The 54,718-nt window shown below is 57.8% G+C and carries 47 protein-coding genes and 2 pseudogenes; 22 read left to right on the top strand and 27 right to left on the bottom strand.

The window, feature by feature from the left end:
* Positions 1-80: 80 nt before the first annotated feature.
* The 5 genes from AC2FJZ_RS19675 to glyA form a co-directional block, all read right to left on the bottom strand.
* Positions 81-503 carry a universal stress protein gene (locus tag AC2FJZ_RS19675; RefSeq protein WP_496673279.1) on the bottom strand — a complete coding sequence of 141 codons (423 nt, stop codon included), beginning with the start codon at positions 501-503 and terminating at the stop codon, positions 81-83.
* Positions 504-582: 79 nt separating this feature from the next.
* On the bottom strand, positions 583-1,956 hold the full coding sequence (locus AC2FJZ_RS19670) for an alanine/glycine:cation symporter family protein (protein WP_496779758.1): 1,374 nt from the start codon (positions 1,954-1,956) through the stop codon (positions 583-585).
* A gap of 25 nt (positions 1,957-1,981) precedes the next feature.
* Positions 1,982-2,926 carry a lipoyl synthase gene (gene lipA / locus AC2FJZ_RS19665; protein WP_496673285.1) on the bottom strand — a complete coding sequence of 315 codons (945 nt, stop codon included), beginning with the start codon at positions 2,924-2,926 and terminating at the stop codon, positions 1,982-1,984.
* A 14-nt stretch (positions 2,927-2,940) separates the two neighbouring features.
* A complete protein-coding gene (lpdA, locus tag AC2FJZ_RS19660) occupies positions 2,941-4,320 on the bottom strand; it encodes a dihydrolipoyl dehydrogenase (RefSeq protein ID WP_496779756.1) in 1,380 nt (459 codons plus the stop codon).
* Between the two features lie 11 nt (positions 4,321-4,331).
* Positions 4,332-5,585, bottom strand: coding sequence for a serine hydroxymethyltransferase (glyA, locus tag AC2FJZ_RS19655; protein ID WP_496673289.1), 1,254 nt, complete (start codon positions 5,583-5,585; stop codon positions 4,332-4,334).
* Positions 5,586-5,731: 146 nt separating this feature from the next.
* Here glyA and AC2FJZ_RS19650 point away from each other — a divergent pair, with 146 nt between their 5' ends.
* The 4 genes and pseudogenes from AC2FJZ_RS19650 to AC2FJZ_RS19635 all read left to right on the top strand — a co-directional run bounded on the left by AC2FJZ_RS19650 (position 5,732) and on the right by AC2FJZ_RS19635 (position 8,130).
* Complete coding sequence (locus AC2FJZ_RS19650; protein WP_050604481.1) at positions 5,732-6,334, top strand: helix-turn-helix domain-containing protein; 603 nt, start codon at positions 5,732-5,734, stop codon at positions 6,332-6,334.
* Positions 6,335-6,501: 167 nt separating this feature from the next.
* Positions 6,502-6,639, top strand: a pseudogene (locus AC2FJZ_RS19645) (DUF333 domain-containing protein); the annotation flags it as partial.
* Between the two features lie 15 nt (positions 6,640-6,654).
* Positions 6,655-6,786 (top strand): hypothetical protein, encoded by a 132-nt coding sequence (locus AC2FJZ_RS19640; RefSeq protein ID WP_496779760.1) that lies wholly within the window; start codon positions 6,655-6,657, stop codon positions 6,784-6,786.
* A gap of 72 nt (positions 6,787-6,858) precedes the next feature.
* Positions 6,859-8,130, top strand: coding sequence for an MFS transporter (locus AC2FJZ_RS19635; RefSeq protein WP_496673295.1), 1,272 nt, complete (start codon positions 6,859-6,861; stop codon positions 8,128-8,130).
* A gap of 403 nt (positions 8,131-8,533) precedes the next feature.
* On the opposite strand, the gene AC2FJZ_RS19630 is transcribed toward AC2FJZ_RS19635, so the two are convergent.
* A complete protein-coding gene (locus tag AC2FJZ_RS19630) occupies positions 8,534-9,427 on the bottom strand; it encodes a LysR family transcriptional regulator (RefSeq protein ID WP_496779754.1) in 894 nt (297 codons plus the stop codon).
* Between the two features lie 124 nt (positions 9,428-9,551).
* Here AC2FJZ_RS19630 and comD point away from each other — a divergent pair, with 124 nt between their 5' ends.
* The 3 genes from comD to AC2FJZ_RS19615 are packed head-to-tail and all read left to right on the top strand — an operon-like array spanning position 9,552 to position 11,741.
* Complete coding sequence (comD, locus tag AC2FJZ_RS19625) at positions 9,552-10,058, top strand: sulfopyruvate decarboxylase subunit alpha (protein ID WP_171095649.1); 507 nt, start codon at positions 9,552-9,554, stop codon at positions 10,056-10,058.
* Positions 10,055-10,609 carry a sulfopyruvate decarboxylase subunit beta gene (gene comE, locus AC2FJZ_RS19620; RefSeq protein ID WP_496779752.1) on the top strand — a complete coding sequence of 185 codons (555 nt, stop codon included), beginning with the start codon at positions 10,055-10,057 and terminating at the stop codon, positions 10,607-10,609. Before comD ends, comE begins: the two co-directional genes overlap by 4 nt.
* Positions 10,610-10,619: 10 nt before the next feature.
* The gene (locus AC2FJZ_RS19615) at positions 10,620-11,741 is read left to right on the top strand and encodes an alpha-hydroxy acid oxidase (protein ID WP_496779751.1); all 1,122 of its coding nucleotides are present in this window, start codon (positions 10,620-10,622) and stop codon (positions 11,739-11,741) included.
* 155 nt (positions 11,742-11,896) lie between these two features.
* On the opposite strand, the gene paaZ is transcribed toward AC2FJZ_RS19615, so the two are convergent.
* The 6 genes from paaZ to AC2FJZ_RS19585 form a co-directional block, all read right to left on the bottom strand.
* On the bottom strand, positions 11,897-13,927 hold the full coding sequence (gene paaZ / locus AC2FJZ_RS19610; protein WP_496779749.1) for a phenylacetic acid degradation bifunctional protein PaaZ: 2,031 nt from the start codon (positions 13,925-13,927) through the stop codon (positions 11,897-11,899).
* Positions 13,928-14,044: 117 nt separating this feature from the next.
* Positions 14,045-15,232 (bottom strand): cytochrome P450, encoded by a 1,188-nt coding sequence (locus AC2FJZ_RS19605; protein ID WP_496779747.1) that lies wholly within the window; start codon positions 15,230-15,232, stop codon positions 14,045-14,047.
* Positions 15,232-16,584: a TRAP transporter large permease gene (locus tag AC2FJZ_RS19600; protein ID WP_496779745.1), complete on the bottom strand. Its 1,353-nt coding sequence runs from the start codon at positions 16,582-16,584 to the stop codon at positions 15,232-15,234. Before AC2FJZ_RS19600 ends, AC2FJZ_RS19605 begins: the two co-directional genes overlap by 1 nt.
* Positions 16,584-17,087, bottom strand: a complete 504-nt coding sequence (locus AC2FJZ_RS19595; RefSeq protein ID WP_050604472.1) for a TRAP transporter small permease — start codon at positions 17,085-17,087, stop codon at positions 16,584-16,586. The genes AC2FJZ_RS19600 and AC2FJZ_RS19595 overlap by 1 nt, the downstream gene beginning before the upstream one ends.
* Before the next feature lie 57 nt (positions 17,088-17,144).
* Positions 17,145-18,164, bottom strand: a complete 1,020-nt coding sequence (locus tag AC2FJZ_RS19590) for a TRAP transporter substrate-binding protein (protein ID WP_496779743.1) — start codon at positions 18,162-18,164, stop codon at positions 17,145-17,147.
* Positions 18,165-18,233: 69 nt separating this feature from the next.
* Positions 18,234-20,249 (bottom strand): FAD-dependent oxidoreductase, encoded by a 2,016-nt coding sequence (locus AC2FJZ_RS19585; protein WP_496779741.1) that lies wholly within the window; start codon positions 20,247-20,249, stop codon positions 18,234-18,236.
* 121 nt (positions 20,250-20,370) lie between these two features.
* On the opposite strand from AC2FJZ_RS19585, the gene paaG reads away from it, so the two are divergent.
* From paaG to AC2FJZ_RS19565, 4 genes are read left to right on the top strand one after another with little or no spacing between them, the layout of a single operon-like run.
* A complete protein-coding gene (gene paaG, locus AC2FJZ_RS19580; protein ID WP_050604469.1) occupies positions 20,371-21,156 on the top strand; it encodes a 2-(1,2-epoxy-1,2-dihydrophenyl)acetyl-CoA isomerase PaaG in 786 nt (261 codons plus the stop codon).
* Between the two features lie 2 nt (positions 21,157-21,158).
* Positions 21,159-21,584: a hydroxyphenylacetyl-CoA thioesterase PaaI gene (gene paaI / locus AC2FJZ_RS19575; protein WP_050604468.1), complete on the top strand. Its 426-nt coding sequence runs from the start codon at positions 21,159-21,161 to the stop codon at positions 21,582-21,584.
* A 24-nt stretch (positions 21,585-21,608) separates the two neighbouring features.
* Positions 21,609-22,919, top strand: coding sequence for a phenylacetate--CoA ligase PaaK (gene paaK / locus AC2FJZ_RS19570; RefSeq protein WP_496779739.1), 1,311 nt, complete (start codon positions 21,609-21,611; stop codon positions 22,917-22,919).
* Between the two features lie 3 nt (positions 22,920-22,922).
* A complete protein-coding gene (locus AC2FJZ_RS19565; RefSeq protein ID WP_496779737.1) occupies positions 22,923-23,519 on the top strand; it encodes a TetR/AcrR family transcriptional regulator in 597 nt (198 codons plus the stop codon).
* Between the two features lie 24 nt (positions 23,520-23,543).
* On the opposite strand, the gene AC2FJZ_RS19560 is transcribed toward AC2FJZ_RS19565, so the two are convergent.
* From AC2FJZ_RS19560 to AC2FJZ_RS19525, 8 genes are all read right to left on the bottom strand, one after another.
* On the bottom strand, positions 23,544-24,326 hold the full coding sequence (locus tag AC2FJZ_RS19560) for a hypothetical protein (protein ID WP_496779735.1): 783 nt from the start codon (positions 24,324-24,326) through the stop codon (positions 23,544-23,546).
* Positions 24,327-24,386: 60 nt separating this feature from the next.
* Positions 24,387-25,442, bottom strand: a complete 1,056-nt coding sequence (locus AC2FJZ_RS19555; protein WP_496779734.1) for an aldolase/citrate lyase family protein — start codon at positions 25,440-25,442, stop codon at positions 24,387-24,389.
* A gap of 11 nt (positions 25,443-25,453) precedes the next feature.
* Positions 25,454-26,254, bottom strand: coding sequence for a 2-oxo-hept-4-ene-1,7-dioate hydratase (hpaH, locus tag AC2FJZ_RS19550; protein WP_496779732.1), 801 nt, complete (start codon positions 26,252-26,254; stop codon positions 25,454-25,456).
* Positions 26,251-27,105, bottom strand: coding sequence for a fumarylacetoacetate hydrolase family protein (locus tag AC2FJZ_RS19545; protein WP_496779730.1), 855 nt, complete (start codon positions 27,103-27,105; stop codon positions 26,251-26,253). Before AC2FJZ_RS19545 ends, hpaH begins: the two co-directional genes overlap by 4 nt.
* Positions 27,102-28,499: a pyridoxal phosphate-dependent decarboxylase family protein gene (locus AC2FJZ_RS19540; protein ID WP_496779728.1), complete on the bottom strand. Its 1,398-nt coding sequence runs from the start codon at positions 28,497-28,499 to the stop codon at positions 27,102-27,104. The genes AC2FJZ_RS19545 and AC2FJZ_RS19540 overlap by 4 nt, the downstream gene beginning before the upstream one ends.
* A 113-nt stretch (positions 28,500-28,612) precedes the next feature.
* A complete protein-coding gene (hpaD, locus tag AC2FJZ_RS19535; RefSeq protein WP_496779726.1) occupies positions 28,613-29,455 on the bottom strand; it encodes a 3,4-dihydroxyphenylacetate 2,3-dioxygenase in 843 nt (280 codons plus the stop codon).
* Between the two features lie 54 nt (positions 29,456-29,509).
* Positions 29,510-31,018: a 5-carboxymethyl-2-hydroxymuconate semialdehyde dehydrogenase gene (gene hpaE, locus AC2FJZ_RS19530; protein ID WP_496779724.1), complete on the bottom strand. Its 1,509-nt coding sequence runs from the start codon at positions 31,016-31,018 to the stop codon at positions 29,510-29,512.
* Between the two features lie 3 nt (positions 31,019-31,021).
* Positions 31,022-31,420 carry a 5-carboxymethyl-2-hydroxymuconate Delta-isomerase gene (locus AC2FJZ_RS19525; RefSeq protein ID WP_496779722.1) on the bottom strand — a complete coding sequence of 133 codons (399 nt, stop codon included), beginning with the start codon at positions 31,418-31,420 and terminating at the stop codon, positions 31,022-31,024.
* 105 nt (positions 31,421-31,525) lie between these two features.
* On the opposite strand from AC2FJZ_RS19525, the gene hpaR reads away from it, so the two are divergent.
* Positions 31,526-31,966 carry a homoprotocatechuate degradation operon regulator HpaR gene (gene hpaR, locus AC2FJZ_RS19520; RefSeq protein WP_496673348.1) on the top strand — a complete coding sequence of 147 codons (441 nt, stop codon included), beginning with the start codon at positions 31,526-31,528 and terminating at the stop codon, positions 31,964-31,966.
* A gap of 32 nt (positions 31,967-31,998) precedes the next feature.
* Here the strand turns inward: hpaR and AC2FJZ_RS19515 are convergent, their stop codons facing one another.
* On the bottom strand, positions 31,999-33,351 hold the full coding sequence (locus AC2FJZ_RS19515; RefSeq protein ID WP_496779721.1) for an aspartate aminotransferase family protein: 1,353 nt from the start codon (positions 33,349-33,351) through the stop codon (positions 31,999-32,001).
* Positions 33,352-33,385: 34 nt separating this feature from the next.
* Positions 33,386-34,165, bottom strand: a complete 780-nt coding sequence (locus AC2FJZ_RS19510) for an IclR family transcriptional regulator (RefSeq protein WP_496673354.1) — start codon at positions 34,163-34,165, stop codon at positions 33,386-33,388.
* A 108-nt stretch (positions 34,166-34,273) separates the two neighbouring features.
* Between AC2FJZ_RS19510 and AC2FJZ_RS19505 the strand changes: the two genes are divergently transcribed.
* The 8 genes from AC2FJZ_RS19505 to AC2FJZ_RS19470 all read left to right on the top strand — a co-directional run bounded on the left by AC2FJZ_RS19505 (position 34,274) and on the right by AC2FJZ_RS19470 (position 46,604).
* On the top strand, positions 34,274-35,203 hold the full coding sequence (locus AC2FJZ_RS19505; RefSeq protein WP_496673357.1) for a tripartite tricarboxylate transporter substrate binding protein: 930 nt from the start codon (positions 34,274-34,276) through the stop codon (positions 35,201-35,203).
* A gap of 62 nt (positions 35,204-35,265) precedes the next feature.
* Positions 35,266-35,802 (top strand): tripartite tricarboxylate transporter TctB family protein, encoded by a 537-nt coding sequence (locus AC2FJZ_RS19500; protein ID WP_496779719.1) that lies wholly within the window; start codon positions 35,266-35,268, stop codon positions 35,800-35,802.
* A 7-nt stretch (positions 35,803-35,809) separates the two neighbouring features.
* On the top strand, positions 35,810-37,330 hold the full coding sequence (locus tag AC2FJZ_RS19495; protein WP_496673362.1) for a tripartite tricarboxylate transporter permease: 1,521 nt from the start codon (positions 35,810-35,812) through the stop codon (positions 37,328-37,330).
* A 6-nt stretch (positions 37,331-37,336) separates the two neighbouring features.
* Positions 37,337-38,821 carry an aldehyde dehydrogenase gene (locus AC2FJZ_RS19490; RefSeq protein ID WP_496779717.1) on the top strand — a complete coding sequence of 495 codons (1,485 nt, stop codon included), beginning with the start codon at positions 37,337-37,339 and terminating at the stop codon, positions 38,819-38,821.
* 23 nt (positions 38,822-38,844) lie between these two features.
* Positions 38,845-40,089, top strand: coding sequence for a Tm-1-like ATP-binding domain-containing protein (locus AC2FJZ_RS19485; RefSeq protein ID WP_496779715.1), 1,245 nt, complete (start codon positions 38,845-38,847; stop codon positions 40,087-40,089).
* 176 nt (positions 40,090-40,265) lie between these two features.
* Entirely contained in the window at positions 40,266-41,762 is a 1,497-nt protein-coding gene (locus AC2FJZ_RS19480; protein WP_496779713.1) for a trimethylamine methyltransferase family protein, read from the top strand.
* A 4-nt stretch (positions 41,763-41,766) separates the two neighbouring features.
* Positions 41,767-44,184 carry a GcvT family protein gene (locus AC2FJZ_RS19475; protein WP_496779711.1) on the top strand — a complete coding sequence of 806 codons (2,418 nt, stop codon included), beginning with the start codon at positions 41,767-41,769 and terminating at the stop codon, positions 44,182-44,184.
* Positions 44,185-44,189: 5 nt separating this feature from the next.
* Positions 44,190-46,604, top strand: a complete 2,415-nt coding sequence (locus tag AC2FJZ_RS19470; protein ID WP_496779709.1) for an FAD-dependent oxidoreductase — start codon at positions 44,190-44,192, stop codon at positions 46,602-46,604.
* A 47-nt stretch (positions 46,605-46,651) separates the two neighbouring features.
* Here AC2FJZ_RS19470 and AC2FJZ_RS19465 read toward each other — a convergent pair whose 3' ends face one another.
* From AC2FJZ_RS19465 to AC2FJZ_RS19445, 5 genes are all read right to left on the bottom strand, one after another.
* Positions 46,652-47,911, bottom strand: a complete 1,260-nt coding sequence (locus AC2FJZ_RS19465) for an aminotransferase class V-fold PLP-dependent enzyme (protein ID WP_496779707.1) — start codon at positions 47,909-47,911, stop codon at positions 46,652-46,654.
* A gap of 18 nt (positions 47,912-47,929) precedes the next feature.
* Positions 47,930-48,943: a glutamate cyclase domain-containing protein gene (locus AC2FJZ_RS19460; RefSeq protein ID WP_496779705.1), complete on the bottom strand. Its 1,014-nt coding sequence runs from the start codon at positions 48,941-48,943 to the stop codon at positions 47,930-47,932.
* Positions 48,944-50,206, bottom strand: a complete 1,263-nt coding sequence (locus AC2FJZ_RS19455) for a PLP-dependent aminotransferase family protein (RefSeq protein ID WP_496779703.1) — start codon at positions 50,204-50,206, stop codon at positions 48,944-48,946. It lies immediately after the preceding gene.
* Entirely contained in the window at positions 50,203-51,687 is a 1,485-nt protein-coding gene (locus AC2FJZ_RS19450; RefSeq protein WP_496779702.1) for an aldehyde dehydrogenase family protein, read from the bottom strand. The genes AC2FJZ_RS19455 and AC2FJZ_RS19450 overlap by 4 nt, the downstream gene beginning before the upstream one ends.
* A gap of 103 nt (positions 51,688-51,790) precedes the next feature.
* Positions 51,791-53,167 carry an aminotransferase gene (locus AC2FJZ_RS19445; protein ID WP_496779700.1) on the bottom strand — a complete coding sequence of 459 codons (1,377 nt, stop codon included), beginning with the start codon at positions 53,165-53,167 and terminating at the stop codon, positions 51,791-51,793.
* A 104-nt stretch (positions 53,168-53,271) separates the two neighbouring features.
* On the opposite strand from AC2FJZ_RS19445, the gene AC2FJZ_RS19440 reads away from it, so the two are divergent.
* Together AC2FJZ_RS19440 and AC2FJZ_RS19435 are read left to right on the top strand one after the other, a co-directional pair.
* Complete coding sequence (locus tag AC2FJZ_RS19440; RefSeq protein ID WP_050604441.1) at positions 53,272-54,198, top strand: LysR family transcriptional regulator; 927 nt, start codon at positions 53,272-53,274, stop codon at positions 54,196-54,198.
* 89 nt (positions 54,199-54,287) lie between these two features.
* Positions 54,288-54,497: pseudogene (locus tag AC2FJZ_RS19435) on the top strand (IS6 family transposase); the annotation flags it as partial.
* Positions 54,498-54,718 lie beyond the last annotated feature (221 nt).

Raw genomic sequence — 54,718 nt, 5'->3', positions numbered from 1 at the left:
CAACCAGCTTACCACCCAACTCAACATGCAACGAATGCAAAGGCGTGCGTTTAAGTGAAGTCATTGCGGATACCTTTCGATCAGCGGGATTGGTCACGAACGACAGTGACGGTACAATGCGCGTTGCGCACCACACGGGCCAGGTTCGGTCCGATCTCGTAATTCGGGAAGTCGCCTTTGGTCGAAGCCATGATGATCAGGTCGAAGCCGTCCTTGTAGGCGAGTTTCAGGATTTCGCGGTAAACGCTGCCTTCTTCGATGTGAACGTTCACGTCCGAGGCATTGCCATGATCCAGAATGGCCTGTACCGCATTGCGCACATGGTCCTTGGCACCAGCGCCATAGTTGGCGGGCAGGTTCGGCAGCTGGATGATTTCGGGGATGACAGCAACCACGTGCAGCTCGGCCCCGTAGAATTTCGCCTGTTCCAGCGCCAGCGGCAGGGCGTTTTTCCACGAGCGGTCGTCGGTATGATCAATCGGCAGCAGGATTTTCGTGGCCATCACGTCTCTCCTCGAGATATTGAATTCTGTTTCAAAGGCGGGGGGCCGGGATGGCCCCCCGTTTTAAGTCAGATCGAGCTTACTCGGCAGGTGTGGTGCCCGGCTCTTCGGACTTGCCGCCCGAGGCAAAGAACTCTTTCGTCAGTTTGAAGACGATCGGGCTCAGCAGGGCCAGGGCAATCAGGTTCGGGATAGCCATCATGGCGTTCAGCGTATCCGCCAGCAGCCAGATGAAGCCCAGATCTGCTGTTGCGCCGAAATAGATCATGACGATCCACAGGACGCGGTAGGGCAGCAGGGATTTGACGCCCAGCAGGAACTCGACACATTTCTCGCCGTAGAACGACCAGCCGAGGATGGTGGTGAAGGCAAAGATCGACAGAGCGATGGCGATCAGATACCCACCGACACCCGGCAGCGACAGTTCGAACGCGTGACTTGTTAGGGCCGCGCCGGATTCACCCGATGTCCAGGCTCCCGACGAGATGATTGCCAGACCGGTGATCGAGCAGACGATGATTGTGTCGATGAAGGTACCCAGCATCGCAATCAGGCCCTGGTTGACCGGACCTTTGGTCTCGGCTGCTGCGTGTGCGATCGGAGCGGAACCCAGACCGGCCTCGTTCGAGAACACACCACGTGCCACACCGAAGCGGATCGCTGCCCAGACAGCTGCTCCGGCGAAACCACCTTCGGCGGCTGACGGGGTGAACGCGTAGGTGAAGACCAGCGACAGAGCATTACCGATGTTGCCAATGTTAATCAGCAAGACCAGCAGACCAGCGATGATGTAGGCAATCGCCATGAACGGAACCAGTTTACCGGCGACCGCACCGATGCGGGTGATGCCACCCAGAATTACGGCGGCGGTCAGAACCATCAGAACAACGCCAGTGACCGAGGTGTTCAGACCAAAGTTCGCTTCCAGAACCTGTGCCACACCATTGGCCTGTACGCCGTTGCCGATGCCGAAAGCTGCAACCGCACCGAACAGGGCAAATGCAACGCCCAGCCAGGCCCATTTCGCCCCAAGGCCGTTTTTGATGTAGTACATCGGGCCGCCTACAAAATTGCCCAGCTCGTCTTTTTCGCGGTATTTCACGGCCAGAACGGCTTCGGCATATTTGGTGGCCATGCCCACCAGGGCGGTCATCCACATCCAGAACAAAGCGCCCGGACCGCCCAGGAAGACAGCAGTGGCCACACCGGCGATGTTACCTGTACCGATGGTCGCCGACAGCGAGGTCATCAGCGCATTGAACGGGCTGATTTGTCCGTCGCCCTGACCTTCACGGCCTGCAAACAACAGCTTGAAGCCGGTGCCAATGCGCAGGATCGGCATGAATTTCAGCCCCACCTGCAGGAAGAAGCCAACGCCGAGAATGAGGACCAGCATCAGCGGCCCCCACACGACGCCATTAATGGCCCCTACGATTGAATTTAACGCTTCCATGGTTTCCCTCCCATTTGCGTTTAGATTATGCCCCGTTGGCGATGGCCCGCTGGCGAGCCTGCTTGAGGGCGGTAAAGTCTTCGTCCGCGTGGAACGAGGAACGGGTCAACGGCGTAGCCGACACGTGCAGAAAGCCCTTGGAGCGCGCGATTTGCTCCAGCTGGGCGAATTCGTCCGGTGACCAGAAACGATCAATCGGGTGGTGTTTCGCGGTCGGTTGCAGGTACTGACCGACCGTCAGAAAATCGACTTGTGCGGCGCGTAGGTCATCCATCACCTGACGCACGTCGTTCAGGGTTTCTCCCAACCCAACCATCAGACCGGATTTGGTAAAGATTTCGGGATTGGCGCGCTTGGCGTCATCCAGCAAACGCAGCGAAGCATAATAGCGCGCGCCGGGGCGGACTGTCGGATAGAGGTGCGGGACGGTTTCCAGATTGTGGTTGAACACGTCCGGTGCGGCTTCGAACACGATGTCTGCCGCATCGCCTTTGCCCAGAAAATCGGGGGTCAGAACCTCGACCGTGGTGCCGGGGTTCTGATGGCGTACCGCACGGATAGTCTGAGCGATATGCTCGGCCCCGCCATCTGCCAGATCATCGCGGTCGACCGAGGTGATCACCACGTGGCGCAGGCCCAGCTTTTTCACCGCAACCGCCACGCGACCGGGTTCAAACGCGTCCAGTGCATCAGGACGGCCGGTGGCCACGTTGCAGAAGGAACAACCGCGGGTGCAGACTTCGCCCATGATCATCATGGTCGCGTGACGCTTGGACCAGCATTCGCCGATATTGGGGCAGGCGGCCTCTTCGCACACCGTCGTCAGATTGTGATCACGCATCAGGCGCCGGGTTTCATAATACGCGGCGCTGTCGCCCTTTTTCTTGCGAATCCACTTGGGTTTGCGCGGGATGACGCTGTCAGCCTTCTTGGCCTTTTCCGGGTGACGTGGTCGAAGCTGGATGGTCATCTGGCTGTCCCTCGTTATTCGTGGATCGCCCGGCCCATGGCATCGAGGCAAGCTTCTTTTACCGCCTCTCCCATTGCCGGATGAGCATGACAGGTCGCCGCGACCTCGGCAACAGTGGCCCCCTTGGTCATGGCCAGAACCAATTCGGCGATCAGATCACCGCCGTGGGCACCGCAGATATGCGCACCCAGGATTTTGCCGTCCGCGTCAGCCAGAACTTTGACCGCACCGTCGGTTTCACTCGTCGAACGGGCGCGCGAGTTGGCCATGAAGGCGAATTTTCCGACCGAATATTCGGTGCCGGACTCTTTTAGCGCTTCTTCGGTCAGCCCGACCGATGCGACTTCGGGGTCGGTGTAGACCACGCCAGGAACGGTGTTGTAATCCACATGGCCCGCTTGCCCTGCCAGAGCTTCCACGCAAGCAACGCCGTCTTCTTCGGCCTTGTGCGCCAGCATCGGGCCGGGCACACAGTCGCCTATGGCATAGATGCCGGGAACCGAAGTCTGGAAAGTACCGTCCACCTCGATAAATCCGCGTGGATTTATGGTAACGCCGAGGTCTTCCAGTCCGAGCCCCCGGGTGACAGGACGGCGGCCAACGGCGATCAGAACCTTATCGGCCTCGATCACTTCTTCTTTGTCCTTGCCGACGCGACCAACAGTCAGGGTCAGGCCCGCACCGGTCTTGTCGACCGATTTCAGCGCGCGGCCCAGCTGGAATTTCAACCCGCGCTTGGACAGGGCACGCTGCGCCAGCTTGGCGATCTCGCCATCAATACCGGGCAGAACGCGGTCCAGGTATTCGACCACAGTGACCTTGGCGCCCAGGCGTGCCCAGACCTGACCAAGCTCCAAACCGATCACACCTGCGCCGATCACCACCAGATGCTCGGGCACACTGTCCAGCTCAATCGCCCCGGTCGAGCTGAGGATTTCCTGTTCATCGATCTCGATCCCCGGCAGAGAGGTCGGTTCGGACCCGGTGGCGATCAGGATATTCTTGGTCTCATGGATGTTTTCACCCACTTTGACCTGCCCTGCAGCGGGAATGCTGGCCCAGCCTTCGATCAGATCGACACCGTTTTTCTTGAATAGGAACGCGATGCCCTTCGTCAGATCGCCAACAATCTTGTCCTTGCGCCCCATCATCGCACCAATGTCGATGCTGGCCCCCTCAACCGCAATACCGTGGGAGGAGAGATCTGCAAGTTCGGCATATTTGGCCGAAGAGGTCAGCAACGCTTTGGAGGGGATGCACCCTACGTTCAGACAGGTGCCGCCCAGTGCGCCGCGTCCTTCGACACAAGCCACTTTCAGGCCCAGCTGAGCCGCACGGATCGCAGCGACATAGCCGCCAGGTCCGCCCCCAATGACAATCAGATCGTAGGACATTTTGTTTTCTTTCAGTAAATCGGATGGCGGGCGCACAAAGCGAGGACATTCTCGCGCGTTTGTTTTTCGACGGCTTTGTCACCATCAGGTTTTTTGGCAAGCGCATCCAATACGTCGCCGATCATGTGGCCGATCTGCCTGAACTCGTCCGGCCCGAACCCACGGCTGCAACCTGCTGCCGTTCCCAATCGGATACCGCTGGTTATGGTGGGTTTCTCAGGATCGCCCGGCACACTGTTCTTGTTGCAGGTGAACCCGGCACGCTCCAACGTCGCTTCGGCGTCTTTCCCGGTTACACCCAGAGGGCGCAAATCTACCAGCATCAGGTGGTTTTCCGTGCCGCCTGAAACGATATCGCAGCCGCGCGCAATCATAACGTCCGCAAGGGCGGATGCACTGTCGACGACACGTTGCATATAGTCCTTGAATTCCGGCTTCAGGGCTTCGCCAAAGGCCACAGCCTTGCCTGCAATCACATGCATCAGTGGACCACCTTGCAGGCCGGGGAACACAGCCGAGTTGATCTTTTTCGCCAGCGCCTCGTCATTGGTCAGGATGATGCCACCGCGCGGTCCGCGCAGGGTCTTGTGCGTCGTCGACGTTACAACATGCGCATGGCCGACGGGTGAAGGATGCAAACCAGTTGCAACCAGCCCTGCAATATGGGCCATGTCGGCCAGCAGCCAAGCTCCTACCTCATCCGCGATTACACGGAACCGGGCGAAGTCGATCTTTTGCGAATAGGCCGAAGCGCCGGCGATAATCAGCTTGGGCTTTTCGGCTTTGGCCAGTGCTTCAACCTGATCGTAATCAATCAATCCCTCATCGGTCAGACCATACTGGATCGGGCGGAACCATTTGCCGGACTGGGCGGGTTTTGCCCCATGAGTCAGGTGCCCACCTGCATCCAGAGACATACCAAGGATCGTGTCACCCGGGCTGAGCAGCGCCAATTTGACCGCGCCATTGGCCTGTGCCCCCGAATGCGGCTGGACGTTGGCGAACTCACAGCCGAACAGCTGTTTCAGGCGGTCGATGGCCTCAGCCTCAACCTCGTCCACATACTCGCATCCACCGTAGTAACGGCGACCAGGATAGCCTTCGGCATACTTGTTCGTCAGCACCGACCCCTGCGCTTCGATAACAGCCTGCGAAACGATGTTCTCCGATGCGATCAATTCGATCTGCTCGGCCTGGCGTTTGCCTTCTTTTGCAATCGACGCGGCGATGACCGGATCAACCTCTTTGAGCGCGATTTTGAACATGATCCCCTCCCGGATGCAGAACCTCAGACGCGAAACTTTGTTTCCTATAGTGGAAAAAGTGCACTCAAGGCAACACTTCTCTCATAATTGTGAAGTTGTGCAGGTTGGGAAAAATGGGTAACTTACGGAAAATCGGGGGGATTTCTATGATTGATGACAGTCGCATCGACGGGGCCGGACAGGCAGAACCGGACGAAGGTGCCGCTTTGGGGCAATCAATTCGTGATGCTCGCCGGGCTAAAGGGTGGACTTTGGAAGAAGTTGGGCGGGCGGCGGGAATCGGTCGCTCGACCCTGTCCAAGATCGAAAACAATCAAACCCGACCCAGCTTCGATATCGTGCGGCGCCTGACGCAGGTCCTGGATATGAACACCCCGCAGCTGTTCCTGCAATCGGGTCAAACCAGCATTTCGGGTCGGCGCGATTTCACAGCCAATGGTCAGGGCGAAAAGCGTGACACCCCGACCTATCAGCATGAACTACTGTGTCCGGAATTGACTACAAAACGCATGTTACCCTACATCGCGACCATCAAAGCACGCGATGTGTCAGAGTTCGAGAACTGGATTCGACACAGTGGTGAGGAATTCATGTATGTGATCAGCGGCGAGCTGATCTTCGTTTCAGAACATTATCGACCTTTGACAATGAAAGCCGGTGACTCGCTATATTACGACAGCAGCATGGGGCATGGCTGTATTTCGACCAGCAAAGAAGATGCCCGGGTCTTATGGGTGTCGCTCGAGTGAGCTTGCAGCAACCAGCAGCAAGGCAGGTAAAAAATGCGAAGGTAGTGATGTTTAATCCCTGCCGGATACACCTGCGACCGTGCAGAAAGAGGGATCTTCAGATCAGTACCCTCTTTCCTCTGCCTTCTGAGATCGGTGCCTTGTTTTTGGGGCGCGCAAGTTGAAGGTTGCGATGTCCGTGCCTGAATCCGGCCGCCAAGTTCTGTATCGACCAGGGCAGGCGCGATGAAATTCGCGGAAAAGCCAGCGGTGCGATGCAGGGTGTCTGTGTATTGGAAGGCAGTACCGAAACCGATACATGGGACTATGGAAGGCAAAATATGGGCTCCAGCGATTGGATCAGCAATCCGGTCGCCTTGCATCGCACGATTGCCGATCGTTTGTCTTTGTTTTGCCAGACCGTGATCCCGCCTTTGGTCCTGAAAGATCAGTCCGCATTTAGCCGTGGCTGAAGGTGCAGGTCGCGACATCGACATGTCGCGGGATTGGTATACTCCTCGCCGCGTCCTCAATAGCCATAAGCCATGATACGTGCGTTGAATGAAAACTGGGCCCTGTTTTTGGGGATGCTCATGCTGATGGTTGCCAACGGTCTGTTGGCGACATTGCTGACAATTCGCGGGGCAAGCCTGGGCTTCAGCGACTTTACGATTTCCGTCATGCAGGCCAGCTATCCGTTGGGAGCACTTGCCGGAACCGCCATGGCCCCACGCCTGGTGGAAAATGTTGGTCATATCCGGGCTTTTTCCGCCCTTGCGTCACTGGTGTCCATTGCCGCAATCGTGCATCTGCTGACCAGCGATGCCATCAGTTGGAGTGTCATGCGCTTCCTGGGCGGTTTTTGTTACCCGGGTCTCTACGTCATTACCGAGAGCTGGCTGAACGCGAAATCCGATAACAGCACGCGCGCGCAGGTGTTGTCGCTCTATTTCGTCATTCAGCTTGCCGGACCTGCACTGGGTACAGCCCTTGTTGGCTTTCCCGATCCCACGGGCAACCTGTTGTTCGGCACCGTCTCGATCCTGATTTCACTGTCGATCGTGCCACTGCTTTTGTCCGGTAACAAAGCGCCGGATTACACCGTTCCCGAACGGATGCCCATTACCCGGTTGTACAAGGTGTCTCCGATCGCCGTCATCGGTATTGTGTTGGTCAGCATAGGTGTTTCCGCCCATTACATCACCTTGCCCTTGTATGCCTTGCAGCAGGGTTTCTCGGCCGCACAAGCATCCGGCGCCTTGGTTGCGGCCCTGATTGCTGGTGCTGCTGTGCAATACCCCGTTGGCTGGATCTCCGATCACACAGACAGGCGTTTTGTGGTTATCGGATTGGGCGTTATTACAGCTGTGGCAAGTCTCTGGATTGCCGTCGATACGTCCCCCACGCATCTCACCTTGGGCTTCATGCTCATCGCAATTGGCCTGTATCCTACCTATTCCATCCTGACGGCCCATGCGAATGATCAACTCCGGCTATCCCAGATCGTGCCTGCCAGTGGCACTATGGTTTTGCTGATGAATATTGGGCTGTTGGTCGGAACCATGTTGGGTCCGAACGCCATATCGCTGTTTGGAGGCCGAGGCCTACAAATACTCTTGGCTGGGATCGGCATCTCGGTTGCTCTGATCGCGTTAATCCGCCGATTCAAGGTCGCTGCCCCAGCCGAGACCGGAGAAGTTCAGGTTGTGGGCATCATCGGCGCAACGCAACCCGGCGTCTTACAAGCCGAAACCTGGGTGCAGGAAGAGGAAGAGGCAGAAAGGAAAGACCAGAACCGTTCGGTGGACGGTATCTAAAACGCAGGGAAAATAAGAGATCCTCCATAACCACATTGCCCGATTACAATTCAGGTGCGGATTTTGAGCCCGACCCAAGCATTGCCCAGTTGGACCAGAACGTCGTTATCATAAAGCTTCTGGAGGCGTTAAACGAAGGCCTGATACAAGGCCAGCCCAACGTCAGACGTCATCCCATTCATCCTGAACACAACTCGTGATGACCTGATTCAGCCGGTAGTGCAGACCGATATGGTCCGGGTCATCCAATCCATGAGCAGGTTATGTTCCGGGGCGTCTGTTTAGTTTCACTTCCAAGGAAGCCCCGGACGTCCCCAAAGCACCACCGTGTTTTGAACCTTGGATCGCCCGAGTGGCACTTCCATAATTCTGACAAAATGGGAAAAGCTGAGCAACGTATCCTTCATTCCGCAGATTTGCCCCGCTGCTGCGCAACGGTGGTACGGATTTCGTCGACCAACACATCGATCAAACTTTTTCTCGGGCTGTCGACGCGTAATAGAACGCCCAGTGCACGGGATACGGGTTTGCCGCCCAGTGGGATTTTCCGCAACTGACTGAATTCCGGGTCGGGTACGCAAAGGTCTGGCACGATTGAGACACCCAGATTGTAGGCTACCATGCTGGTGAGGTCCTCCAGCGATTTCATCTCCATTGCGTAACTCACCCGGATTCCGTTCTGCGTCAGCCAAGCATCGGCCAGAACGCCTACCATCCCGTCGCGGGCGTGGCGCACGAAAGGCTGGCTTGCAAGGATCTGCACAGGATCGCCTTCGGTCACCTCAGGGGATGTCACCAGAACCAATTCCTCATCTGCAACAGGATGCCATTCCAGATCGGGCGTTAGCATATCCGGAGCGCTCAGAACCGCTGCATCGATCACACCGCGTTCAACCTGCGTCTGAAGATCGCCGGACAGGGCCGACGTAACATGGACGCGCAGTTCCGGGTAGGTTTCCAGCAAACGCCGAACAGTGATCGGGATCAGCCTGCGGACGGTCGATGACACCGCCCCCAGGTTGAACTCACCACCAAAGGCAGTGTCACCGGCCACACCTTCAAGAATGGTGTCGTAGGCCCGCACTAGATCCCTGGCCTTAGGCACCAGCGCCCAGCCAGTCTGATTGAGCTTGGGTGTACGACCGGTCCGATCGAATAAAACGATCTGCAATTGATCCTCGAGCCGTTTCATCTGCTGTCCGACCGCCGCCTGAGACACGTAAACCTTATCTGCGGCTGCAGCGAAACTACCGGTTTCGGCGATCGCGATCAGTGTTTTGTACAGCGTGATGCTCATGGGCCAAGTCTTTCGCAATTTTTAAACCATCTAAACCGCAACTTTATATCAGATAAAGTAGATTTAAATTGAGTAAAGCTGTGGTTTTGCGCGATATGGACGTCAGTGAACAGAGGAACCGACAATGTCCATCCACAGTAAAATCGTTGACGATCTGGTGGCCAATGACATCAGTTTCGTGACAACCGTGCCCTGTAAACAATTGGCCGGTGTCATCGACGAGGTCGAAGCGCGCCCAGAGATTTTTCACATCCCCTCAAACAAAGAAGACGAAGGCATGGGCCTGTGCGCCGGGGCCTGGATGGGGGGCAAACGACCCGCCATCATTATGCAGAACACCGCGATCGGCGTGACAATCAACACGTTGGCCACGTTGATCCAATATTACCGGATGCCGTTGCCGATGCTCATCTCGTATCGCGGTGAACTACGCGAGCCAGTCGCCTGTCAGGTTGAAATGGCAGTTCACACCAAAGCCCTACTGGCCCAACTCAACATCCCGACCTATCACTTCCACAAGGAAAGTGACGCGGACGAGTTGGATACAATCCTGAAATACACCTTCATGTGCAACAAGCCGGTCGCCATCCTGACCGACGCATCCTTCTGGGGAGGCTACGGAGACCAATGATCCGCTCTGAGATTCTGAAAGAAATCGCCCCTGTTATCCGCGACCAGTTGGTGGTCTGCAATATCGGCATCCCCAGCCAAGAACTGCACGCCATCGACGATCAGCCCACCAATTTCTACATGCTGGGCACTATGGGGCTCGCGTCCAGCATCGGGTTGGGTTTGGCCTTGGCTCAGGACAAAAAGGTGATTGCAATTGACGGTGACGGCTCGGTTCTGACCAATTTCGGCACCTTGCCGACGATCGCCAACAATGTGACCGACAATTTCATCCTGCTGATCATCGACAACGGGTCATATGGCTCGACCGGTGATCAGCCGACCTATGCGGGACAGAAAACCTCGTTGGCGGCTGTTGCCTCGGCCTGTGGTTGCGAAAACGTGGTCGAATGCCGGGCCGAGGATACAAAACAGGCAATCGAAGACGCCCTGGCCGGGAACGAGATGACCATAATCGTGGCCAAATGCGAAAGCGGCAATGCCAAGATGCCCGTCATCACCATGGACCCGGTGGTGATCCGTGATCGCTTCATGAAAGCCGTTCAGGCCTGAGGCCCCGATCATGTTGCCGTCCGGCCAGATCCATTCCAGTGCGGATGCCCGGCGGATCGCCCGCAGGCGTCTGCCCTGGATGGTGTTCGATTACATGGATGGTAATGCGGGCGAAGAATATGGCGCAGCGCTGAACCGACGCGCCTTGCAGGACATCCGATTGCGCGCGCGGGTGCTGGTGGATGTTAGCCAGCGTAGCCTTGACTTGCCGGTCTTTGACCACGCTGCCAAACGACCTTTTGGTATCTCTCCCATGGGCATGTGCAATCTGGCTGCGCCCGGGGCGGACCTCATGCTGGCGCGCTTGGCCGCCGACTACAAAATTCCGCATGGGGTTTCGACCGTGGCCTCGACTCCGTTGGAAAAGATCATTGAAGTGGCTCAAGGACACGCCTGGTTCCAACTGTATTTCAGCGGCGATGGCGGCAGCGCCATGAACCTTGTGGACCGGGCCGAGGCTGCAGGCTATCGCACACTGGTTCTGACCCTGGACGTGCCAGAAGTTGGCCGCCGCCCGCGCGAACTGCGCCATGGCTTCAAGATGCCGTTTCGGATCGGACCGCGGCAGTTTGTAGATTTTGCGCTACATCCTCGCTGGTCACTGAACACACTGTTCCGCGGCAAGCCAAGGATGGCAAATTTTCCAGATGGTACCTTTGACCGCACGGAATCCCGCGCGCGTGCTGATTGGGACTATCTCAGTCGACTGCGCAACCGATGGACGGGAAAGCTGGTCGTCAAAGGTGTTCTGGATGCCGAAGATGCACTGCGGCTAAAACAGGCCGGTGTGGATGCCATACAGGTGTCCAGCCACGGCGGTCGACAGCTTGATTCAGCGATCCCCCCGATTCTGGCCTTGCCTGCCATCCGTAAGGCCGTTGGCCCGGATTTCCCCCTGTTCTACGACAGCGGATTACGCAGCGGTGAAGACGTGGTTAAGGTGCTGGCGTCAGGGGCTGAATTCACCTTTCTGGGCCGTGTCTTGTTATACGCGATCGCCGCCGGAGGCGAGGCGGCGCTGCGAACCCTTTGGGAGGTGCTATCTCAGGAAACCAGCCTGACTCTGGCTCAGATCGGGGCGACATCGCCCCAGGTTGAGCAGCTTGAACAAAGCCTCTGTACGTCGGCATAGCCTACGACTTGGTTGCTCGCGGCACGTGCCGCCTTGCCTTGCTCATCAGAGAATTACCCTCCAATCCACCTTTGCTGGCTTGGGTTGCTTGCTAGCTGTTCTCAGCCCTCCGTTTCCTAAATGTAACGGAGGACCAGATCTGTTGGTCAGGCTCACTAATAGGCAACCATTGTCAGCAACTCATATTCCGCGACTTGTTCATCATCCTGCTGCGTCAGGATGACATGCCAGCGCACTTCTCCATATTCATCGTTGCGTTGGGTCTTTGCCTTAACCGTCAAGCGTACTTTGATGCTGTCACCGGCTTCAACCGGCTTCATAAAACGCAACCCGTCCAGGCCGGTGTTGGCCAGCACCGGCCCTTCATTTGGTTCGACGAACAGCCCGGCAGCAAAAGATAGCAGAAGATAGCCATGGGCCACCCGCCCCGGGAAGAACGGGTTCCGTTCCGCCGCTGCCTGGTCCATGTGGGCGTAGAACGTATCGCCTGTGAAAGTGGCGAAGTGTTCGATGTCTTCCATAGTGATGGTACGCGGTTCCGTGTGGATGGTCTCGCCAATGGCAAGGTCATGAAACCTGCGTGTGAACGGATGAGCGGGGCCCTTGACCTCGGTCGCGCCGGGCACCCATCTGTTTCCAATCGCGGTCAGCAGATCAGGCGAACCCTGAATAGCGGTCCGTTGCATGTAGTGTTTTACACCACGCACGCCGCCCATCTCTTCGCCACCGCCAGCGCGCCCGGGGCCGCCGTGCACCATGTGTGGCAAAGGTGAGCCGTGACCGGTGGACTCCTTCATCGAGTCGCGGTTGTTGAAGTACAGCCGCCCATGATAGGCCCCTGCCCCAATGGCGACCTGACGCGCCGCGTCAGGGTCATGCGTAATGACCGATGCCACCAAAGATCCCTGTCCCCGGTTTGCAAGTTCAATTGCATGGTCGAGATCGCGATAACCCATGACCGTGCTGACCGGACCAAAGGCTTCGGTATCATGCACGCGCTGCGCGGCGTCCGGGTCAGCACAGTGGTAAAGCATGGGCGGCAAAAAGGCCCCTTTTTCAGGATCCGCGCCATCGACTGTAAAATCATCGGGGTTGCCAAAGACGCGCTCGGCCTCTTGGCCGATGATCGCGACCTTTTCCAGAACGTCGCGTTTCTGACCGTTCGAGACCAACGCGCCCATGCACGTGGTTTCCAGCCTTGGATCGCCGATGACGGTTTTGGCCAGTCGCGCGGACAATGCCTCGATCACCGCCTGCACCTGTGCCTCAGGCGCGATGATCCGACGGATTGCTGTGCATTTCTGCCCTGCCTTCGTGGTCATCTCGCGCTGAACTTCCTTGACGAAGAGGTCAAACTCGGGCGTGCCCGGAACAGCGTCAGGGCCAAGGATCGAACAGTTCAGGCTGTCCTGTTCCGCGACGAACCGTACGGAGTTTTCCAGGATCACCGGGTTGGAGCGCAGTTTCAGCGCCGTATCCGCCGATCCGGTAAAGCTGACCACGTCCTGCAAGGTCATACGGTCCAGCATGTCACCCAAACCACCCGAAACCAACTGAAGCGCACCGGCGGGCAAGATACCGGATTCCAGCATCAACCGCACACACAACTCGGTCACGTAGCAGGAGTTCGTCGCCGGTTTGACGATGGCCGGAACCCCAGCCAACAGGGTTGGCGCCAGTTTCTCCAACATGCCCCAGACCGGAAAGTTGAACGCGTTGATGTGAACCGCCACGCCGCGCAGCGGTGTACAAATGTGCTGACCCAGAAACGTACCGTTGCGCGACAGTTGCTCAATATCACCATCCAGATAGACATGCCCGTCCGGCATTTCCCGGCGACCTTTCGAGGCAAAGACAAACATCGTGCCGATGCCGCCGTCGATGTCGATCATATGGTCCGACTGCGTCGCGCCTGTGTCAAAAGACAGATCATAAAGCGCTTGCTTGTGTTGGCCCAGATGCAGCGAAAGTGCTTTGAGCATCTTGGCTCGCTCGTGAAAGGTCATCTTGCGCAAGGCCGGCCCGCCGACGTTGCGCGCATAGTCCAGCATCCCCTGCACGTCCAGGTCCGCGTTTCCTGCTGTGGCAATCACCTCGCCCGTTACGGCGCTGGCAATATTGCGCGCCCCGGCACCAGGCGGCACCCACGCACCGGCGGCAAAGCTGGATATCTGTTGGATGGTCATGAGCGTCTCCTCATCAGTGTCTGGATCCTCGCCTCGCTTTTAGGAGCGGGTGAGATCACATATTTAACCGTACGGTCGGTCGTTGTTATTAGCAAAAAACACCTCAAGCCGTACCTTTCAAACCTGCGCGGGCAGTCGCGCGAAACCCCGAAACCGGATGCGGCCACCACGTTCAGCACCTTCGGTGATGCAATAATCCGGGAAGCGGGTCAGAAACCGACCTACCGCCACCCGGCCCTCCATGCGGGCCAGAGTCAGGCCAACGCAGGTATGAGGCCCACCTGCAAACGCGTGGTGTTTATTGGGGCGACGGTCCAGGATCACATCGTCAGGCTCGGCAAACTGCCGCGGATCACGGTTGGCGGCACCTATGCAAAGATGGATGTCCGTCCCGGCGGGAATGGTGTGACCATGAAACACGACATCCTCGGTGGTCAGACGATTGCCGAATTGGTTCGGGCTTTCCAGTCGCAGGAACTCGTCCACGGCGATGTTGATAAGCTCCGGGTAAGCCAGCAGTTCAGCCCGCTTGTCCCGGTGCCGGTCCAGCAGTTCCAGAGCGTTACCGATCAGGTTGGTCGTTGTTTCGTGCCCAGCATTCAGGATGAAAATACAGTTCTGATACAGCTCAATTTCTGTCAGGCCACCATCAGTGTCGTCCTGCATCAGTCGCGTCAGCACGTCCGTTGACGGGTCACCCGGATTGGCGCGACGATCATCTATGATGTGGCGCAAGAACTCTTTGAAGTCCGACACCGCGCGGTTGCCCCAGTCTTCCTGTTCAGGAGTCAGCTGCGGCTCCAACGCGCCCAAAATGGCCAGAGACCAGTCTCGCAGAGGTCCGCGCTCGGATCGGGGTATACCCAATAAGTTGCCGATGATCTCGATCGGGATAGCCCCGGCAAAATCCTCGATCAACTCAACAGTGCCCTTGGCCTGCATCTGATCCAGCAAGCCGTCGACCAGCTGTATCAAGCCCGGTTCCATCTGCGACAGCGCACGCGGGTTCATCGCACCAACCATCACCTTACGGACACGGGTGTGCAGCGGTGGATCATTGAACACCAGACTGGTCGTGTGGTGTTCGTATAACGGGCTGTCTACCCCGTATTTTGGCCCGAAAACCGCCTTCTTGTCCGAGATGAACCGCACCGTATCCCGGTACACCACATCCAGATCTTCAAAGCGCGACAGGATGACCGAACCATCCGCTTGCTGGCAGACAGGAGTTTCCTCGCGCAGCGCAGCATAAGCTGGATAAGGGTCTTCGTGAAAACCGATGGGAAGTGCGGTCAGCGAGAACATCAGTGACCCATCGCCCCCATCTGCTCCGGCAGAACCAGCACCAGCCACGGCACCAGAACGATCAGCGCCAGACGGAAGATATCCGCGACCCAAAACGGTGTGACACCTTTGAAGATGGTCCCGGTTGAGACATCCCCAACCACACCTTTCAGAATGAACACGTTCAAACCGACCGGGGGAGTGATCAGGCTGATCTCGGTCACGACGACGACAACGATGCCGAACCAGATCGGATCATAACCCAGCGACGTGACCAACGGGAAAAAGATCGGCACCGTCAGCAACAGCATCGACAGCGATTCAAAGACACAGCCCAGTATGATGTAGATCCCGAGGATCATCAGGATCACCACAAACGGCTCAACCTCATAGGCCGTCACCAGAGTGATCAGCGCTTCAGGAAGACCGGCCAGGTTGATGAAATTCGAAAAGATCTGCGCCCCGATCAGAACCGAGAACAGCGCCGCCGCGGTGAAACTGGTCTCCTTCAGCACTTCAAAGGTCGAACCAAGGGTCAGCCCGCCCCGTGACAGGGCAATCAGGAACGCACCCATCGCGCCCATTCCAGCAGCCTCTGTCGGGCTGAAGGTGAGGTTCAGAGGGTGGAAGTCAAACACACCGTACAACCCGCCAATCACAAGAAAGAACAGCAGCAACACGGCCCAGACCGAGCGCAGGGCCAAGAGACGTTCGCCCCAGCCGCGCCTCTCCCCTGCCGGTCCGGCGTCGGGTCTGCGCCAAACGGTCCAACGCACCGCCAGCAGATAGAACAGGATGCCCAGCACGCCAGGGATGATACCCGCAACGAAAAGCTTGCCAATCGAAGTTTCGGTCAAAAGGCCATAGATCACCAGAATGACCGATGGAGGGATAAGGATCCCCAACGTACCGCCGGCAGCAATCGACGCCGTAGACAGCTCATCCGAATAACCGTAGCGGCGCATTTCCGGCATCGCGACTTTGGACATGGTTGCCGCCGTTGCCAGAGACGAGCCGCAAATGGCGGAAAACCCTCCACACGCAGCAACCGTGGCCATTGCAATGCCGCCGCGGAAATGGCCAAGGAAGGCGTTTGACACCGCATAAAGCTCGCGCGCAAGGCCACCTTTGTTTACGAACAGCCCCATCAGGATGAACAGCGGCACAACCGACAGCCCATAATCCTGCGCCGTGTCGGTAATCTGGCGTCCCACCATGGACATCGCAGCCTTCAACCCACGCTCGGACAGGATGCTGCCACCGCGTTCATATGCAAAGCCAAGCGTCCCAACGAGCCCCATCGCAAACACAATAGGCAGGCGCAGCAGCACCAGAACAAGGACAAGGGCGAAACCGATCAAAGCGGCAGTCATTAGGAGTGCTCCGACAAGGCTTGGGGGGCAATAATGTGCAAAATCCCGGTGATGATCATCGCAACAGCAGTGATCGCAGTGAAAGCGGCGATGAACCAACCCAGATAGAAGACCGGGATAGACAAGTATTCGGTGACATCGCCGTAATCCCGCGCCCGTTCCGCCAGCACCCAGACGCGCTGGATCGGCCAGATCAGCATGATGCCGGACACCAGATACACAATCGCATCACGCACCCGGCTTAGCCGTAAACGTGCGAAAATCCCATCTGTCAGGTCCACAGCGATCTGTCCGCGCCCAGCCGAGATTATGGGCAGGACCGAGAAGACAAGGATCGCCATCAGAATCCGGGTCAACTCGGTTGCCGCCTCAATAGGGGCGTTGAAGACGGAACGAAGGATAACGTCGAAAAAGGTCATCACCATCAGGATGAACAGCGCCACACAGGCCAGCAGCGTCGGAACGACACTGATGCGTCGCGCAAAGGTCACGAGTGAGTGCATGATTGGTCCCCGGCGGGTGAAAAGGGCTGGCGGTTTAAGCCCGCCAGCCCGGCTGCGTTACTGGGCAGCCATTTCATTTACGATCATGTCGTAGGCGGCCTGAGCGTCGACGCCCGCGCCGTTAACTTCGTCAATGACCTTGGCGCGTACATCCACGGCAATCGTGTTGAATTGCTCCAGATCTTCAGCAGATGCCGCGTTGATCGCGTTGCCTTCGGTGGCTTCGGTTGCTTCACGACCGATGGCGTCGATCTCGTCCCAGATCTTACCGATCTCGCGGCTCAGTGGTTCGCCAAAGACATTCTCTTCCAGTGCGGCCTGCAGGTCTTCGGGCAGATCGGCAAAGGTGTCTTCATTCATGATGAAAGCAAACGATCCGCGATAAAGGCCGCCTGGAACTTCGTAGACGTTCTGCGCCACTTCGGTCAGTTTGAAACCCTTGCGGGATTCAAAGGGCATCACAACCCCATCCGCAGCTTTCGAAGCCAGGGTTTCGTATACTTTCGGCGCAGGCACCTGAATGCCGGTCGCGCCCAGCGCCGTGCCGACATCCCCGCCAACGCCACCTGGGATACGCACCTTGAGACCCGACACCTCTTCCAGCGTGGTCACCGGGCTGCTGGAATGCAACTGGGCAGGACCATGCGTGTGCAGGGCGATCACCTTCACGCCGCGATGCTCATCCGCCGCCTTGAGGTGCTTGTCATATGTGCGCCAATAAGCGACCGAGGCGTCCTCGGCCGAACCCTCATACCCGGGCAGTTCGATCATCTTGGTGGTGACAAAGCGACCCGGCTGGTAGCCGTGGAAGATGATCGAAGCATCAGCCGCACCATCCATGATCAGGTCCATCTGCGCCGGTGGCGGTGCAATACCCAGCTTGAGTTCAGCCGTGACCTGGCCGTCTGTTGCCTCTTCAACCATTTCGACGAATTTCGGCCACATCTTGGCGTTGATGCCATGAGTCGGCGGTGCCCAGCTTGAGATGGTCAGCGTATAGTCTGCCGCCATCGCCACTGTGCCAGATACGGCCAGCGCGGCCGACGCCAATAAAGCGCTTAGCTTGGTGAATTTCATGGTCTGTCTCCTCCCAATGAAACATGAGTCAAGAATGCGTTAATGGTCGCTTTTGTAACCATCAACATGTTAAAGGCCCCCCGGATGGTTCGCGATGCGCCACGAACCGGGGTTTTCGTCTGCAACGGTCAGCATCGTTGCGTGGGACACGTCGATACCGATCTCCATGCTGTAGTTCATTGGCCCTCCACGCCAACGTGGAAAACCGTACCCATGGATTTGTACCATATCGACAGCCTCCGTGTTTTCTGCGATTCCGTCCTGGATGATCAAAGCACCCTCATTGGCCAGAACCGCCAGAATACGCGAGGAAATGTCCTGCTGTGAAAAGCGCTGGCGGGTGATTCCCTGTTCGGCCGAGTAGGTTTCAATCAACGCCTCAACCTCAGGGTCCCGGACCGGGGTACGGTCGCCATCTGAGTAACGATACCAACCCTTGCCCGCTCGCTGACCAAAACGCTCCATTTCGCACAACTGATCGGCGATGCGCACGTAGCGTTCGTTTGGGTCGCGAGTTGCGGCATTGCGCTGTCGGTTGGCCCAGGCGATTTGAAGACCAGTCAGATCCTGCAACTCATAAGGCCCCATGGGCATCCCAAACGCCCGCATCGCTGCGTCCACCTGATAGGGCAGCGCCCCATCCGCCAGCAAATAGTCGGCCTCGCGCCGATAGGCGGCCAACATGCGATTGCCGATAAAGCCGTCGCATATGCCGGACAGAACCGAAACCTTTCGCAGCTTTTTGCCCAGCGCGAAGCCAGTGGCGACGATATCCGGAGATGTCTGCGGCATATGTACAATTTCCAGCAGCTTCATCACATGGGCTGGGCTGAAGAAATGCAGACCAATGCAGCGGGCCTGGTTTTCAACACCCGCAAAAATGTCCACCGGGTTCAGGTAGGATGTATTCGTGGCCAGGATCGCATCGTGGTTCATGTACCTGGCCAGTTCCGCAAACACCGCCTGCTTGACAGACAGATCTTCGAACACTGCCTCGATAGCCAACTCTGCATCCGCAGCAGCGGCATAGCCGTCGACGGCCTTAAATTTGAACAGGTAATCCCGCAGCTGTACCTCGGACATCCTGCCCCGTTTAACGGCCCCCCGAAGCAGAGATTCAACCCGCCCTTGCGCCGCCGATGCTGCCTCGGCGTTCTGCTCGATCAGAGTGACAGACAATCCACCATTCAGCGCGGCCGTGGCAATACCTGCACCCATCAACCCGCCGCCCACAACGGCAATCCGGGTAATGTCGCGCGCAGTGGCGCCCTTGATCAAAGCGGGCTTGGACACCACGCGCTCGGCAAAGAATGCGTGGCGCAGCGCCCGGCTTTCAGCGCTTTGGCGCAGAGCCAGGTGGCGGGCGCGTTCTTTCGGCTGACCCTCAGTGAACGGTTCGGACACCCAACTCAGCGCGGTCAGGTTTTCCAGTGGTGATTGCTGCCCTTTGGCGCGCTTCTGCAACGCCTGACGACTTGTTTCCAACAGATCAGACGCGAACTCCGGCACAGAACGCTGGCTGACAGGTATCGGACGTACGGGCAGCGCGGCAACAAAATCCGTCACTGCATCCTTCGGGTCTTCGGCGACCAGATCAATGCCCCCGAGTTCAGCCAGCGCTTCGGCTTTCAGAGTTTTACCAAAACACGCCATGTCGATTGCAGCCTGCATTCCCACGAGACGCGGCAAACGTTGGGTGCCCCCCGCCCCGGGGATCAGCCCCACATTGACCTCGGGTAGACCGAAACCGGTATCCGGCGCGGCGATCCGCCAGGCACAGGCCATGGCGATCTCGAACCCGCCGCCCAGCGCATTACCATGAATGCAGGCGACAAACGGCACTTTGCTATCTTCGATCTTCTGAACGACGTCCGGCAAATGTGGCTCAACCGGCGCCGCATCAAACTCGGCCATATCACCGCCTGCGATAAAGGTTCTGCCCGCGCAGCACAGCACCGCCACACGCGTGCCTTGAACCGCATCAACCGCATCGGACAGCCCCTGTCGAACCGCGGTAGAGGTTGCGTTCACTGGCGGGTTGTTGACCGTGACCCAAGCCACGTCACCCTTAATTTCAACGCTCACCAGCGACGACTGCAACATCGGCAACCCTTTTGATCGGTCCAGATTCGGTACAGGTTTATATATTGACCAACCGTTCGGTTAATGCAATGATTAAGTTGAAACGAGACCAGAAGAGACAGCCATGAGCGATACGATACTTGTACAAGATCACGGGAACTGGGTCGAAATTACCCTGAACCGCCCCGACAAGTTGAACGCGTTCAATGAGGACATGCACGTTGCCCTTCAGGACGCGTTAAAAACCGCGCGCGAAAACGGGGCTCGCGCGATATTGCTGACCGGAGCGGGGCGCGGGTTCTGCGCAGGTCAAGACCTGGGTGACCGCGACCCATCCAAAATGGATAGCGCTCCGGACCTGAGCAAAACGGTGCGAACGTTTTATGCTCCTCTAGTCCGCTTGATCCGATCCTTGGAGTTCCCTGTCATATGCGCCGTAAACGGGGTTGCCGCAGGCGCAGGGGCAAATCTGGCATTGGCCTGTGACATGGTTCTGGCCGGGGAAAGCGCTAAGTTCATCCAGAGCTTTTCCAAGGTCGGACTGATTCCCGACACCGGTGGCAGCTGGCACTTGCCACGCCTGTTGGGTGAGGCGCGCGCCAAGGGGTTGGCCATGACCGCTCAACCTCTTTCAGCCAAACAGGCAGAAAATTGGGGGCTGATCTGGAAGGCGCTGCCCGACGATCAACTGATGCTTGAGGTTCGCGCGCTTGCCGCGCAATTGGCCAACGGCCCCACACTCGGGCTGGGCCTGACAAAACAGTGCATTCAAACGGCGGCCACCACGTCACTGTCCGATCAGCTTGAGATTGAAGCGGACGCAATGAAAACTTGCGGGGAAAGCGCGGACTACGCCGAAGGCGTATCCAGTTTCCTTGAAAAACGCGCACCGAATTTTCAGGGACGTTGAGTATGACCCCAAAAGAACGCGCCGAAAAATCTGCCGCTGCAATGTGGGCAAATGACGAGGCAAGCAAATGGCTCGGCATGGAGCTTGCCGAAGTTGACGAAGGCCGCGCCGTTCTGACCCTGACCGTCGCGTCCCATCATTGTAACGGGTTCGGTATGTGCCATGGGGGCGTCACTCATGCCTTGGCCGACAGCGCTTTTGCCTTTGCCTGTAACAGCCGCAACGTTTCCACTGTCGGGCAGCACACGATGATGAGCTATCTCGCGCCGGGAAAAAAGGGGGACCGTCTGACCGCCACCGCGACAGAGGTCACTGTATCCGGACGAAGCGGCATCTATGACGTTCGCGTCATCAACCAAGACAACACTCTGATCGCTGAGTTTCGCGGCATGTCCCGCGCAGTTGGCGGTCAGAATTTTCAAGAATAGCTTCACGACTGGAGGAGTGACGCGATGGAAGACCTTTCCCCAAACAAAGCGGACCTGGATCCGATCGAGATCGCCTCGATCGACGAAATCCGCGCCACGCAGCTTGAACGCCTGAAATGGTCCGTACGCCACGCCTATGACAACGTTCTGATGTATCAGCAGCGGTTTGACGAGGCCGGCGTGCATCCTGACGATCTACAGCAGCTGTCCGATCTGTCAAAATTTCCGTTCACACACAAAAACGATCTGCGTGACAACTATCCCTTCGGTCTGTTCGCAGTTCCGCGCAGCGAGATCATTCGCCTGCACGCTTCATCTGGCACGACGGGCAAACCGACGGTTGTGGGTTACACCAAGAATGACATCGACAATTGGGCGGACTTGGGCGCGCGTTCCCTGCGCGCGTCGGGGTTGCGCAAGGGTGACATGGTACACAACGCCTATGGTTATGGCTTGTTCACCGGTGGGTTGGGCGCCCATTACGGAATCGAACGGCTTGGCGCGACCGTCGTCCCCATGTCCGGCGGGCAAACCGAAAAGCAGGTCAACCTGATCAACGACTTCCGGCCCGACGGGATTATGGTGACGCCGTCCTATATGCTCAATATCCTTGAGCAGTTCCACAAAGCTGGTCTCGACCCCCGTGAAAGCTCATTGAAAGTTGGTGTGTTCGGCGCTGAACCCTGGACTGACGCCATGCGCGCCGAGGTCGAGGCCGCCTTTGATATGCATGCGGTCGACATCTATGGCCTGTCCGAAATCATGGGTCCTGGGGTGGCCAATGAATGCGTTGAAACCAAGGACGGTCCGGTGATCTGGGAAGATCATTTCCTTCCTGAAATCATTGACCCCGTAACCGCTGAGGTCCTGCCCGATGGCGAAATCGGCGAGTTGGTGTTCACAACCCTGACCAAGGAAGGGCTGCCGATGATCCGCTATCGCACGCGCGACTTGACCTGCCTTCTGCCGGGAACAGCACGGTCCATGCGCCGGATGGCAAAGATCACAGGCCGAAGTGACGACATGATGATCCTGCGTGGCGTCAATGTCTTCCCTAGCCAGATTGAAGAACAGGTCATGGCGACAGGCGGTCTTGCCCCCTATTATCAGATCGAACTTTATAAGTCGGGCCGCATGGATGCGATGCGGGTCTTTGTTGAATCCTCACCGGATTCCACCGACGAGCTCTCCAAAACCGCGGCGGCCCGAATGCTGACCAAGCGGATCAAGGACGTCGTTGGTGTTTCAACTGAAATTGTTGTAGGTGACCCCGGCGACGTCGAACGCTCTCAGGGCAAGGCGAAGCGTGTCGTCGACAATCGCGATAAGGAATAAACCGTGGCCCGAACAATCGCCAAAGACCACGACCAAAAGCGGGAACAGATCCTGAAGATGGCGGCCAAAGTGTTTGCCGATCAGGGGTTTGATCGTGCGTCGATGACTCTGCTGGCCAAAGAGTGCGGGATCTCGAAAGCCAACATCTACCATTACTACGACAGCAAGGATGCCATCCTATATGACATCCTTGAAACATATCTGCGCGAGCTAAGGGATCGGATCTGCAACGTGGATCTTAGCGGTATGAGCCCCGAGCAGAAGCTGCGCAAGGCGGTGCGCGAAATCCTGTTCGCCTATCAGGGCGCGGATGACGAGCATCGCGTACAAATCAGCGGCATAAGCGCACTGACAGACGAGCAGCAGAAACTGCTACGAGGCTATCAGCTTGATTTGGTAAATTTTGTACGCGACATCCTTAAGGAGTTGTCTCCCGAAACTTTCGATGATGCCAAAGACAAGTTGCGCGGTGCCACAATGTCAGTCTTTGGGATGCTGAACTGGTATTACATGTGGAACACCGGCGCGGGCCCCAAAGCCCGCGAAGACTACGCCGATCTGGTCAGCACGCTGACGGTTCAGGGCGTACCAAAGCTGTAGGCGCGCAGCGGTGCGCACAAGGCGCTATGTCGCAGCTTTGCGCCTGTCCAGGTAGGCTTGCTTTGCGGCTATGACATCCTCGTCCGTCATGTTTGATCGGTTCAGTTCAAGGAAATGTTCCGCGGCCCCAACCGGCTGAACATTCAGGTTACTGACGGGTGTCAGATCGTCCGACCGTACATTCAAAATCGAAAGCACCTTGGTGACGGGAAACAGACGATCGCTCAGACCCGAGATGTTCAGAGAGATGACTTCGGCTCGTGAAGACATCTGTGCCGCGACCCGGCCCACAACACTCTCGAGGTCAGCGCCCGGGGTCAGCAGTTCAGCATATTCGGAAAGGTCTTCTTGTATTCTGTTTCCGCGAATGTTCTGCCAATACACGCTCTTGATCCAGTCGGGGGCATCTCTGGTCGTGTAAAAGAATGTGATCCGTGCCTTGTTGTCAGCGAACCTGTTGATTTCATCCAAGATGACTTCAGCAAGGACATGCGTTTGGTGGTAGGACCACACATCCTTACGTCCCGGGATCATACCAGCAAACTCTTCGCTGCTGATCAACAACGGCGCGTCAGTCTGGCCCTCGAATGGCAGCAGAGTTTGCCGGAACATCTGGCGAAATTTCTGAAGCGTTCTTTCGTTTGGTGCGACAGAATAACGGCGTGCGGCAAAGCCAGCTTCTTTCAAATCCCGCGGCACCAGAACATTCACACGGTCCTTTAGCCGGAAACGGTTCCTGTACAGCATCGTTTGCAGGGTTCTGGTCCCGGTTTTGTGAAACCCTTGATGTACAACAACCTTCAGCATCGACCCTTTTGACTTAACCCACGCTTAACATCCGCATTTAGAGTTGCCGCATCGAAAACATCAAGCGGTCCAGTCGATGTTCAGCTCTTCTCGAAAGGCAAAGCGTGTCAAATGCGCCTCGATCACCTGTTGCCAACGACGCAGATCACCACGCGGACCAGTAGCGGCTGTCACGGTCAAAGTGGTTGCATCTGCCGTCAATGCCAGCCGATCTCCATCAGGGAAAGACACGCTGCCATGTATTGCGTCAAATGAGACCTCGGCCTTGTGCGACCAGTGTTTGCAGAGTTGCTGAAGGTATTTTGAGGCCGCACCCGTCTGCGCAATGCCCGTTGCAGTCTGATCAGGCAACAGGTTTAGGCCCGCAACAGCGGCAGACCGGATGGCTTTGGCAAACAAGGTCACGTCGATGTTGGTGGCTACGAAAGTAGCGCCAAGATCCAGACATTTGCGTTGAAGATCCGGGTCCAGTGTCAAAATCCCAGCGGCTTTGCCCGCTGCCACAATACGGCGGATTGCATCCAGCACCGCCGCAACTACGTCAGGGTGGTCCGCTTTTCCCAGATGGCCCATGTCAGCAGCCAGGTCGGCAGGGCCAATAAACACCCCGTCCACATCAGTCGCCAGAATATCGTCCAGCGCGTCCATACCCCTGTTGTTCTCGACCTGCACGAGCAAGCAAATCTGTTCGTCGGCGGTTTTCAGATAATCAGGGATCGCCGCAAAGCGTGAAGCCCGCGCCAGAGATGATCCAACACCTCGAACGCCATGCGGCGGGTACTGCACAGCCCGCACCAGTTCGCGTGCCTGATCGCCGCTTTCGACCATCGGCACCAGAATATTCTGCACGCCGGTGTCCAGATATTGCTTGATCATCCAGGTTTCGCCAATCGGCAGGCGTGCGACCGGCACACTGCCAGACCCCTCAATCACGCGGACCTGCTCCAGGATTGAGCGCAGGTCGTTGGGCGCGTGCTCCCCATCAACCAGCAACCAATCGAATTGTGCGGTGGCGGCGATTTCGGCTACGTAGGCATTGGCCAAACCAACCCAGCATCCGATCTGAGGAGTTCCGGCCTTCAGCGCAGCCTTGAATGCATTATGTGGCGCGGGCATTAGCGTTCCTTTCAGGCGAAATTGATATCGACCGAGCCAAACGGCCCGAAATCCGCGTGAACTTTGGTGCCCGAGGGGCATTCGACGGGGCGGATGAAGCTGCCGGACAAAATGAGTTGCCCAGGTTCGATGCTTTGCCCGTATTTCGCCATGCGACGCGCCAACCAGACCACGCTTTCAACAGGATCGTTCAACACACCGGCACCCAGTCCGGTTTCTTCAATCTCGCCATTGCGGAAGGTAAGCGCCCCGACCCAACGCAGATCATATGCATCGATTGCGTGACGCTCTGCACCCAACACGATGCCCGCATTGGCGGCATTATCGCTGATCGTGTCAAAGACCGTACGGGTCTTGCCGGTCTCGGAATCTGCTCTTTGAATTCGGGTATCCAGAATTTCTATTGCCGGTGTGACGTAACCCGTGGCGGCGATAATCTCTTCGCGAGATACGTTTTCGCCGCCAATGGCGGACTTCATGACAAAGGCGATCTCGGCTTCGACCCGGGGCTGAATGAAACGGCCTGCCGGAACGGTTGCACCATTGTCGAAGACCATATCGTCGAACAGAATACCGCTGTCTGGAATGTCGATATTCAACGTATATTGCATTGCCTTCGAGGTCAGCCCGATCTTCCACCCGATCACCCTGCGGCCTTCGGCCAGTTTCTGGTGATAGATGGCGTTCTGAACCTCATAGGCATCATCCATGCCCATCTCGGGATGGCGCAGACTAAGCAGGCCGATCTGTTCGCACCTGCGTTCAGCCTGCAACAGATCAGCTGCTGCACGGGCGTGGTCCTCGGGCGTCATACCCGTTCGTCCTCAATGGTATTGCGCAGGGTGCCGATACCTTCGACGGACACCTCGACCACATCTCCGGGTACCAGATATCTCGGTGGGTCGAACCGTGCCCCTGCCCCGGTCGGTGTACCAGTGACAATGATGTCACCGGGCTGAAGCGTCATGAAGGTTGAGATGTATTCGATCTCGCGACGGATTGGGAACATCATGCGGCTCAGCGTGTCGTCCTGACGAAGCTCACCGTTCACACGGGTCTGGATGCGAGCATCATCCAGTTGGGCTGCATCCGTGAAAGGCACCAGCCAAGGGCCTATGGCCCCCGAGTTATCCCAGTTCTTGCCTTGCGTGACGTTGAACTTGGCGTGCCGCACCCAGTCGCGAATGGTGCCTTCATTACACAAAGTCAGCGCGGCGATGTGATCGTAAGCTTCTTCCTGAGAAATGCGGCGGCCAGTCTTGCCAATCACGATGGCCACTTCGCCTTCATAGTCCAGTGTGTGGTTTTCCGGCGGCCGGATCAGCGGGCAGTCGTGGCCGGTAAAGCCGCTGGCAAAGCGCGGGAACAGCGACATGTACTTTGGCTGCGCGCTGCCATCTTTGTACTCCGCGTTCCGGTCGGGAAAGTTTACCCCGACACAAAGAATACGACGGACATCGGGCATTACCATTTCATAGGCGAACTCGGTATGGGTGACGGGTTTGCCTTCGGCAGCTTTTGCAAGTTGATCGACGGCCCCGGCGGCAATCACCTCGTAAAGGCTGTTGTGATCCGGGAATGCTTGGTTCAATGCAATGGCACCTTCATCGGTGATTGCTCCGAAAAAACGCTCTTCGCCCGCGAAGAAAGTTGCAAACTTCATTCAATTATCTCCCAAACATCCCGGATCACGTCCGCTGCCATCAGCACGTCATCCCGGGTGGTATCGAACTGCCCGACCTGAAAGCGGATGATCTTGCGGCCATCGAACATACCTTGGGTCAGATAGATCCGCCCGTCATCGTTCAACGCGTCGACCAGCCGCTGCTGCATTGCGTCGTCCCCAGGACAACGAAAGGAAAACAGGCTCAGGATCGGACCGGTGGTGATCTCGAACCCTTCCATCTCTCCGATCTGATCGGCGAGTTCCTGGGCCCAGGTCACGTGGTTGCGGATGCGCTCGCGCAGTCCTTCCAATCCGTATGAGCGCAACAGAAACCAGATCTTCAACGCCCTGAACCGACGGCCCAGAGGGATGGTCCACTCCGAGAAATTCGTCACCTCTGCTCCGGTTGTCTTGAGGTATTCCGGTTCGATCTTCAGCGTATTGAGTTGCGGCACGGCGTCCCGCAGGAACTGGATGGCGCAATCGAACTGTGCACCCATCCATTTATGCGGGTTGAAAACGATGCTGTCATAACGGTCGGCCCCCTGCCATAGGAGCTCGCGAAATTCGGGGCAGATCATTGCGGACCCAGCCCATGCCGCATCGAGATGGGTATACAAGTCGTGTTTTTGCGCGATATCTGCCACAAGGGTCAGATCATCGCAGGCACCAACGCCGGTTCCACCTGTGATCGCAATAATACCGGCCGGAACATGACCGGCTGCGATATCGCTTTGAATGGCGGCCTCAAGTGCAAAGGCATCAATTGCAAAGTTGGAACCCGATATCGGCAGCTTGACCAGATTGTCCTGTCCAATCCCGGCAACCCAGCAAGCCCTGTCGATGGACGAGTGCACCTGATCCGAGCAATAGATCCGCAGCGCACCCTTGGTGTTCAGACCTTCGCGGTTGCCGGTAAAGCCCGTGGCTCGTTCCCGCATAGTCAGAACCGCCGACAAAGTCGCCGAAGAGGCGCTGTCCTGAATAACTCCGGTCATGCCTTCAGGCAGTCCAAGTGACTGTCGCAACCAGTCGACCATGACACCTTCGACCTCGGTCGCGGCTGGCGAGGTTTGCCACAACATGCATTGCGCCGCGATCGTCGTCACCAACATCTCGGCCAGCATCGACGGTGGAGCGGCATTGGCCGGGAAATAGGCGAAAAAGCGTGGATGTTGCCAATGGGTGATACCCGGCATCACGATCCGTTCGAAATCGGCCATGATGGCATCCATAGGCTCACTCGCCTCGGGCGGGGTTGCCACAAGCTGGGCCGCGATTTCCCCTGGTGCGGTCTGCGCGCGCACGGGACGTTCAGCAAGTGTCTTATGGTAATCGGCAGCCCATTTTGAAATGTGCTGACCCCAATGCGAAAACGTGTCCCAATCCATGCATTAGCCTTTTGTTGTCGCAGAAAAATCAACCCGCCCGGCCCCCCGAAAGATACAGGGCCACGACGAACGGATTTGTTTCTATCTCATGAAACAGTCCCTGGTGTCCGGCGTCAGACCGAAAAACTGACATTGGCCTGACCTGTGCCAGAGCTGCCGAAATACGGGGTATAGATGTCGATATTGCCCTTGTAGCTGCCCCAACCCAGCGCACCGAACAACAAGGCGGTGTCGTTCATGGCACACTCTCCGGTGCATTTCTTGGCATAGTCGGGCAGCATTTCAAGGAATTCTTCGAATCGGCCCTGTTCCCACAATTCCATCACGCGCATGTCCATCTGGCGGTTGAATTCACCGTTCACTGCGTTCAGCCCTTCGACCGAGCGTTCATTCGGCGTGAAATCATGGCTGAGCGACCCCGACGCCAGTACAGACACGTTGCGGTCAGATCGCCGGATGCCTTCGGCAATGGCCTCACCCCAGACCCGGTTTTCCGCAATCGATGAGAATTGATTGACCGCCACGGGCAAAACCCGCGCGTTAACCCCTTCGTTGATGAAATGCATAGGCAACAGGGTGCCGTATTCCATGCCCATGTCCGGGTGCGAATGTCCCAGCGCCCGCTCTCCACGCTCGCGCAGAACGTCAAGGATCGTTTCCCCAAGTTCATGATCGCCGCGATAGTCGAACTCCATATCCGCCAGCATATGCGGCAATTCGTGGCTGATGAAACGACCCTTGTGGTGTTCTTTCGTGTTCAGGTGAAACCCCTGATTGGTGATCCAATGGGTATCGAACACAATGAACGTCTCGACCTCGCGGTCTATCGCGTCCTGACGCAGGCGGGCATACCCATCAATGGCAGATTGCCGGATACCTTTGTATTTCGGCATCGTGTGGGACATCCAGATGCTGGGCACATGCGTGATTTTTGCGGCCTGTACGATCTTTCCCATGGCGGTTCCTCCTGATGCGTTCTGGCGGCCCCGGTCCGGGATCGCCAGAGGGGTTTATGTCCCCAATTGCATAATCTTGTGCTGACCGGTGGCAAAACCGATGTGCTTTTGCTCCATATAAAACTCAAAGCTCCAATCACCGCCGTCCCGCCCGATGCCGGATGCTTTGACCCCACCAAAGGGCGTGGGCAGGTGACGCACGTTTTCTGAATTCACCCAAATCATCCCAGCCTCAAGCTTGTCTGTAAAGCGCAAGGCACGGGTCAGATCGTTGGTCCAGACATAGCCTGTCAGGCCATAAGGCGTGTCGTTGGCAATCTGAAGCGCCTCGTCCTCGGTTGCGAACGGAATAGAGGTCAGAACAGGACCAAAGATCTCCTCACGTGCGATACGCATCTTGTTGGTGGCATTGGTGAAGAGTGTCGGGCGAACAAAGTACCCCGCGTCGCCTACCTTTACGCCACCAGCGGCAACAGTCGCACCATCCTCTTTGGCGATGTCGAAGTAACTGGTGACTTTGTTGTAGTGCTCTTCAGTTACAAGCGGGCCAATCTCGGTTGCCGGGTCCAACGGGTGGCCCACCTTGATGTTGTTCACACGCTCGACCAGTTTCGCCTCAAACTCTTCCTTAATCGTATCCTGCACCAACAACCGCGAAGACGAAGTGCAGCGTTCGCCGTTGATCGAATAGATCATGAAGATCACCGCATCCAATGCACGGTCAAGATCTGCGTCATCGAACACGATCACAGGGTTCTTTCCACCCAGCTCCAGATGATTGCGCTTATGCGTATCTGCGCCTTGCTTGACGATAAGGCTACCGGTGCGGCTTTCGCCCACAAATGCTATGGCCTTGATCAGTTCATGTTCGCACAACGCCTTGCCTGCGTCGGGACCAAATCCGTTGACCGTATTCAACACACCTTTGGGCAATCCAGCTTCTTCGGCGATTTCCACCAACAGGCGGGCAGTCAGGGGAGAGTCTTCTGCGGGCTTATGAACCACCGTGCAGCCTGCAGCCAGCGCAGGCGCGATCTTCCATGTCGACAGCATGAATGGTGTATTCCATGGGGTGATCACACCAACCGGGCCGATGGGAACGCGGGTGGTGACGTTCATCAGGGTCGGGGACTTCAGATGTTGTCCGTCGCGCGCCTGAACCACCTGATCTGCAAAATACCGAAAGTTCTCAGCACCACGCAACGCGGCCTTGGACATGAAGCGCAACGTCTGGCCTGTATCCCAGCATTCACATAGCGCGATTTCCTCGGCTCGGGCTTCGATGGCATCTGCAACGCGCAACAAGATTCGGCGGCGGTCAGTGGCAGGCATGTCGCGCCATTCAGCGAAGGCCGCATAAGCGGCCTTGGCCGCCGCGTCGATGTCATCGGCCGTGCCATGGGCAACATCGCAGATCACGGATTTATCGACAGGCGAGGTAGATTGGAATACCCCTGCAGATCCGTCTCGGTCTTCGCCAGCAATGCGATTGCGGATGCCGGTTTCTCTGAACCGAGCCAGAAAGCCCGACAGCTTCTCGATATTTGTATCCAGCGCACTCATGCTTCAGGTCTCCTGCGTGGTCGCGGCCAGGTGGTCGCGGATCGTGCCGGTCTTGGGCGAAAGCTTGGGGTCGATATCGCGCATCTCTAACGACAGAGCGATGGAATGCTGCGAAAGGGCGGGCGCCAGATAGGCTTTGACCGCGTCAAATACGCGCTGCGCCGCGTCCTGTTTGACATCCTCGGACCGACCTGCGCGCAGACGGATCGAAATATCGACAAAACCATGCGCCAGACCCCCATCCGCAATGGCATAGTGGTCCACACGCGTCGCGCGCACGCGAATCCCCGGCATTGGAAAAGCGTCGATCCCGGCAGCTGTTGCCCTTATGCATTCGCACAGGCCACCCATGTCGATCTTGTCTTCCAGATTGCCGGAATATTCGACGTGGAAATGTGGCATGGTTCCTCCCTTATTACTTAACATGTTTAGTTTCTAGCATCCCACCTGTCAAGAGATTGCTTTGTTAATCTTTGCAATTTCCGAAACACCACTCTAGAAGGCCGCATGACCACTCAAAGCCATATCAAAAGCACTGCCAGATCCCTTCCGATTGCGCTGTTGCGAGCCCGTGAAACCGTGATGGCCCCGATACGGGACATGTTGCAAGGCATCCAGATAACCGAACAGAAATGGCGCATCCTGCGCGTTCTGGATGAGCTGGGCGAAGTGGAACAAAGCACCATTGCGCACGAGGCTTGCCTGCTGCTTCCAAGCGTGACCCGCATCTTGCGCACGATGGAGGCTGATGGACAGATCACCCGCCGTCAGGACAGTGACGACAAGCGCCGCACCATGGTTACGATTACCGATGCGGGTCGGTCTATCCTAAAGGAAAACCTGGCCACGTCACTTGCGATCTCCAGCAATATCGAGGCTCAGATGGGTCGTGAAAAGCTGGACCAATTGCTGGACCTGCTGGAGGAATTACAGGCCGTCAAAGTTTGACCCCGCCTACAGCAGACGGGGCCGGTGAAAGCTCAAAGAGTCGACAGGCCGGCATCCAACGCTGACAAGATCTTGGCCACATCGTCCGAAGTGATGATCAGCGGAGGTGACAGAATGATGTTGTTGCCGGATACGCGCACCATCACGCCATCTTCGTAAGCCGCCTTCTGAACCTGCAACGGCAGGTGTTTGGCGATGGGAGCCTTGGTCGTCCGGTCGGAAACCAGCTCGAGCGCACACATCAGACCCTCTCCGCCCCGCACGTCGCCGATCACCTCGTGTTTTTCGGCCAGCTTCTGCAATCCGGCAAACAATTCATCCCCACGCGCCGCCGCATTTTCCCAAATCCGCAGTCGGTTGATCTCGGACAGGGTAGCCAGCGCCGCCGCAGCCCCGACCGGGTGGCCGGAATAGGTGTATCCTTGATCGACGGATGCGAGCCCGGTGGTGTCCTTTTCGAATACCTCGGCGACAGCGCCTGAAATCATTGCAGCGCCAAAGGGAAAGTACCCGTTGGTGATCGCCTTCGCTGTTGTCATGATATCCGGCTGAACACCCCAATGCCGAGCACCACTTTCGCTGCCAGTGCGGCCAAATGCCGTGATGATTTCGTCCGAGATCAACAGGATACCGTGTTTGGAACAAACCTCGCGCACCATGGGCATGAAGCTTTTGTGCGGTGGGATCACGCCCCCAGCCCCCAGAACCGGTTCCATGATAAATGCCGCAACCGTGTTCGCCCCCTGAAACGCAATCTCGGCCTCCAACGCCTTGACGCATAGCTGCGCCAGACGTGCGGGGTCGGTTTCGTCAAACGGATTGCGATAGGTCCAGGGGGCGGGCACATGGAAACAGCCCGGCATCATCGGCTCATAGACCGCGCGAAACTTTTGATTGCCGTTGACTGATGCCGCCGCGAAATGGGTGCCATGATAGCCTTGCTTGAGGCTGATAAACTTGGTGCGTCCCGCGTCGCCTCGAACCTTGTGATATTGCCGCGCGAGCTTCAGCGCGATCTCAACAGAATCCGATCCACCCGACGTAAAGAACGCGCGAGTCAAACCGTCTGGCGCAAAAAACTGCGCCAGCTCATATGACAACTCGATGGCCTTGTCGTTGCTGGTTCCGCGAAATGTAGAGTAATAAGGCAATGCGTTCAGCTGATCTGCTATGGCCTGCTTTACCGGTTCGCAGGAATAGCCCAGATTGACGTTCCACAACCCCCCCACGGCATCCAGCGCCTTGTGACCGTCGACATCAATGATGCTGACACCTTCACCGCCATTCAGAATGGTCGGCGGGTTATTTTGACTGTCGGCAGGATGCGCCATCGGGTGCCAGAAATAACGGGCGTTGTTTTCCTTCAGAAAGTTCGAATCTTTCATGGTGCGGGCCTCCGGAAGTGTTGCTCACCCTCGGTCACGGGTGGAATTCGGTTGGAAAGGTGTCGGGCAACTGACCGCCAAAATCTGCGGTCAGGTCAGTCGAAAGAGCGTGCAAAGCGGACAGAATTGATGGCAGGCGGTCTTCAGTGGCGCGGCCTTCAGGCACAGCAATTGCGATGGTCCCCAGAGCGACTTGATTGATGCCAAAAATCGGCGCTGCGTATCCAAAGACGCCCTCTTCGTAGCTGCCGCTGCTGTTGGCCCAACCCGAGACACTGATCTGCGCTACACGCTCTTTGATAATATCAGGATCGGTGAGCGTGGCGTCCGTGAACCGCACCTGCTGGTCCTGATCCAAACGATCCATCAAACTGGTCGGGCCAAAGCTGAGCATACAAAGGCCAGAAGCCGTGGCATTGATCGGCAAAATTTCACTGGGATCAAGGCTGACGCGCACGCTGTGCCGCGTTGTTTCAACCACCAATGCGGTTTGCAACACGGTCTTTTCCAACAGAGACAGATGCAGGCTTTCACCAACGCTCTGCATCGCAACCTGCATTTTCTGGCGCGCACTTTCGATGCCGGGCCGGGCGATTTCGCGCAGCGCGGCCAGACGCAAGGCTGCCGGTCCAATGGCATAAGACTTGGTCATGGGGTTCTGCTCGATCAGGCCGCATTCCTCAAGCGCACGCAGGTGGCGCAGCGCAGTTGCCTTGTTCAATCCGGACAGTCGCGCAATGTGACTCAGGCCGATTTCTGGTCGCGCGTTTGAAAAGTAATCCAGTATTTTTAGGGCATTAAGGGCAGTACCCATGTGTTTCACGTCCTCTCGCTCAGGGAATACTTGACAGAACTAACTTAACAAAGCAACATTATTATTGTTAACGCGGATCAAATAATGAACCACGTATGGGAGGAGTCAATGAAGAAATTTCTTACAGCCGCGGCTTTTGTGGCATCAGCAACCGCTGCACTGGCCGAGTACCCTGAAAAGCCGGTCAGCTTTGTAGTGCCATGGCCGCCGGGCGATCTGGAGGACGTGCTGACCCGGATGATCGCCGATGAATTTCAGGCCATGTATGGCGTGCCAGCCGCAGTCGTGAACAAACCCGGCGGCGGCGGTGGTCCGTTCCCCGGTGCCGTCGAGGTGGCAACCGCCCCTGCGGACGGCTACACCATCGGTTCCTTTGTCATCGGCGTGCCGGTCATTGGCCCCGAAATCGGAATCCCCGAGCTCAACCCCAACCCGTTTGATCCGATCGGGATCTTCCTGACCTACCCGTTCGTTATCGCATCCAGCAAGGATGCGCCTTTCTCAAGCTGGGAGGAGCTAGCGGAACACGGCAAGGAAAACGACGTCGCACTTGGCCATTTCGGTTCCGTTCTGCCGCCCACCCAAGTGACCTTTGCAGCTGCCGTCAGCAGCGGGTTCGACTTTGCCAGCGAAGCGGCGTTTGATGCGCTGGACTGCAACACACTGGCATCGGGCGATGTTGACGTAATCAACACAACGCTTCAACTCATCCTGCCCTGTCTGGATCAAGTGAACGTTCTTGCCAGCATCGGCGGTGAGCGGATTTCGCTGGTGCCCGATACACCTACAATCGTGGAACTGAACCCGGATCTGCCTTTGGCCCTATGGAACGGCTTGTTTGTCCATAAGGACACACCAGCGGATGCCCGCGAAAAGATCTCGGCTGCTGCTCAAAAGGCGCTGAGCTCTGACAAGGCCAAACAACTGGCTGAAGAAACCGGGGCTCTGATTTACTGGCAGGATCCCGATGCCTCCAATGCTCAGATCGAGCAAGACAAAGCCTCGTTCGCCAAGATCGAAGAGATCCTGGGCGAGTAAACCGGAACGGGCCCGGCAAGTTCAACACCGCCGGGCCTCTTTCCATCCAACAGGAGGCCACGATGATTGCAAAGACTTTGCAAGACATGTTCCGGCGCTATCGACGCCCTGGTGACATCGTATTTGCCACGATGTTCTTCGTGTTCTCACTGTTCCTTCTCAGCCAGCTTGGCACCGAGACTCAGGTCGTCAAACGGACAAAGTGGTTTGCCCAACCTGCTTTGTGGCCAACCATTGCGATCTGGGGCATGGTAGTGTTCAGCGGTCTGCATTTGTTGAGCTCATTCCTGTCGCCACGTATTCCCGGACGTTTGCGAGAGATCACGTTTTGGCTGAAGTCTATCGAATACGTTGTTTATTTCCTGATCTATGTCGTGGCGGTTCCATGGCTTGGGTACCTGCCCTCGACCATGCTGTTTGCAGCCCTTCTGACAGTACGCTTGGGGTTTCGTTTGCCGGGTGCCTTTTGCATTGCACTTGTCTTTGGCGCTGTGGTCGCAATCGTCTTTAGGGCGCTACTGCAAGTGAACATCCCGGCGGGTCGCATTTATGAATACCTGCCCGACGGGCTGCGCGCCTTTGCGCTGACCTATCTGTGAGGCCGCTATGGACAACCTGATTTCCGGCTTTGCAATTCTGGCCCAATGGCAGGTCATGGTGGCGCTGATCATCGGTTCCGTCGGTGGCGTCATCATTGGCGCATTGCCCGGCGTGGGCGCCGCCGTCGCCATCGCTATCCTGCTACCAGCCACGTTTGCCTTCGAACCCATCGTTGGACTGACCCTTCTGCTGGGCATCTACGGGTCGTCCATGTATGGCGGCGCGATCCCGGCCATTCTGATCAACACTCCCGGCACGGCGGTTAACGCCCTGACCACCTATGACGGCTATCCCATGACCAAACGCGGCGAGGGGCACAGGGCTTTGTCACTGGCCTATTCAGCTTCGTTCTTTGGTGGTATTTTCTCGATCCTTTGCCTGATCGTCCTCTCGCCCGTTCTGGCATGGGTTGCCCCGCATTTCGGCAGTCGCGAGATTTTTCTGGCCGCCTTGATGGGTGTCTTACTGGTGATCCTCGCCCATCGCGGACAGACCTTTTCAGCCGCAATGCTGGCGTTTTTTGGAATTTTCCTGAACACGGTGGGGCTGGAGCCTGTAAAATACACACGGCGTTTCACCTTTGATCAAACCTGGCTGTCATCGGGCGTCGATCTGATCGTTGTTGTGTTGGGCCTGTTCGCCATCAGCCAGGCGCTGCTTTTGCTGGTCGACAAGGAACACGCTCCCGGCGAAGCACATGTTCGTGGCAACATATTTACCGGCCTGAAAGAGCTTCTGGGCCTGAAACGAATAGCTACGGTGTCGTCGTCACTGGGCGTTCTGATGGGTATGGTGCCGGGTACCGGCGAATTTACGTCCCAGTTCCTGTCTTACACCTACGCTCAGAAAACCTCGAAAGATCCCGATGCTTTTGGCAAAGGATCACCCGAAGGTCTGGTGGCATCCGAGGCGGCCAACAACGCCGTGCCAGGGGCTGCAATGATCCCGCTTCTGGCGCTGGGTATTCCGGGTGAGGCGCTGACGGCAATGATGCTGTCGGTTTTCTACGTCCACAATGTGATCCCCGGCCCGCAACTATTTGCGGAACAAATGGATTTTGTCATGGCTCTGTACATGGCACTGATCCTTCTCAACGTGGTCGTTCTGATCTTTCTGCTGTTTTCGACCAACCTGCTGCTGAAGCTCATTCAGATCCCAACCCGGTTTCTTGGCATCATGATCCTGACCCTCTCCTTTGTAGGCGTGTACAGCCTGCGAAACTCGATCACGGACTGCGCGATTGCGGCCGGGTTCGGCGTTGTCGGCCTGATCCTGAAACGCCTGAACCTGCCGATCGTGCCCATCATTTTGGGTATGGTTCTGGGCGGCATCATGGAGGTCAAGCTGCGCAGCGCTATGGCCCGTGTGAAATCACCGCTTGATTTCATCGACCGACCCATCGCGGCGATCCTGTTTGTGATGATCCTGGGGATCATCCTGCTGCACATTCGCTCGCTGATCCAGGAACACAAAGACCGCGTCAAACCGCAACCAGTTCTCGACGAAGACACTACTCAGCAAGGATAACGCTTCATGGATCAGTCCTCGATTGACGCGCTGCGCACACAGGAAATCGCACCGCGCGGGCATTTCATAAACGGTCGCTTCCAGGATGGCGAAAACGGTGCTCAGCATCAGGTGTATTCCCCGATCAACGGTCAGCCTCTGGCGCTGATCGCCGAGGGCAGTGCAGCGGATGTCGACGCGGCAGTGCGCGTTGCGCGGGTTTCGTTTGAAGATGGGCGCTGGTCACGAATGGCCCCTGCGGGTCGTAAGAAAGTTCTGTCGAAGCTAGCCGATCTGATCGAAGCCCGCGCGCTGGAGATTGCCGTTCTGGGCGTTCGCGACAACGGCACCGAAATCAACATGGCCTATAAAGCCGAAGCACTCTCAGCCGCGGCAACCTTCCGGTATTATGCCGAGGCAATCGACAAACTGTACGGCCAGATCGCCCCCACGGGCGACGATGTTCTGGGTTTGATACATCACGCACCTGTGGGCGTTGTCGGCGCGATTGTGCCATGGAACTTTCCGCTGATGATCGGCAGCTGGAAAATTGCCCCGGCACTGGCGGCAGGCAACTCCGTGGTCCTGAAACCGGCGGAAAGCGCCTCGCTCAGCCTGTTGAAGATCGCCGAATTGGCGGCTGAGGCCGGGGTGCCCGACGGGGTATTCAACGTGGTGACAGGTCGCGGCTCGGTTGTGGGTGAAGCGCTGGCGCTGTCGATAGATGTCGACATTCTGGTTTTCACCGGGTCCGGTGCGACAGGGCGGCGGCTTTTGGAATATTCCGCGCGGTCCAACCTAAAGCGCTGTTATCTGGAACTGGGCGGCAAATCCCCGAACATCGTCTTTGCTGATGCCCCGGACCTGGCCGAAGCGGCCAAGGTCTCGGCAGCTGGAATCTTCCGCAACTCGGGCCAGGTCTGTGTCGCCGGATCGCGCCTGTTGGTTCAGGAACAGATCTACGAGGATTTTTTGTCCGAGATCACCCGCCACGCCGCAGCTTTTCGCGTTGGCGATCCGTTGGACCTGAACAGCCAGATCGGCGCGGTTCACAGCCTGTCCGAGCTGGAGTCCAATCTGGAATTTATCACAAAAGCTCAGGCAGAAGGGGCCGATCTTCGCACCGGCGGATCCCGCATCCTGACCGAAACCGGCGGGTACTACATGGCCCCGACGGTGATGGCTGGTGTTAAGGAAACCGACACCCTGTTCCAAAACGAAGTCTTCGGTCCGGTTCTGGCTGTAACACCCTTCAAGGATGAAGAAGAAGCGATCCGTCTTGCCAATGCGACAGTTTACGGGTTGGCGGGTGGAGTTTGGACCTCGAACCTGGGCCGCGCACATCGCATGGTCGCGGGCGTTCGCGCCGGGGTGGTACATGTGAACACTTATGGGGGGGCCGACCTGACTGTACCCCTTGGCGGTGTGCGCCAATCCGGCAATGGGCACGACAAGTCTTTGCACGCGTTGGAAAAATACTTCGATCTGAAAACTGCCTGGATCAAGCTCTGATCGCTGGGGTAAGGGAGGCACACATGACCAACAAAACAATCCTGTTGATCGGCACCTATGACACCAAAGAACCCGAAATGCGGTTCATCGAAAACGCAATCCGGGCGCAGGGTGCCGATGTGTTGACGATGGATGTGTCCGTTCTGGGCGATCCCACCGTACCGACCGACATCTCAAAGCATGACGTGGCCGCGGCTGGTGGCATGACAATTGACGAGGTCATCGCACAAGGGGGCGAGAACAAAGCCTTCCGCATCATGTCTGCCGGGGCCGCCAAAGTGGTTGCGCAAGCCTATGCTGACGGGCGGTTTGACGGGATGCTGGCTACCGGAGGCACAATGGGCACCGATCTTGCGCTGGATTGTGCACAAGCGCTGCCGATGGGCGTGCCGAAATACATCGTCTCAACCGTCAGCTTCTCACCGCTTATCCCGCCACATCGGCTGGCCCCTGATATTCAGATGATCCTTTGGGCTGGCGGGCTCTACGGTATGAATTCAATTTGTCAGTCCTCGCTCAGTCAGGCGGCCGGCGCCGTGGTTGGCGCGGCAAAGGCGGCCTTCGCACCGGACCGCAGAAAGCCGCTGGTTGGCATGACCAGTCTGGGGTCATCCTGCCTGCGCTATATGAAGACCCTCAAACCAGCACTGGAAGATCGTGGGTTTGAAGTGGCGGTGTTCCATTCGACAGGAATGGGTGGCATGGCCTATGAAAAACTGGCCAGCGAAGGCGCGTTCGCCTGTGTGATGGATTTCTGCATGCAGGAATTCGGAAACCTGATGGCGGGCTCGGTCGTGTCCAGCGGTGAAGACCGTGTTACCAATGCCGGGCGCATGGGTATCCCGCAGATGGTCGCCCCTGGCGCACTGGATCTGCTGGATTTTGCGGGATGGCAGGACATCCCCGAACACTATGCAGACCGGCCATTCCATGAGCATAACCGGCTGATCAAAAGTTCGGTCTTCAGCGGGGCTGAACGGCGTGCCTGGATTCGGGAACTCGCCAATAGGCTGGGCGCGGCCAAGGGGCCTGTACATTTCTTCTTGCCGCTACAGGGCATCGAATCTTGGGACAAGGAAGGCGAAGAGGCGTATGACCCACAGGCCTTGGCCGAAATGATCGACGAAGCCCGCCACGTGATGCCCGATCAGGTGCCAATGACCGAACTGGACGCCCATATCAACGATACCGCGTTCTGTGATACCGTGCTGGCACTGTTCGATGATTGGGTTGAACGTGGCGTGGTCAAGTCGACGCCGCGAGCCTAATGTTTCTGGGGGTGGCTCCGCCCCTTAGTATGCATGACATCGTTGGCGATTGTGTGTGTGAGTCATGCAGTGTTGGTGAGTGAATTTCATTCACGAAAATCAGCTAATAATGGAATTGAGCTACAATAAAGCCCTTTCTAAGATGCGCGGGAAAACACCTTATCAGGAACGCGCTCATGCGGCGAACACGATCAAGACGGGCTTCCAACTCCGCAACGCCACAAATGACTATTCCGCCCATCGGCGGGCGGTTCATGCCACTGAATCAAGGCGAACTGGCCCATATCACTGATACGGCCTTTGATATTCTGGAACGGATTGGCGTATCAGGAGCACCCAACGACATCCGTATGTTGGCGTTGGAGAACGGCGCAACAGAGCGGGCCGACGGGCGCATCACCTTTTCACGCGCATTGGTTGAGGACATGATCGCTGGCGCGTGCAAGCGGGTCGAGCTGCCCGGTTTCACCCGGGATCGCGGGATCGAGATTGGAGGCGGTCGCGTCCATATCGGTACGGGCGGCGCAGCGGTACAGGTGCTCGACGCCACCACAAACACATTCCGCGACAGCACATTGCAGGACTTGTACAACCTGATGCGTATTGTCGATGCTTGCGACAACATCCACTATTCCCTGCGTCCCGTAGTGGCAAGGGATCTGGAAGACCCGCTTTCGCTGGATATCAACACCGCCTTTGCCGCGATGAAGGCGACTTCGAAGCCTATCGGCACTAGCTTTTTCGAGCCCGCCAACGTGACCCCTGTGATCGAGATGTTCGACGCAGCTTTGGGCGGCGAGGGCGCGTTCAAGGCACAGCCCTTTTGTTTTGCATCCGTCTGTCACGTGGTGCCACCGCTGACGCTGGCCGAGGAAGCCTGCGGGGTGATGCGTGAATGCGTGCGTTTGGGAATGCCACTGCAAATCTGTTCCGCAGCGCAGGCTGGGGCCACAAGCCCGGCGGCGCTGGCTGGAGCTCTGGCGCAGGGGCTGGCGGAATCGCTCGCCGGTCTGGTGCTGGTCAACATGATGCAGCCGGGCTTTCCCTGTATTCTGGCCTTTCTGCCCTTTATTTCCGATCTGCGTACCGGAGCGATGACCGGCGGTTCGGGTGAAGCTGCGGTGGCCAACGCTGCCGCCGCACAGCTGCTGTTGAACCTTCGCCTGCCGTCGACCGTTTCAGCGGGAATGACCGACGCCAAGACGGCAGACGCTCAATCGGGCTACGAAAAGGGATATACCATCGCGCTGGCGGCGCAGGCTGGGGCCGATATGATCAACCTGTCTGTTGGTATGCTCGGCTCGATCATGGCAGCCAGCAAAGAGGCACTGGTCATCGACAACGACATGTGCGGCGCCATCCTGCGCTCGGTCCGTGGGGTCGAAATGTTCGAAGGCTCGATTGATCTGGACATGATCGAACAGGTCGTAACGGGAGAGGGTCATTTCCTTGGCACGGCTCAGACTCTGGACCTGATGACCAAGGAATATGTCTACCCGTCGCTCGGCGACCGTCAAAGTGTCAGTGACTGGCTTGAAAGCGGCGCTCAAACTGTTTGGGACCGCGCCATAGCCCGCGTTGACGAAATCGAAGCACAACCTGCGCCCTCGCACCTGACAACCGAAATCGAAGCCGCCCTGCGCGCCCGCCTGCCCATCCATCTGAAAGACTAAGCACATGAAAAGCCATGCCAAAGTTGTGATCATCGGGGGCGGCGCGGTTGGTGTCTCGACCCTTTATCATCTGGCCAAAGCCGGTGTGACCGATACGCTTTTGATCGAAAAGAACGAACTGACCAGCGGATCGACCTGGCACGCGGCGGGCAATATCCCGACCTATGCCAACAGCTGGGGCGGGATGCGCGCGGGCAACTATGCCTGGCGGCTGTATAAGGATCTGGCGACAGAGGTCGACTATCCGATCACGTATCGCCACACAGGCGCGTTCTGGCCTGCCCATACACCGGAACGGATGGATCTGTTCCGGCATCTGGTCGGCATTTCCAATGGGCTGGGCTATGACATGGCGATGCTGACCCCGTCAGAGATGGATGACATGCACCCTTACTTTAGTTCGGGCGACAGCATCATCGGCGGCATCTTCGACCCCTACGAGGGTGACGTGGACCCGTCGCAGCTGACACAGGCATTGGCAAAGGGCGCGCGCGATCGGGGTGCACAGATTGCGCGGTTCACCAAGGTCACCGGCATCCAACGCCGCGCCTCGGGTGAGTGGGTGGTGCAGACTGACAAGGGCAACGTGGTTTGCGATGTCGTGATCAACGCTGGGGGCTATTACGGCCGTCAGGTTGGCGAGATGGTCGGGCAGAAACTGCCAGTGGTGACGCTGGAGCATCAATATCTGGTCACCGAAAGCCTGCCCGATCTTGAGGCTAACCCGGACAATTTCCCCCTCATCCGCGACCCGGACATCATGTACTATCTGCGGCGCGAGCGGAACGGGCTGCTGCTGGGCTCTTACGGCCACGAAGGCCGCCCCGCCTGGCTGGACGGAATGCCTGATTGCTTCGCCAACCAGCTCTATCCCGACAGTGTCGATGACATTGCCGAGATCCTTGAGGCCGCGCTGGAACATGTGCCACTGCTGGGTGAGGCCGGGGTCAGCCGGTTCGTGAACGGCCCCATCCCCTACAGCCCGGATGGCGCGCCACTTTGTGGGCCCGCCTTCGGCTTGCCGAACTTCTACCATGCCTGCTGTTTCCCGGTGGGCATCACCCATTCGGCGGCAGCGGCGAAAACCCTGACCGAGTGGATCACCGAGGGCGAAACCGAGTGGGATATGTCCTTCTGGGACCCCCGCCGTTTTGGCGAGGAATGGGCGACGTTCGACTATACCGTCAAACGGTCCAGTGAGCTTTACGAACACCAATACGCAATCCCCTACCCGCATCGTTTGTGGAAATCAGGTCGTCCAGTGCAAACCACCCCGCTCTACGATACGCTTAAGGGTAAAGGTGCAGTGTTTGGGCAAATTGCGGGTTGGGAACGGGCCTTCTGGTTCCAGACAGATCAGATTAAGGATGACGGCCAGCTCAGTTTCCATCACGAAGTCTGGCACGATGCGGTCAAAGCTGAATGCGAAGGCGTGCGCGACCGTGTCGGCGTGATGGATCACGGCGGTTTCACCCGGTACGAGGTCGAGGGGCCAAAAGCCACCGAATTCCTCAATCATGTTTTTTGCGGCGTGATGCCGACCGTAGGCCGGGTCAAGCTGTCCTATATGCTGACGCCCAAGGGCAAGATCTGGTCCGAGGCCACGATTGCGCGGCTGGATGAGAACAAATACCTGCTCTGCGGTCCCACTCTGGCCGATCAGCGCGACCATGACTGGCTGTCGAAGCACCTGCCGGACGAGGGCGTGACCCTGACCCGCGGCTCTGATTTTGACGCCGCCTTGATGGTTATGGGACCGAAATCCCGTGACGTATTGCAACCGCTGACCCAGGACGATCTGTCCAAGGACAACGCGCCGTGGATGTCGGTGCGGGAAATCACCATTGCAGGCGCACCGGTGATTGCCATGCGCGTGTCCTATGTGGGCGAATTGGGCTGGGAACTGCATATGCGCAGCGCCGATCTGGTCCGGGTCTACACCGCCGTCGTGGATGAAGGCGCGGATCACGGCATTGTCGAATTTGGCTCTTACGGGCTGAACGCCATGCGGCTGGAAAAGGGCTATCACGGCTGGGGCGCGGATTTTGGTATCGAATACACCGCGTTCGATGCGGGTCTGGATCGTTTCGTCAGCAAGAAGAAAGACAGTTTTGTCGGGCGCGAGGCGTTTCTGGCGCAAGCCGAACTGCCGAAGGATTACCATTTCACCGCCTTTGTGCTGGACGGTCACGGCGCGGATGCGCTGTCCTCGGACCCGATTTGCCGGGATGGTCAACCGGTCGGTTACGTCAGCTCGGGCGGTACGGGGTTCCGCATCGGCAAGAGGGTGGCGCTTGGCTATTTGACTGTGCCCGCCAAACCCGGAGATGTGTTTGATATCGAAGTGCTTGGCGTGCCTGTGAAAGCGACTGTGGCGACCGTTCCGTTCTACGATCCCGAAAACGACCGGTTGCGGGGATAAGAACCATGGCAAAATCCCTTCCGACCGACGTACAGGTCGCCATCATTGGCGGTGGGATCGTCGGCTGTGCCACTGCGTATCACCTCGCCAAAGCAGGTTGGTCCGTCGCCCTGTTCGAGCGCAAGAAACTGACAAGCGGAACGACATGGCACGCCGCAGGTCTGGTCAGCGAAACCCAAGGCGTGCCGGTCATGTCGGCGCTGGCGAAATACGGCCTCGACCTGATGGAACGTCTTGAGGATGAGACCGGGCAGAATACCGGTTTCAAGCGCAACGGCTCGATGACCGTGGCGCTGACCGAGGCACGCATGGAGGAACTGCGCCGCAAGGTCGATTATGCCCATGGCTGTGGCCTGCGCGCCGAAGAGATCAGCCTGACCGTGGCGCAGGAGCGCTGGCCTATGTTATCGACCGAAGGCGCCAAGGGGGCGTTCTGGTTCCCCGGTGACGGCTATACCAACCCGATCGACACCACCATGGCGCTGGCCAAAGGCGCGCGGGCGAACGGCGCGCAGATTTTTGAAGACACCAAGGTCGAACGCGTCGTCATCGAAGGTGGCCGTGCTGTTGGTGTGGAAACCGAAGAAGGGCTGGTGCGCGCCGAGCATGTGGTCAATGCCACCGGCATGTGGGCGCGTGAGTTTGGAATGTCCCACAGTGTGCAGATCCCGCTGCACTACACAAACCATTACTACGTTGTGACTGACCCGATTGAGGGCGTGACCGGTGATCTGCCCGTCCTGCGGGTAATGGATGAATACGCCTATTACAAAGAAGACGCAGGCAAGCTGCTGATCGGCTGTTCCGAGCCCAACGCGACCCCGTGGCTGCCCAAGGACGGCCTGCCCGAGGCGTTCGAATTTGATGAGCTGCCCTGCGATGAAGAACACCTCTATCCCATCTTGGAGGCCGCAATGGAGAGGGTTCCGGCCTTGGCGGAAAGCGGCATTCGCAAGTTCTTCAACGGGCCGGAATGCTTCACACCGGATGCCAAACATTACCTCGGTCCAATCACAGATGTGACAGGGTATTGGGTTGCTGCCGGTTTCAATTCGACCGGCATCCAGAACGGCCCCGGCGCGGGCAAAGCCCTGGCTGAATGGATCATGGCGGGCCACATGACCATGGACCTGACAGATGTCGACAGCCGTCGCATTATACCCGGCCTGAACGCCCGCAGCTATACCGCAACTAAGGCGGCCGAAACGCTCAGTCACGCCTATGCGATGCACTGGCCCTATCTGCGCAAAACACAGGCGCGGGGCTTGCGCCGGACGCCTTATTACACCCATCTACGCGACGCGGGCGCGCAATTCGGCAGCGCCAATGGCTGGGAACGGCCCCTCTTCTATGGGCGTGAGATGACGGACGGGTTCGGACGCGAGCCCTGGTTCGACGACTGGCAGGCCGAACATCAAGCGCTGCGCACCGATCTGGGCTGCATCGATCTGACCTTTGGCCGGTTCATCGTGGACGGGCAAGATGCCGAGGCGCAGATGCAGCGGCTTTGTGGGGCGAATATAGCCGTTGCTCCGGGTACTCTGGTCTATACCCATATGTTCAACCCGCAAGGCGGGATCGAAGCAGATGTGACCGTCGCGCGCCTGAATGCGACCCGCTACATGGTCATGTCTTCTGCCGGGGCTGAACCGCAAACCGAATACTGGCTGAAAACGCAACTGGCGGACACAGCAGTTTCAGTGGTCAATATCACGTCATCCGAGGCCACGCTGGCCCTGATGGGTCCGCGCGCGCGGAACTTCCTGGCCGGGCTGACCGATGCCGACCTGTCAAATGTCGTCTTCCCATTTGGCTCGTGGCAGGCATTGCATGTTGGTCATGCGCCGGTCCGCGCACAACGGATTACCTATGTCGGCGAATTGGGTTGGGAGTTGCACATCCCTGCCGAATTCGCACAGCAGGTGTTTGAAACGATCATGGCTGCGCCTGATGCGCCACGCCTGTGCGGCGGAATGGCCGTAGATAGCTGCCGGATCGAAAAGGGCTTCCGCCACTGGGGCCACGACATCGGCCCACATGACAGCCCGGTGGACAGCGGCCTGACTTTTGCTTGCGATTTCACTACCGAGTTTACCGGCAAAGCGGCGATCGAAACTCACAAATCGACCGGCCCTGCGAACCGCTTGTTGTCTTTCCGGCTGGACGACCCAAATGCTCTGGTCTTCGGCAAGGAACCGATCCTGTGTGACGGGCAAATCGTCGGGCGGTTGACGTCGGCAAGCTACGGCTGGAGCGTCGGTGGTGCCATTGGCATGGGCTATGTCTCGCGGCCCGAAGGCATGACGATGAAAGCTCTTGCCGGGCGCAACTATCAGGTGAAGGTGGCTGGGCGCGCTGTAATGGCACAGGCCAGCCTGCGACCGCTTTACGATCCGGACAATGCCCGGATGCGCGGGTAACCACCGCGCATCCTCAGACGGTTTGACCAAACACTATGACCGCGTGGTCAGCCGTCCCCGCCCATCTCATTGATTGCGGCAAGAAGGCGCGCGATTTCCTGTTCCGTGTTGTAGTGACAAAACGAGATGCGAATACAATCGGACAACTCCAACGGTGTCAGAACATTGCCCGAGTAGTGATCCGCTTTGCGCGTGTGGGTGCGGATACCCTGTTGGTTCAACACCTCAACCACATCTTCCGAGGCTTTGCCGTTGATCACAATAGACACCAGCCCTTCGCGCGCGGGGTTGTCGGCCCCTGCCAGAATGGTCACGTGATCCATGTCCCGCAGGCCCGGCAGATTGCCCGTGCCGTTGATGGCAGTATTGGTCAGGTGGGTCTCATAGGAGTGGATGGCACGGCCCGCAGCCTCGATGCGCGCGCGGGGGTCGGCTTCACCCGAAACCTCTCCGCCCAGCCAGTCGAAATAAGACACCACGTCCGAAACGGTTGCGTACGACCCAGCGTCACGGGTTCCAAACTCCCAACCGGTGGCGGGCGCGTCGATCAACATGTCGTGCGGCAGCGCGCTCAGCCTGTCCGAGATCCAGGCTATTCCATACCCATGGCGCGAAAAAACTTTGTACGGAGAGATCGCGTAGCCATCGACATTGTACCTATCAAGATCAAGCTGTCCGTGTGCCGCGTGCTGAATGCCATCAACGATGATCAGGCATTCCGGCGCGACGGCGCGAATGGCGGCTGAAATCGCTGCCACATCCATGCCCATTCCTGTAACGGGCGACGCATGAAGGATCGTGGCCACTGCAACGTCCGGGCTCATCAACCCCGCATAATCCTCGGCAGTCACCAACCCGGTATCATTGTCATGGGGCACGTTCACATAGTCCAGACCCGCGATCTTTGCCCAACGGCGCGCGGCGCTGCGAGTGGCGGGGTGTTCGATGGACGACCCGATCACCTTGGCCCCGTTTGGCGCAGCCAAACACGCGGTGCGGATCATCCGGAACAACAGTTCCGTCCCGCTTTCCCCGGCAAAGAACTGTCCGCTGGTGACATTCATAAAAACGGCCAGATCCTGCTTGGCCTTGTTGATCACGTTCTGAGTGCCCTGCCCCGCCGGGTTGATCCGACCGGGATTGTCTGGAATCGCGGCGTAAAAGGCCGAAGTTTCAGCAACGGATTTCAGCGTCAGCGCGCCACCGGCATTTTCGAAAAAGATCCGTTCGCCTTGAAATGGGCAGCTGTCGACATGAGCGAAACGGTCGCGGATTGCGTCGATAAGGGCGGGGTTGTCTTGGATCATGGGTCTTCCTGTAAATGTTCAGATCGCACGGCTTACGATCGAGCGGCAGAGCTCGGCCACCGCGATGTGGCTTTGACGGGTGAACCCGTCGACGTTGTCGTCGACGATTCCGTGGGTTGAATTGATCAGACCGTTGGCGACCATGGTGTCAAGCAGCAAGGCCTCGCGGTCGGGTGTGTGCAGCAGTTTGGCATTGCTTGCCCGGGCGGCCATGGCGGCTGCAATTGCGGTGCAGCCCCAGTTGGAACAGGCGGCAGTCACTAGCACGTCACAACTGGTCACAGCGCCGATCCCACCACCGCAGCCACATTGGCAAGCGTCACCATAGGGCACATGCGCCTTCACGTGGTCGGCGACCTTGCCCATGCCGATCTCATTGCCGCCGTCGCCAACGGCGACAACAGGAACGCCACGCTTCAATGCCAGATCAAACAGTAGATCAACGCGGGCGCGACCCATTCCATAGTCAATACCACGCATCGAATGATAGACGCCGAATTCGTTGCGCCCGACCCGCTCTGTCGAAAACAACAGATCGGGGTTCAGCTCATCCATCAGGGTTTTAGCCTGCGCCTGTCCCCCGACGTCATCCGTGACATAGGGCAGCATGACGATCGTGGCGAGGCTTTTGTCCGCCTTGGCAATAGATGCTTGTTCCAATGTCACAGGAAACAATCCCGCAGCCTGGCAGGTGTTGCGGATCGCCGGCAGCAAAGTGTCTTCGCACAGCAAGACGCAGGTCACGTTACGCCCCAGTACCAGCGCCCGCGCAATGGCCGCCGCGCCCGAGGGGCCGTCATTTTCGCCCAGATCAGGTGTGATCCAGGCGCGCGAAACCGAACCGGTCGTTATCACCACGGTCCCGCCCTCGGGCACTGCCATCAACGTGTCCGCCGCCGCGCCGATCAACGACTGACCTTCAAGCACGCGTGCGGCCTCGAACAGGTGCTCGACGCCGCGTTCGCCCATATCGATATTCACCAACTGATCCAGCCGATTGTCCAACCGAGTGATCAGAGCCTTGTCAGCCATTCACGTTTCTCCAAACAACGTTGCTGCAAACCAAGCCTTGTCGTTCAGGTGGTTCGCTGTCTGGCGCATTGCCGACAAGAGAGTGTCGGTCACAGCCATCGCACCTCCGACACGAGCCACAGCGCCGGACGTTGGCTTCAATCGGATTGAAACGCGCCCTCCCGGCTGTCCATGAGTGTTAACGGTTACAATCCCTTTGTCCCGCAGCATAAACATGCCAATGGCGGCCGTCACTTCGGCAGGCACAACATCGGTCTTTTCTGAGTCAGCCATGCCCAGGACAATGTCCATCGCGTCCTGTTCGTCTATCTTGGGTCCCAGCGCCGAGCGAGACACGCGACCAACGCCCAGCGCAGATTCAAGCGCGTCGGCCAGGTCTTGTCCGTCTTGCGCTTCTTGTAACAACAGATCCGGAGCGAACCCCTGAAGACTGCGCATTGCACCAACCGCAACGGGCGCGCGTGCCTCCATCCCCAATTCGCTGGCCTTGGCCTGCACTGGGATCAACACTGCCGGATCGCCACAAAGAACCCCCGCACGGGGACCGGACAGCCCCGCTTTGTCGGCATTGGTGATCACCAGATCCGCCCCAAAGGAAAGCGAATCCCCACCGCCATGCAGCACCGGACGGAATCGCGCACCGTAAGCGTCATCAAGGAACGTGACACAGCCCGCCTTGTTCCCCGCCGCCACTGCATCGCGGATCAGGTCATCGCTCAGCATGGACAGTTCCGAGGTGACGGGCGTGATTACGAAAAGCGCCGGGCTGTCCATGGCCAGCGCCTGGTGCATCGCGTCCAGGTCGTGCACTTCGCGCACCTGCACATTGGCAAGCCGCGCCCCGCGCAGAACCGAGGCATGGCTCCGGTCGCCGTGTGCCACCAGAGACAACACCGGCCTGACTGCTGAATGCGCCAGTATGGTGGCAACGATCCCGGCACTTGTACGGTTCACCACCGCTGCTGCCTCGTGCCCCTGCCCGCCCAGATGAACGATTGCGGCCTGGCGCAGTTCTTCACCAAACAGGCCCGGACCGATCCATTCTTCGCACAACAGGTTCAAATCGTCCGGCGTTGCTGGATAGAACCGCAAGTTTCCCGTGCAAATGGCGACCTTGTCGATACCTTCGCGTGCCACGAAATCCGCAGCAACACGGCCCGCCTGTGCCAACCTGCGCACCTCATCGGCTGAACTTTGCAACAGCGCGCCGCGGGCGTATCCCACGCTTGGATCGATGGCGTTACCGAACCGGTCCGTGCTCACGCGCCGTCCTCAATGTTGATGGTGACACATTTGCGGTAGGTGTAGGCTTCCAATGCGCCTTCGATGGAGTATTCGCTGCCCATACCCGATTGCTTGGTGCCGCCATAAGACATGCCGGGAATCTGACCACCGCCCTGATTGACCTGTATCCAACCCGCATCAATGGCGCGCGTCAGGCGCGTAATGCGGCTTACGTCATGAGTGAACAGGAACGCTGCCAACCCGTAATGAGTGTCATTTGCCATGGTGATGACTTCTTCTTCCGTCTCGAAGGGAATGGCCACCATGACAGGGCCGAACACCTCTTCCCGAGCAATGCGCCAATCGTTGTCGACACCAGTGATGATTGTCGGGTTGGGGCAGAACCTTGAGGGGTCTTCGACAGGCGTTTCTCCGATCAGGAAGGTCGCCCCTTCTGCTTCAGCCTCGGCCACATAGGCACGTATTTCGCCGTAGCGTTCCGCGTTTACCACCGCGCCCATATCCACATCCGGATCCAGTGCATCGCCGACGTTCAAAGCCGCCGATTTTTCGGCCACTTTGGGCATGAGCTCATCCCAGATGTCCTTATGCACAAACAGGCGCGATCCGGCGGTGCAGCTTTGACCCTGACGAGCAAAGCGCATGGCGTTAGCCACTTGCTGCGCGGTGCTGTCCAGACGGCCCTCGGAAATGGCGTCCGGGAACACGATCGTAGGTGACTTTCCCCCCAGTTCCAGCGTCAGCTTGGCAATGCGATCAGAAGTGGCCTTGCCAATCAGCTTGCCGACCTCGCTTGAACCGGTAAAGGACACCTTGTCTACATCGGGGTGCGAAGCCAGCGCCGCGCCTGCCTCTTCGCCCAGCCCCGTCACAACATTGAAGACGCCCGGTGGAAACAGTCCATCCGCCAGTTCAGCCAATTTCAGAATCGCCAGTGGCGCATCTTCAGCCGGTTTCAACACCAGACAGTTTCCGGTTGCCAATGCCATAGAGATTTTTACAGCGCCCAACTGGAGGGGCGAGTTCCACGGAATGATCGAACCCACAACACCATGTGGTTCTCGGGTGGAGTAACTGAATAGACCCGGACCAAGTGGCAGGGTTTCCCCTTTTTGTTCGACCGCGACGCCACCGTAATACTTAAGAACCCCGGCAGCCCCCATCGCTTCGCCCCGTGATTGGGTCTTGATCGCGTTGCCACTTTCCGCCGCCAATACGCGAGCCACTTCTTCGGCGTTCTCTTCCAGGCGACGGCCGAGCTCTGTGAGACGTTTGCCACGCTCACTCGCCGCCAAGGCGCGCCACGTCGGCAGCGCGGCACGAGCGGCGGCGACAGCCAAATCGACCTCGGTTGACGTGCCGCGACCAACCTCGCAGATCGGGGTGCGGCGCGAGGGGTTTTCGACCACCAGCCGCCCTTCGGGCCAATGCCAGGCACCGTTGATGTAACTACCGGCCAAACCCACATCGGGCAGTTTCGGTTCCAAGTATGTCGTCATCCCTGTTCTCCTTGGCGAACCGCGGTTTCAAAAATGCGCGCCGCCTGAGGGGGTAACAGCGGCGCTGGGATCGGATGAAAGCTTGAACCCGACCCCAATTCAATCAGATCTTCGCGCGAACCACTGCCCAGGCGTCATCCAAGGCGCCCTTGAAACGTTCAGTGGCAATATCAATCTCATCTTCGTTGATGATCAGCGGCGGCATAAAGCTCATCCGGTCGCCAATCGCCCTCAGGTACAGACCCCGATCATGGGCAAAGTTCTGCACAAGCTCACCCACTTTCCAAGAGGGATCGAACGGTTCACGGGATTTTGCATCCTTCATCAGCTCGAAGCCGCAGAACAGACCGACGCCGCGCACTTCGGCCACCAGCGGGTGATCGGCCATCGAGTGGCATTTTTCGAGGAACCGGGCCGAAACCGCGCGGACGTGACCCACCAGATCGATTTCATCGTAAATATCCAGTGCCTCTAGACCGACGGCAGCGCCAACCGGGTGACCGGCATAAGTATATCCATGGCCAAAGGTGCCAACCTCGTCCGAGTTCTTCATCATGTCGGCATACATCTCATCCTTGAACATAAGGGCCGAGATCGGGAAGAACGCAGCGGACAGCGCCTTGGCGCAAGAGATCATGTCAGGCTCCAGCCCCCAGGTCTGTGACCCCCACATATTGCCGGTTCGGCCAAAACCGCACACGACCTCATCGGCCAGGAACTTGATGTCATACTTGCGCAGTACCGACTGCATTTCCCTCCAGTAGCCTTCAGGCGGCATCAGCGCCCCGCCACCCGAGATGGCCGGTTCGGCAAAAAAGGCCGCCACGGTTTCCGGACCTTCCGCCAGGATCAGCTTTTCGAAATTCGCCGCCATCCGGGCCGAAAACTCTTCTTCACTCTCGCCGTCGATATGGAAACGGTAATAGTTCGGCAGCTCGGCGTGCTTGAACTCGGGCAGCGGCAGGCCGAACTTGGCATGCATGTGCGGTTGCCCCGACAGGGACACCGTCGCCACCGTATTGCCGTGATAGCCCCGCACCCGGCCAATGATCTTGCGACGCTGCGGCTCGCCACGGGCTGTGTTGGTGTACCACAGCAGCTTGATTGCAGTGTCGTTTGCCTCGGACCCCGAACACTGGAACATCACCCGGTTCATTTTGCCCGGCGCCATGCCGATCAGACGTTCACCCAGCTCGGCCACCCGCGGGTGTGAGCGGTTGTAGAATGTCGGAGCAAAAGGCAGCACATCCATCTGTCGCTTGGCGGCATTCGACAATCGTTCGTTGTGATAGCCCAATGATACACAGCCCAGGCCGGAAAACCCGTCGATGATCTCACGCCCTTCGCTGTCGTAAATGAACACCCCTTTACCATGCGTGATCATCGTCGGGCCGTCTTGGGCATGTTGGCGCAGGTTCGACTGAGGATGGACGTGGTGCGCCTTGTCCTGTTCGATCGCGCGTCGGGCGTCAACGTTCATGGGGATGCTCCAAATGAAAATCTGCCGGAACTTCACCTTTTTATTGACTGAATTTCAATTTCGAAGTTTTTTGGTTTTCGTGAATTTCATTCAGGCTAAAACACATGAAACCGCTGCTCGATCTACGGCATCTGCAACTGATCCAGGCTATAAACGAAACCGGTCGGATCACCGATGCCGCCAAGAAACTGGGGGTCACACCATCGGCCCTGTCGCATCGCCTGCGCGAGGCCGAACGTCGGCTGGATGTGCCCCTGTTCACCCGAATGCACAAGAAACTGCGCCGGACACCGGCGGCGGATTACATGGCAATCGTGGCAGAACGCATCCTCACCGATCTGAGCCGCGCGGAAGAGGACGTGCGGCGCATGAATGCCAATGTGCAGCATGTGGTGCGCCTGTCGGTCGAAGCCTACAGCAACTATCGCTGGCTGCCCTCCTTCATCAAATTTATGAAATCGCGCACCGACGGGATCGATATTCAGATCATGGCGGGTGCGCGCAGTGATCCGCTGACCGGGCTTTTGAACCGGCATCTGGACATTGCGATTACCTCAGGCAAGGTGTCGCAGGCCGGGCTCAGCAGCATCAAACTGTTTGACGATCCTCTGCTTTACATTATGCCGCCGTCACATCGTCTGGCAGATCGCCCGTATGTGGAAGGTTCTGATATCGTAGGCGAGCCTTTCATCACCTATACCAAGATCCCCGAACCAGACCGGGAATTTGCGCTGTTGTTTCGCCCCACGGACAGCTACCCGAAATGGGCCGCAACCGTTGAACTGCCCGAGGCGATTGTCGAACTGGTTGCCTCGGATCTGGGCACAAGCGTGTTGTCCAACTGGGCGCTTCAATCCGCATTGAAAGAAGGTCGCATCGTTGGTGCCCAGGTTACTCAGGACGGGATTTCCGTGCCCTGGCACGCGGTGTTGCGCTCGGAGGATCTCGAAGAAGGAGATCCGATTTTACAAATCGCCAAGCTGTTGTCGGAATGGTGCGACCTGCCCGGCTGCGGGTTTCATATGAATTGAAGTCAGATCTATTGCAAACTTGTTCCCATTGATGCACGCGAAGGCAGACAGTGAGAGGACGTTGATACAATTCAGCCGAGAGCCTGTTCATGATTTCCTTCAAAGGTGCGCAATGTCCAAAGGATGTGATCCTGTATGCAGTGCTTTCTAGTGTTCGATACGGCGTCGCAGTGGATCACACCACGTTGAACTGATGGCGCGCGCGGTACTCTTGTGCCATTGCGGAAGCAGCGCGGCGACAAAAAGGACAATGCGACCGTTCCCGCAGAATGGATGAGACCCATGCTGAGGTTCAAGGCTTTCGCTTCTGAGGCGGCAACGCTGGCATCGAACTTACGCATATGATTTGAAAGGGCCACCCCTTGCCCGGACTCTGTTCTTTCAAACAATTCGCTAAGCTGGCCGCCTCACACTCTACCTTCGATGAATTGACGCGCCGTGCCCTAGGCTCAGGACTCATAGCCAATAGATGACGAGTGCGGCGAGTGCGATGGCTGACAGGAAGACTTTCGGGCATCTA

The organism is Ruegeria sp. CDSA079, assembly GCF_059612245.1.
The sequence above is the reverse complement of the archived record's forward strand: the minus strand, read 5'-3'. Positions and strand labels throughout refer to the sequence as shown.

Excerpts from the sequence above, each read along its gene's own strand:
- AC2FJZ_RS19440 (WP_050604441.1), top strand. The coding sequence starts at position 53,272 with ATGAAACCGCTGCTCGATCTACGGCATCTGCAACTGATCCAGGCTATA.
- AC2FJZ_RS19515 (WP_496779721.1), bottom strand. The coding sequence starts at position 33,351 with ATGAAAGATTCGAACTTTCTGAAGGAAAACAACGCCCGTTATTTCTGG.
- hpaD (WP_496779726.1), bottom strand. The coding sequence starts at position 29,455 with ATGGGAAAGATCGTACAGGCCGCAAAAATCACGCATGTGCCCAGCATC.
- AC2FJZ_RS19545 (WP_496779730.1), bottom strand. The coding sequence starts at position 27,105 with ATGAAGTTTGCAACTTTCTTCGCGGGCGAAGAGCGTTTTTTCGGAGCA.
- AC2FJZ_RS19495 (WP_496673362.1), top strand. The coding sequence starts at position 35,810 with ATGGACAACCTGATTTCCGGCTTTGCAATTCTGGCCCAATGGCAGGTC.
- AC2FJZ_RS19505 (WP_496673357.1), top strand. The coding sequence starts at position 34,274 with ATGAAGAAATTTCTTACAGCCGCGGCTTTTGTGGCATCAGCAACCGCT.
- AC2FJZ_RS19465 (WP_496779707.1), bottom strand. The coding sequence starts at position 47,911 with ATGATCCAAGACAACCCCGCCCTTATCGACGCAATCCGCGACCGTTTC.
- AC2FJZ_RS19595 (WP_050604472.1), bottom strand. The coding sequence starts at position 17,087 with ATGCACTCACTCGTGACCTTTGCGCGACGCATCAGTGTCGTTCCGACG.
- AC2FJZ_RS19635 (WP_496673295.1), top strand. The coding sequence starts at position 6,859 with ATGATACGTGCGTTGAATGAAAACTGGGCCCTGTTTTTGGGGATGCTC.
- AC2FJZ_RS19560 (WP_496779735.1), bottom strand. The coding sequence starts at position 24,326 with ATGCTGAAGGTTGTTGTACATCAAGGGTTTCACAAAACCGGGACCAGA.
- AC2FJZ_RS19605 (WP_496779747.1), bottom strand. The coding sequence starts at position 15,232 with ATGTTCTCGCTGACCGCACTTCCCATCGGTTTTCACGAAGACCCTTAT.
- AC2FJZ_RS19470 (WP_496779709.1), top strand. The coding sequence starts at position 44,190 with ATGGCAAAATCCCTTCCGACCGACGTACAGGTCGCCATCATTGGCGGT.
- AC2FJZ_RS19485 (WP_496779715.1), top strand. The coding sequence starts at position 38,845 with ATGACCAACAAAACAATCCTGTTGATCGGCACCTATGACACCAAAGAA.
- AC2FJZ_RS19630 (WP_496779754.1), bottom strand. The coding sequence starts at position 9,427 with ATGAGCATCACGCTGTACAAAACACTGATCGCGATCGCCGAAACCGGT.
- AC2FJZ_RS19450 (WP_496779702.1), bottom strand. The coding sequence starts at position 51,687 with ATGACGACATACTTGGAACCGAAACTGCCCGATGTGGGTTTGGCCGGT.
- AC2FJZ_RS19600 (WP_496779745.1), bottom strand. The coding sequence starts at position 16,584 with ATGACTGCCGCTTTGATCGGTTTCGCCCTTGTCCTTGTTCTGGTGCTG.
- AC2FJZ_RS19500 (WP_496779719.1), top strand. The coding sequence starts at position 35,266 with ATGATTGCAAAGACTTTGCAAGACATGTTCCGGCGCTATCGACGCCCT.
- AC2FJZ_RS19480 (WP_496779713.1), top strand. The coding sequence starts at position 40,266 with ATGCGGCGAACACGATCAAGACGGGCTTCCAACTCCGCAACGCCACAA.
- paaZ (WP_496779749.1), bottom strand. The coding sequence starts at position 13,927 with ATGACCATCCAACAGATATCCAGCTTTGCCGCCGGTGCGTGGGTGCCG.
- hpaR (WP_496673348.1), top strand. The coding sequence starts at position 31,526 with ATGACCACTCAAAGCCATATCAAAAGCACTGCCAGATCCCTTCCGATT.
- AC2FJZ_RS19445 (WP_496779700.1), bottom strand. The coding sequence starts at position 53,167 with ATGAACGTTGACGCCCGACGCGCGATCGAACAGGACAAGGCGCACCAC.
- AC2FJZ_RS19490 (WP_496779717.1), top strand. The coding sequence starts at position 37,337 with ATGGATCAGTCCTCGATTGACGCGCTGCGCACACAGGAAATCGCACCG.
- hpaE (WP_496779724.1), bottom strand. The coding sequence starts at position 31,018 with ATGAGTGCGCTGGATACAAATATCGAGAAGCTGTCGGGCTTTCTGGCT.
- AC2FJZ_RS19675 (WP_496673279.1), bottom strand. The coding sequence starts at position 503 with ATGGCCACGAAAATCCTGCTGCCGATTGATCATACCGACGACCGCTCG.
- paaI (WP_050604468.1), top strand. The coding sequence starts at position 21,159 with ATGACCCCAAAAGAACGCGCCGAAAAATCTGCCGCTGCAATGTGGGCA.
- hpaH (WP_496779732.1), bottom strand. The coding sequence starts at position 26,254 with ATGACGCCCGAGGACCACGCCCGTGCAGCAGCTGATCTGTTGCAGGCT.
- paaK (WP_496779739.1), top strand. The coding sequence starts at position 21,609 with ATGGAAGACCTTTCCCCAAACAAAGCGGACCTGGATCCGATCGAGATC.
- AC2FJZ_RS19460 (WP_496779705.1), bottom strand. The coding sequence starts at position 48,943 with ATGGCTGACAAGGCTCTGATCACTCGGTTGGACAATCGGCTGGATCAG.
- paaG (WP_050604469.1), top strand. The coding sequence starts at position 20,371 with ATGAGCGATACGATACTTGTACAAGATCACGGGAACTGGGTCGAAATT.
- AC2FJZ_RS19525 (WP_496779722.1), bottom strand. The coding sequence starts at position 31,420 with ATGCCACATTTCCACGTCGAATATTCCGGCAATCTGGAAGACAAGATC.
- AC2FJZ_RS19670 (WP_496779758.1), bottom strand. The coding sequence starts at position 1,956 with ATGGAAGCGTTAAATTCAATCGTAGGGGCCATTAATGGCGTCGTGTGG.
- lipA (WP_496673285.1), bottom strand. The coding sequence starts at position 2,926 with ATGACCATCCAGCTTCGACCACGTCACCCGGAAAAGGCCAAGAAGGCT.
- AC2FJZ_RS19650 (WP_050604481.1), top strand. The coding sequence starts at position 5,732 with ATGATTGATGACAGTCGCATCGACGGGGCCGGACAGGCAGAACCGGAC.
- comE (WP_496779752.1), top strand. The coding sequence starts at position 10,055 with ATGATCCGCTCTGAGATTCTGAAAGAAATCGCCCCTGTTATCCGCGAC.
- AC2FJZ_RS19590 (WP_496779743.1), bottom strand. The coding sequence starts at position 18,164 with ATGAAATTCACCAAGCTAAGCGCTTTATTGGCGTCGGCCGCGCTGGCC.
- AC2FJZ_RS19475 (WP_496779711.1), top strand. The coding sequence starts at position 41,767 with ATGAAAAGCCATGCCAAAGTTGTGATCATCGGGGGCGGCGCGGTTGGT.
- AC2FJZ_RS19540 (WP_496779728.1), bottom strand. The coding sequence starts at position 28,499 with ATGGATTGGGACACGTTTTCGCATTGGGGTCAGCACATTTCAAAATGG.
- comD (WP_171095649.1), top strand. The coding sequence starts at position 9,552 with ATGTCCATCCACAGTAAAATCGTTGACGATCTGGTGGCCAATGACATC.
- lpdA (WP_496779756.1), bottom strand. The coding sequence starts at position 4,320 with ATGTCCTACGATCTGATTGTCATTGGGGGCGGACCTGGCGGCTATGTC.
- AC2FJZ_RS19640 (WP_496779760.1), top strand. The coding sequence starts at position 6,655 with ATGGGCTCCAGCGATTGGATCAGCAATCCGGTCGCCTTGCATCGCACG.
- AC2FJZ_RS19510 (WP_496673354.1), bottom strand. The coding sequence starts at position 34,165 with ATGGGTACTGCCCTTAATGCCCTAAAAATACTGGATTACTTTTCAAAC.
- AC2FJZ_RS19555 (WP_496779734.1), bottom strand. The coding sequence starts at position 25,442 with ATGCCCGCGCCACATAATGCATTCAAGGCTGCGCTGAAGGCCGGAACT.
- glyA (WP_496673289.1), bottom strand. The coding sequence starts at position 5,585 with ATGTTCAAAATCGCGCTCAAAGAGGTTGATCCGGTCATCGCCGCGTCG.
- AC2FJZ_RS19615 (WP_496779751.1), top strand. The coding sequence starts at position 10,620 with ATGTTGCCGTCCGGCCAGATCCATTCCAGTGCGGATGCCCGGCGGATC.